Genomic DNA, 57042 nt, shown 5'->3' on the forward strand with positions numbered 1-57042 from the left:
CACGACGGGCAGGCGGGCGCGGTGCCCGGTGGTTCCACCGGGGACCCCGTGCTCGACGAGGTGCTCGGCCAGATCGTCGAGAGCGGTCCGCGCAAGTGGCGCCACTGGGTGCGCAAGGACCACCGGCGCGCCCTGGAATCGGTGGAGGAACAGCTTTCCGACGCGCACCTGATCAAGGTGGAGCGCTCGCGCTTCTTCGGACGGCGACGCATCACCCTCCGGAACCCCGCACCCGCGACCGGCCTGCACCACACTGTCGACAAAGCGCTCCGGGGCGACGCGCCGGTGTCGCGCATTCCGCGCGAGGACGCCGCGCTCGTCGCGCTGGTGGCCGCCGTGGACCTGAAGGGCGTGGTCCCCGGGCGTGATCGGCGGCGCCACAAGGACCGGCTGCGGCAGCTCGAGGAACGCGGTGGCGCGGCGGTTCCGGTGCTGCGCAAGGTGTTCCGCGAACTGAGCCAGGTGCGGGCCGCGGCCGCGTCGGGCGGGGCCGGCTGATCAGCCGAGCCCTTCCGGGGTGACCAGGCAGAACGGGTGGCCGATCGGATCGGCGTACACGCGGTACCCGATCGGCTTGTCGGACCCGTCGAGCAGCTTCCCGCCGAGGGCGAGCACCTGCCGCTCCGCTTCGTCCAGATCGGCCACCAGCAGGTCGAGGTGCAGCTGCTGGGCGGGTTCGCCGGTCACCCAGTCCGGCCGGGCGAAGCGCTCGGTCCGGTGCAGTGCCAGCGCGGGCTGGTCACCGCCCAGCGCCAGCTCCACGAATTCCGGGGTGTCCTTGGTGCGTTCCGCGGCCAGCAGCGCTTCGTAGAACGGCGCGAGGGCCCGTGGATCGGGGCAGTCCACCACCACGACGGCGAGCTTCGGGCGCGGCCGGAACAGCCGGTCGAGGTGGTAGTCGATGGTGCCCAGGACCTCATCGGCCGGGCGTTCCTCCATGATCACCGAGGTGCGCAGGGAATCGGCCATGCTCCAGAGCAGGTGCGCCTCCTGCACCGGGTCGCGGTCGGCGGCCACGTCCCCGGCGGCCTGCGCGGTCCGCAGCAGCCCGGCGAAGAAGTCGATCAGCTTCGGCGTGCCCTCGATCATCACCTGGCGCATCTCCGGCTCGGCCAGCGCGCGGATGAAGAAGGCGGTCTCGATCAGCTGCTCGGCGCGGGTCACCTCGTCCACCGGCAGCAGTTCGGCCAGGCAGGTGCGCAGGATGTCCTTGGGGGACGGGTGCTCGGCGATGGCCAGCACCCGCGCGGTGATCCGCCGGTCGCGTTCGGCGCTCTGGTACTGCAGCGCGTAGAGCAGCATCTCGTCCTTGGTGCGGAAGTAGTGCTGCACCGCGCCCATGGACAGCCCGGCCTCGCCGGCCACCTGCCGCAGGCTCACCGCCTCCAGCCCGCGCTCGGTCGCCAGGCGCACCAGCGCCTTCGCGATCCGCTGCCGCCGCTCGTCCTGGTCCACCTTCTTCGGCAAACCACGCCCCCTGCCGCTCGCCGGTGGCCGCGTTGCCCGGCCGCCCGCCCCTCGTTTACCATGCGATCGCATTGTAAACATGGGGACAGGGGAAATTCCATGTCGGGGACGGTGCGGCTGCGGCCGCCGAGCAATGAACTGAACCCACGGGTGGTCGGCTGGTGGCGGGCGCAGTGGGCGCTGACCTTCGCCGTGCCGGTGGTCGTGCTGGTGGTGCTGGGGCTGCTGATCAGCGGGGCGCGGTTCTGGCTGCTGCTGCCCGCGGTGGTGCTGGTGGTGATCGCGCTGCCGTTCGTGGCGCTGATGCCGTTGTGGTGGTACCGGGTGCACCGGTGGGAGGTCACCGACACCGCGGTCTACGTGCGGACCGGCTTCTTCTGGCAGGAGTGGCGGGTGGCGCCGATGTCGCGCATCCAGACCGTGGACACCGTGCGCGGCCCGCTGGAGCAGGGCTTCAAGCTGGCCACGGTCACGGTGACCACGGCGTCGTCGAAGGGGCCGATCAAGATCGAGGGGCTGGACCACGAACTGGCCGCGGACCTGGCCCAGCAGCTCACCGAGACCACCCAGGCCACGCCGGGTGACGCGACATGACCGCACCGGGGGAAGCCGCCGAGGGGTGGCGCAAGCTCGACCGCCGCACGATCTACGTGAGCGCGCTGGTGCTGGCCGGGATCGCCGTCGGCGCGGGGGTGCCGACCACGATCGGGATCGCGTCGGGCAACGGGCTCGGCGTCGCGCTGGCGTGGGTGCTGCCCGGCGCCGCGCTGCTGATCCTCGGCGGCACCGCGTCGGACTACCTGCGCTGGCTCAAGACGCGCTACCGGGTCGGGCCGGAGCGCGCCGAACTGCACACCGGGCTGCTGCTGGTGAAGCGCCGGTCGCTGGCCAGGGAGCGCATCCGCAACGTGGACCTGACCGCGAACCCGCTGCTGCGGGTCTTCGGGCTGGTCTCGGTCAAGATCGGCACCGGCGAGCAGCGGCAGGGCGGGGAGAGCACGCTGGTGCTGAACCCGGTGACCAAGGCCGAGGGCGACCGGCTGCGCCGGGAACTGCTGGCCCGTGAGTCCACAGTGGACGCACGACCCGGGGTGGACGGCACGCTCGCCCGGCTCGACCCGGCGTGGATCCGGTACGCGCCGATCTCCTTCCTGGTGCCCGCGCTGGGGCTGGCCGCCGGTGGCGCGGTGATGCAGGTGTCGGACTGGATCGGCGTCCAGGACGGGTTCGTCCGCTGGATGATCGACCTGTTCGAGGGTTTCCCGCTGGTGCTGGCGATCCTGGTGCTCGCGGCCATCCTGCTGGTGGCCGGTTTCGTCGGGTCGCTGGCGTTGTTCGTCGAGATGTGGTGGAACTACCACCTCGAACGCGAACCCGGCGGCACGCTGCGCGTCCGGCGCGGGCTGCTGACCACGCGCTCGATCTCCCTGGAGGAGCGGCGGCTGCGCGGGGTCGAGGTGGTCGAACCGCTCGGCGTCCGGCTGGCCGGCGCGGCCAGGGTGGACGCCGTGGCCACCGGCATGGTGCAGCGCCAGGAGGACGACAAGACCGACAACAAGACGCTGCTGCCCGCCGCGCCCAAGGAACTCGCCGACCACATCGCCGCGGTGGTGCTGCGGGAGGGGAAGTCGCCGACGGAAGCGGCCCGACTGATCGGGCACCCGGTCGCCGCGCGCGGCCGGCGGCTGCGGTGGTCGATCGGGGCCGTGGTGCTGCCGGTCGCCATCCTGGCCGGGCTCGGGTTGCTGCTCACCGACGTGCTGCTGCACATCGCGTGGATCGCCGCGGTGATCGGCCTGCCGATCGCGGTGGTGCTGGCCGTCGACGCCTACCGGTCGCTCGGCCACGCGCTGTCCGGCGACTACCTGGTGGCCAGGGCGGGGTCGGTGCGGCGGGCCACGGTGGCGCTGCAGCGCGAGGGCGTGATCGGCTGGACGGTCAAGCAGTCGATCTTCCAGCGGCGCGCCGGGTTGATCACGCTGACCGCGACCACGGCCGCCGGCACGGGCGGTTACGACGTGCTCGACGCGGCCGAGAGCGAGGGCCTCGCCTTCGCCGACGAGGCCGTTCCCGAACTGCTCGGGCCGTTCCTCGAGCGTGGCTAGATTGGGGGCATGCGCACAGCTTTCGGGGAAGAGTTCGCGGTTCCGGCCGGGTACCTGAACACGCCGAGCATCGGGGTTCCCCCGGCTTCGGCCGCCGACGCGGTGGCCGAAGCCGTGGCCCGCTGGCGCAGCGGCGCGGACCGGCCGCCGGACTTCGACGCGGTGGTGGCGGCGTCGCGCGAGGGGTTCGCGAAGCTGATCGGCGTCGGCGCCGACCGGGTCGGCACCGGCGCCACGGTCTCGCAGCTGATCTCGATGGTCGCCGCCGGACTGCCCGACGGGGCGAAGGTGCTCGTCGCCGAGGGCGACTTCACCAGCGTCACCTTCCCCTTCGCGGTGCAGGCTCGGCGTGGCGTGACCGTCACCGAGGCGCCGCTGGCCGACCTCGCGGACCGCGCGGCGGGCCACGACCTCGTCGCGGTGAGCGTGGTCCAGTCCGCCGACGGCCGCTACGCCGATCTCGACGCGCTGCGCGCCACCGGCGTCCCGGTGCTGCTCGACGCGACGCAGGCCATCGGCTGGCAGCCGCTCGACCTCGGCTGGGCGGACTGGGTGGTCTCGGCCTGCTACAAGTTCCTGCTCGCGCCGCGCGGCGCCGCCTGGATCGCGGTGCACCCGCGCGCGCTGGAGCGCACGGTCCCGCACGGCGCGAACTGGTACGCGGGCGACAACCCGTGGGACACCGTCTACGGCCTGCCGATGCGCCTGGCCGACGGCCCGCGCTCGCTGGACCTGTCGCCCACCTGGCTCTCGCACGTCGGTGCCGCGGTCACCCTGCCCTACCTCGCCTCGCTGGACCTGGAGCAGGTGCGGGCGCACTGCGTGAAGCTGGCCGACTCGGTGCTGGCCGGGCTCGGCCTGCCGGAGCGGGGGAGCGCGATCGTCTCGCTGCCCCAGCCGGAGGCCCCCGCCCTGCTCACCGAGGCCGGCGTGGTGTGCAGCAAGCGCGCCGGGCGGACGCGGCTCGGCTTCCACCTCTACAACTCCGAGGAGGACTGTGAGCTGGTGCTGGAGGCGCTGCGCACGTTCGAGTGACCATGGGAGCGGGGCGTCGGTTACCGTGACACCTCGTGGTTGGTGCCAACTTCTCCTACCCCGGTGGTGACGCCGCGGGCGACACCGCGCCGTTACCCCGCGTCCGCCAGTCCGGGCCGCCGCCGCGGGCCGGGTCGCCCGGGTTGTCTGGAGCGTCCGGTTCGCTGGTCGGCGGTCCCGTGTTCAAGGGCCTCGGCCTGGTGCTCGTCGCGCTGGTGTCCGGGCTGGTCTGGTGGCTGATCCGGTACGAGGCCGAGCCCGAGGTCCAGGCCCAGCCGGACCCGCTGGTCTCCGGTGAGTTCAAGTACGAGCGCGTGGCGGGCCCGGTGACCAGCACCGACTGCGCCGGCAACGCCTACGGCGAGATCAAGCGGTGGTTCGCCGAGCACCCGTGCCAGCGGGTGGTGCGCGCGCTGTACGTGACCAACGCCGGCGAGGGCGCGCGGGCGCTGGTCTCGGTGGTGCTGGTCACCATGCCCGACCCGGAGCTGGCCGCCCAGCTCAAGGCGGTCACCGACACCGACAACACCGGGAACATCAACGACCTGCTCCGCGACGGCACCGCGAAGCTGCCCAAGGCACCCGAGGTGGCCAAGGGCAACTACGACTCCAAGGTGGCCGGCGCCGACGTGACCATCGTCGAAGGCGACTTCTACGACAAGCACAAGGACGACCCGCTGCTCAAGCGCGTCACCGCCGACGCGCTGCGGCTGTCGGAGGCCCTGCGCCCGGGAACCTAGGCCGTCAGGTCCCCGGCAGCGCCACCGCCGCGGGGGATTCGCCCGCTTCCTTGCGCCACGAGGTGCCGCGCGTCGCCGAGCCGACCAGCGCCCGCAGCGCCACCGTGCGCAGCGTCGTGTCGTCGGTGCGTTCGAGCACGCCTCGCCAAGCGGCCGCCGCGTCCGACTCGGCGGTGGCGACCAGCGCCATCGCCGACTTCGCGTCGGTCACCGGCTTCGGCGGCAGGTACGCGGGCTCGGTCGGCACCGGGGTCGCCCCGGCCGCGGTCAGCATCCGCTCGCAGGCGTCCCGGCGGTCGCGGTGCGCGCTCGCGCCGTTCTCCGTACCGCTGCGGAAGTCGTTCGGCAGGAACGCGGTGACCAGGCCGTACACCCACACCGCGGCGTGCTCGGCCGACAGCGCGTCCTGCACCGCGGTCACCGACTCCGGCGGCAGCTGCCCGGTCTGCGGCGGCTCGACGTCGTCCCCGGCGGCACCCGCGCCCAGCGACGGCGACAGCTGCTGCACCGCGGCGCAGCCCGCGGCCACCGAACCGGCCAGCGCGGCGCGGTTCCGCGGCAGCGTCGGCACCAGGTCCTCGGCCTGCTTGCGTGCCTGCGCCAGCCGTTCCTTGAGCGCGTCGAGCCCGGCGGCCTGCCCGCTGTCGGGCGTGGTGGCCGACTTGGGCCGGTTGAGCCGATCCACTTCGGACTGCAGGGCGTCCGCCTGCGCGGTGCGCACCGCGGCGACCTGCTTGGCCAGTTCGGCGCCCTCACCCCCGCCCGAGGCCAGCGCGGTGGCGGCGGTGGCGTCGGCACGGGCCCGCGCCAGCAGCGGGGCCAGCTCGTCGGGCGCGGTTTCGTAGCCGGGGCCGCACGCCGCGGCCAGCGGCAGGGTCGCGGCGGCGCCGCCGAGGAACACGCCCGCGCGCAGCACGCTCCGCCGGCTCAGTGGTGTCCGTCTTGATCTCACGACGCCCCATCCTGCCAGCACGCCGATGCCGACCGCGCTCATGCGTGCCTGACGGCGCACCGGATAAGCTGGACCATCACTGAGCCGAACAGCCGAACAGGAGAGCGCCAAGGTGGCAGGAGAACTCGCCGGGCGGCTCGAGCCGATCGTGGCCGAAGCCGTTTCGGGCGCGGGTTTCGAGCTCGATGCCCTCGAGGTGCAGCAGGCGGGCCGACGCAAGCTGGTCAAGGTCGTCGTCGACGGCGAGGACGGCGTGGGGTTGGATGAGGTGGCCGAGGTCAGCCGGACCGTTTCGGCCGTGCTGGACGAGCAGGAGCACGTGCTGGCCGGCGCGTACACGCTCGAAGTCACCTCACCGGGGGTGGATCGCCCGCTGAGCAAGCCGCGGCACTGGCGCCGCGCGAAGTTCCGCCAGGTCCGGGTCACCCCGGCCGAGGGGGCCGGCTTCGTCGGCCGGGTGGGGAACTGCGACGAGGACGGCGCGCGCGTGCTCGTCGACGGGCAGCTGCGCACGGTCCGGTACGCCGAGATCGCCAAAGCGGTGATCGAGATCGAGTTCCGGCAACCGCCGGCCGAGGAGCTGCGGCTGCTCGAGAACGACATTACGGAGGAGGAGTCGAAGTGAACGTCGACATCGCGGCGCTGCGTGCGATCGAGCGGGACAAGGACATCCCCTTCGACACCGTGCTGGAGGCGATCGAGACCGCCTTGCTGACCGCCTACAAGCACACCGACGGGCACCAGCCGCACGCCAGGATCGACATCGACCGCAAGACCGGGTACGTGCGCGTGCTGGCGCACACCCTGGACGACAGCGGCCAGGTGGACGAGGAGTGGGACGACACCCCCGAGGGCTTCGGCCGGATCGCCGCCACCACCGCCCGGCAGGTCATCCTGCAGCGGCTGCGCGACGCCGAGCACGAGAAGACCTTCGGCGAGTTCGCCACCAAGGAGGGCGAGATCGTCGCCGGGGTGATCCAGCGCGACGCGCGGGCCAACGCCCGCGGCATGGTGGTGGTGCAGATCGGCGGCACCGAGGGCGTGCTGCCGCAGGCCGAGCAGGTGGCCGGGGAGTCCTACCAGCACGGCAGCCGGATCAAGGCCTACGTCTACGCGGTCTCCCGCAGCGCGCGGGGCCCGCAGATCATGCTCTCGCGCAGCCACCCGAACCTGGTGCGCAAGCTCTTCGCGCTCGAGGTGCCGGAGATCGCCGACGGCACGGTGGAGATCGCCGCGGTGGCACGTGAGCCAGGTCACCGGTCGAAGATCGCGGTCCGCTCCACGGTGCCCGGGGTGAACGCCAAGGGGGCCTGCATCGGCCCCGTCGGCGCCCGTGTGCGCAATGTCATGAGCGAACTGGCCGGCGAGAAGATCGACATCATCGACCACTCCGAGGACCCGGCTCGCTTCGTCGGGAATGCGCTGTCGCCGGCGAAGGTTGTCTCTGTCCGGGTGGTGGACGAACGGGCCAAGACCGCGCGCGTGGTGGTCCCGGACTTCCAGTTGTCGCTGGCCATCGGCAAGGAGGGGCAGAACGCCCGCCTCGCCGCGCGGCTGACCGGGTGGCGGATCGACATCCGGAGCGACTCCGCCCCGGAGGCCGCCGAGGAGGTCGAGGAAGAGGTGCCCGCCGAGGCTCCGGAGGCTCCGGAAGCCGAGCGGACAGGACTCGATCAGGACTCAACTCCGCGTCCGGCCACAACCGGTTCCGCCGACTGAAGGGCCAGGGGCTAGACTTGGGAGTGGTTCGAAGCTCGGAACCGGAAATCGCGCTCGACCACCGGGGAGACCCGGTGCGCACGTGTGTCGGCTGCCGGGAGCGGGCTTCGCGCGGTGAGTTGCTGCGAGTGGTCGCGGTCGAGGGCAGGCTGATCGCCGACGAACGTCGGCGGATGCCGGGGCGGGGTGCCTGGGTGCACCCGGTCGCGGACTGCCTGGCCAAGGCCGAGCGGCGGCGGGCGTTTCCCCGGGCGTTGCGGGTGCCCGGGCCGCTCGACGCGGCGCAGCTGCGGCAGTTCACCTCAGGTGTCACCGGGTGACGGGCTCCTCTGGAGCCCTCCACCCGGAACGGTGCGGGACGTTCCCGTGCCGAGTGGAGTCAAGGAAGCAGGTCGACCCGTCATGAGTCAGCCGTGAAGCTGAAGCCATGAACGCGCGACAATAGGACGAGGTCTGCGGTCTTGCCGCCGGCCTCCCCAGAACAGGAGTGCTGTGCCAGGCAAGGCCCGCGTACACGAGCTCGCCAAGGAGCTCGGGGTTACCAGCAAGGAAGTACTCGCCAAGCTCAAGGAGCAGGGCGAATTCGTGAAGTCGGCGTCGTCGACGGTGGAGGCCCCGGTGGCCCGCCGCGTCCGTGACGCCTACGCCAAGAAGGACGGCGCCAAGGGCGGCAAGAAGCCGGTCCCTGGCCCCGCCAACGGCGCGAAGCCGGGCCCGAGCCCGGCCAAGATGGCGCCCAAGCCCGCCGCCCCGGCGCCGCAGGCACCGCCCAGAGCGCCCGGCCGCGCCGCCCCGCAGCAACCGCAGCAGCAGCGCCCGGCCGCCGCGGGCCGTCCCGGCCCGGTCCGCGTCGGGTCCCCGGCCCGGTCCGGCCGCGCCGTCGACCCAGGCCGCGCCGTCGCCGCAGCCCGCCGCGCCGAAGCCGGCGCCGGAGGTGCCCGCGGCCAAGGCGACCCCGGCCGAGCAGGCGCCGCCCGCCCCGAAGCCGGAGACGCCCGCCGCGGCCTCTCCCGGGGTGGTCCCGCCGAAGCCGCAGGGTCCCAAGCCCGGTGGCCCGAAGCCCGGTCCGCGTCCCCCGCGGGTCGGCAACAACCCGTTCGGCGTCGGCTCGGGCGCGCCCGCGCCGCGCCCGTCCGCCCCGCGTCCCGGTGGCGGGCAGTCCGGTGGCGACCGGCCGCCGCGCCCGGGTGGCGACCGCCCGCCGCGTCCCGGTGGGGATCGTCCCGCCGGTGACCGTCCCGCGGGCAACCGCCCGAACCCGGGCAACATGCCCCCGCGCCCGAACCCCGGCATGATGCCGGGCCGCACCCAGCGCCCCGCGCCGGGTGGCGGCCGCGGTGGCCCCGGTGGCGGCGCTCGTGGTGGTCCCGGTGGCGGCGCCCGTGGCGGCCCCGGTGGTCCCCGCGGTGGCGGCGGCGGTGGCTTCCGCCCCGGTGGCGGCGGTCCCGGTGGCGGTGGCGGCGGCGGTGGCTTCCGCCCCGGCGGCGGTGCCCCGGCCGGTGGTGGCGGTTTCCGCGGTGGCGGCGGTGGCCGTGGCGGCCCCGGTGGCCGCGGCGGCACGGCCGGTGCCTTCGGCCGTCCCGGTGGTCCCTCGCGCAAGGGCCGCAAGTCGAAGCGGCAGAAGCGCCAGGAGTACATGGACAACATGCAGGCGCCCAGCGTCGGCGGTGTCCGTCTGCCCAAGGGCTCCGGCGAGACCATCCGGCTGCCCCGCGGTGCCTCGCTGACCGACTTCGCGGACAAGATCGACGCGAACCCGGCTTCGCTGGTGCAGGTGCTGTTCCACCTCGGTGAGATGGTCACCGCCACGCAGTCGGTGTCGGAGGACGTGCTGGAGCTGCTCGGCTCCGAGATGAACTACGTCGTCCAGGTGGTCAGCCCCGAGGAGGAGGACCGCGAGCTGCTGGAGACCTTCGACATCACCTACGGCGACGACGCCGGTGACGAGGAGGACCTGCAGGTCCGGCCGCCGGTCGTGACCATCATGGGTCACGTCGACCACGGTAAGACCCGCCTGCTGGACACGATCCGGAAGACGAAGGTGCGCGAGAGTGAAGCCGGTGGCATCACCCAGCACATCGGCGCCTACCAGATCGAGACCGAGCTCGAGGGCGTCGAGCGGCTGATCACCTTCATCGACACCCCGGGTCACGAGGCGTTCACCGCCATGCGTGCCCGTGGGGCGAACTCCACCGACATCGCGGTGATCGTGGTCGCCGCCGACGACGGTGTGATGCCGCAGACGGTCGAGGCGATCAACCACGCGCAGGCCGCCAAGGCGCCGATCGTGGTCGCGATCAACAAGATCGACAAGGAGGGCGCGAACCCGGACAAGATCCGGCAGCAGCTCACCGAGTACAACCTGGTGGCCGAGGAGTACGGCGGCGACACCATGTTCGTCGAGATCTCCGCGCGGCAGAACATCAACATCGATGGCCTGCTCGAGGCGATCCTGCTCACCGCGGACGCCGCGCTGGACCTCCGGGCCAACCCGGACATGGAGGCGCAGGGCGTGGCGATCGAGGCGCACCTGGACCGCGGTCGCGGTCCGGTGGCCACGGTGCTGGTGCAGCGCGGAACGCTGCGGGTCGGCGACTCGGTGGTGGCCGGCGACGCCTACGGCCGCGTCCGCCGCATGGTCGACGAGCACAACGAGGATGTCACCGAGGCGCTGCCCTCGCGTCCGGTGCAGGTCATCGGGTTCACCTCGGTGCCCGGCGCCGGGGACACCTTCCTGGTGGTGGACGAGGACCGGGTCGCGCGGCAGATCGCCGAGCGGCGCCAGGCCCGCATCCGCAACGCCCAGAACGCGGCGAAGCGGAAGCGCGTCAGCCTGGAGGACCTGGACTCCGCGCTGAAGGAGACCAACACCCTCAACCTGATCATCAAGGGTGACAACTCGGGTACCGTCGAGGCGCTCGAAGCATCCTTGCTGCAGCTGGACGTGGGTGAGGACGTCGACCTCAACGTGGTGCACCGCGGCGTCGGTGGGGTCACCGAGAGCGACATCGACCTGGCGACCGCTTCGGACGCCATCGTGCTGGGCTTCAACGTCCGCGCGCAGGGCAAGGCCACCGAGCGGGCCACGCGCGAAGGCGTGGACGTCCGCTACTACACGGTGATCTACCAGGCGATCGACGAGATCGAGCAGGCGCTCAAGGGCATGCTCAAGCCCGAGTACGAAGAGGTCGAGCTGGGCAAGGCGGAGGTCCGCGAGGTCTTCAAGTCCTCGAAGATCGGCACCATCGCCGGTTGCCTGGTCACCTCGGGCGAGATCCGCCGCAACGCCAGGGCGCGCCTCATCCGCGACAACGTCGTGGTCGCCGAGAACCTGCCGGTCAGCTCGCTGCGGCGGTTCAAGGACGACGTGGTCGAGGTCAGGGACGGCTACGAATGTGGTCTCACCCTGGGCTCGTACAGCGACATCAAGGTCGAGGACATCATCGAGACCTACGAGCAGCGCGAGAAGCCTCGCGCCTGATGCGCGGCACCGGCCGGGGACGGGTTAGGCGGTCCCCGGCTGGTTCACGCATCCATCACCAGGTAGGGACAGATGTACGTAGGTGCGCTCGAGTTCGACCTGTTGCTCGGGGACGTGCACTCGCTCAAGCAGAAGCGCTCGGTGGTGCGCCCGCTGATCGCGGACGTGCGCAAGCGGTTCGAGGTGTCGGTCGCCGAGGCCGGGCACCTCGACCTGCACCGCCGCGCGCTGGTCGGAGTGGCGCTGGTGGCCGCCGACAGCGAGCATGTGCGAGACGTTCTCGATGCCTGTGAACGCCTGATAGCCGGTCGCCCGGAGCTGGAACTGCTCTCGGTGCGGCGACGGCTGATCGGACCGGAAGACTAGAAAGGGGTGTGCGTCGTGGCCGATCCGGCACGCGCGCGCAAGCTCGCCAAGCGGATTTCCCAGATCGTGGCCTCCGCCATCGAGCACGACATCAAGGACCCGCGGCTGGCGAACGTGACGATCACGGACACCAAGATCACCGCGGACCTGCACGACGCGACGGTGTACTACACGGTGCTCGGCGAGACGCTGGACGCCCCGCCGGACATAGCGGGGGCCGCGGCCGCGCTGGAGTCGGCTCGCGGGGCGTTGCGGTCGAAGGTGGGGCAGGGGACCGGCGTCCGGTACACCCCGACGCTGACCTTCGTCACCGACAACATTCCCGAGGAGGCGCAGCGGATCGAGGATCTGCTGGCCAAGGCCAGGGAGGCCGACGCCGAGGTGGCCCGCCGGGCGACCGGGGCGCAGCCGGCCGGGGAAGCCGACCCGTACCGCCCGCCGCGGGTGGACGACGACGAGCTCTCGCACTGATCCTCCTTGTCCGGCAAGGGTTTTCCCGGCTTTCCCGGCTTTTCGCGACGGGCGCTGCTGCTGGGCGGCGGCGCCGTCGCGGTCGGCGCGTGTGCGCCGCCGGAGCCCGCTGAGCCCGCGCCGGTGGCGCCGCCCGTGGTGCCCGCGCCGCCGACGCCGGTGGGGCCGGTGACCGTGGACCGGGTGTTCTCGGCGGCGCGCGGGACCGAGCTGGACCTGGTGCTGATCACGCCGGAGGGGGTGCCCGCCGCGGAGCTGCCGGTGTGCCTGGCGTTGCACGGACGGGGTTCCAGCGCGAAGACCTTCGTGGACCTGGGGCTGCCCGCGAAGCTGACCGAGGCGGTGCGGGCGGGGATGCCGCCGTTCACCGTGGCGGCGGTGGACGGGGCGAACTACTGGGTGGCGGTCGACGAGGCGGATGACCCGCAGCGCATGCTGACCGGGGAGTTGCCCGAATGGCTGACCCGTCGTGGGCTGGGTTTGCGCACCGGCGGTGTGCCGTCGGCGGTGATGGGCATTTCGATGGGGGCCTTCGGGGCTTTGCGGTATGCGCGGGACCACCGCGACCTGCGGGCGGCCGCGGCGGTGAGTCCGGCTTTGTTCGTCGGCTGGGGGGACGCGCGGTCGCGGAAGGTGTTCCGGGATCGCGCGCAGTGGGAGTCGCACGAGCCCCTGCTGCACGCGGACGACACGGCTCCGGTGCCGATCGGCGTCTGGTGCGGTACGCAGGACCCGTTCGCCGGGGCGGCCCGGCGGTACATCCAGGCTGCTCGGCCGGAGGTGTCGAGGTTGGCGCCGGGTGGGCACACGGAGAAGTACTGGAAGAGCGTCCTCCCCGACGTGCTGCGGTTTGTGGGGGATCGGGTGTCGTGAGGGGGGCGCCCACCCCGGTTTTTTATTGTGACTACGGCGAAGACCCCGAAGTCAAGGCGGGAAAGATGCCTTGACTTCGGGGTCTTCGCCGTGTTTGGGCTGTGGACCGGGGTGAGGGAGGGGACTGGGTGGGGGTGTGGGTTCGGGTGCCCGGGTTGCGGTTTGGTGTCTTACTATTTCGGCTTCCGAGCGACAATTAAGTCTCGGATGATGGATTGGTCGACGCGGTGTTCGAAGTCCGCGTAGGGGCCGTCGTGGTGGATGGTGAGGCCTGCGCGCGTGAGGATTTCCGCTAGGTCCTCGCGTTTGGTGACGTGGGTGTTCCACGAGATGCCCAGTGCACCGCCGGGGCGGAGGACCCGGGTCCACACGGGAACGGCGGCGGCGAGCAAGTCGCTGGGGCTGCGGGAAAGCGTGCTTTCGCGGTGACTGCCGTGCTGGACGCCGTAGGGGGCATCGGTGACGATCAGGTCGACGGAGTTCGCGCGCAGCAACTCGTCCGTGGTGAGCGTGTCGCAGTTGTACACGGTCAGGCGCCGGGTGTCGCCCGCCTTGTAGTCCTCCTTGGTCACGCCGTACTCGATCTCCAGGCGGCGGCCCAGGCGAATCTTGTTGCGCCGCAACGCTCCTGAATCCGCCGTGTGCTTGAGGCGCTTGTTCCGCAGCCAGGTCTTGATGAACATCTCGTAGGCGTCGAAGTCCTTGCCGTCCACGTCGAAGCCGGTGCCGTGGAAGCCGTACATCATCGCCTGGTTGAGCGTGGTTCCCCGGCCGCACAACGGGTCCAGCACCTCGAGCGGCTCGGTGAAGCCGCGGCCGGCGGTGAGCAGGGTGACGTTGAGCAGCAGCTTGGTGAACAGCTCGTTCGTCTTGCCGGGGTACTTCTGGATGGTCAGCAGGTCCGAGTCGAGCCGGTCGGCGCGGTGCACCACCAGCGGTCGCAGCAGGTCGCCGGTCACCTCGAACAACGCGTACAGCGCGGACAGGTTCGACAACCGGGCCACGTCGGCCTCGGACAGCGGCTCGGTGGTGGTGAAGGTGACGTAACCGACCCCGCCGATCTCCGTCTCGGAGATCTCGTCGATCCCGGCGGAGAGTCCGGCCGCGCCGAACACGGCCAGCTCGGCGCGGAGCAGCTTCGGGGAGGAATCGGTGTACACCCGGTTGGCCGACGGATACACCAGGATCGCGTACTGGGACATCCGCGACAGCGTAGCTTGCGGGGGTGACCACCTCGCAGCTCGACGTCGATCGCGCCGGGGCCCTGCTCCGGGGCTCCGCCGACGTGCTCATCCTGTCCCATGTCCGCCCCGACGCCGACACGCTCGGCAGCGCGCTGGCCCTCGGCCGGGTGCTGCACCGCCGCGGTGCCACCGTGCGCGTGTCCTACTCCGGCGACTCCGCGCTGCCGGACAGCCTGCGCTCACTCGACCCCGGCGGCCTCTTTGTGCCCGAGGACCAGCTGCCCGACCACACCGCCCAGCTGGTCACCGTCGACGTGGCCAGCGCGGCGCGCCTGGGCGGGCTGGCCGGCCGGGTCGAGGCCACCCGCGCGGCCGGTGGTGAGGTGCTGGTGATCGACCACCACGCCTCCAACCCCGGCTTCGGCACGCTGAACCTGATCGACGCCGGTGCCGAGGCCACCGTGGTGCTGGTCCTGGCGGTGATCGACGCGCTGGGCGAGGAGCTGGACCCGGTGACCGCGAGCTGCCTGTACGCCGGGCTGATCTCCGACACCGCGATGTTCCGCCTCGCCCGGCCGGACACCCACCGGATGGCGGTCCGGCTGCTCGAAGCCGGGGTGGACCCGGCCCCGCTGACCAGGGAGGTGGTCGACGAGCGGCCGTTCGCCTCGCTGGCCATGCTCGGCTCGGTGCTCGGGGACGCGCGGTTCGAGCCGGATGCCGCGCAGGGCCACGGGCTGGTGCACACCGCGGTCACCGCCGATCTCGCCGCGACCGTGCGGCCGGAGGAGGTCGAGGGCGTGATCGACCTGGTCCGCACGGTCCGCGAGGCCGGGGTGGCGGTGGTGCTGAAGGAGGTGGCCGGTCCGAGTCCGGAGTGGACGGTCTCGCTGCGCTCGGCCGGGCGGCTGGACGTGTCCGCGGTGGCCGTCGCGCTCGGCGGAGGCGGGCACAAGCTGGCCGCCGGCTGCACGCTGACCGGCAGCGCCGACCAGGTCATGGAGCAGTTGCGCGCCGAGCTGGCCAAGGCGCCGCTGCTGTAGGGAGCAGGCAAGCCGGGGCATGCCGGGGGTTTGCGTGCCGAGCTGGCGAAGGCGCCGCTGCTTTAGAATCGCGCACGGAGGTTCGTGCACATCGAATACTCCGTTTTCCTGGGCCGCCGAGTGGCCGCTCGGCGGCCCAGGCCTACCTCACGGGAGCAGCAGGCCCCAGTAGAGGCCCCACGGGATCAGCAGCACGGCACCGCCCAGCAGCAGCCCGAGCCGGATCCGGCTGGCCCCCGACCGCCGCCACGCCGCCGCGGTGAAGCCCGCCGCGACCAGCGCGCCGACCGCCACCAGCTGCGTCACCAGCCACAGCAGCGGCCTATCCAGCACCACCGGGCCGACCTCCTGCCCGTTGCTCATCGTGAACGTCCCGAGGAACGCCAGGAAACCGGTCACCGCCAGCAAGCCCGCCGCCGAGGTCCAGCGTGCCGCGGCCAGGCCTTCGCGGCGGCGCCGCGCGGTCAGCGGGTACGCGGCGAAGGCGACCACCAGCGCGAGCAGGGCGAACCCCTGCACCCACAGCGATTCCCACCAGGCCAGCGGGGTCAGCGGCGCGGCCGGGACCGCCTGCGCCGGCGGGGCGTCCGAAGTGGACGGCGGGGCGCCCGCGGCCAGGCCGTGCACCCACGAGCCGACCAGTTCGGGATAACCCGGTTCGAGGGCGTCGAGCCGGTCGAAGCCGGTGGTGGTGCGGATCAGCGAGTGGTGCGCCTCGGGGAACACGCGCATGGTGTAGCTGGGATTGGCCGCCAGCGCGCCGGCGTAGATGGCGGTCGCGTCCCCCGGCGGGCTCTGGTTGTCCTTGCCGCCCCAGATGCCGAGCACCGGCAGGCGCAGCGCCCGCAGGGACGGCACCGGGTCGTAGTCGGCTTCGGGGAACAGGCCCGCCTCGGCGGCGATCCGGGTGCCGTTGACCGCCACCCGGTCGAGCACCGACGGCGCGGTCACGCCCTGGTGCCCCAGCCACCGGCGGTAGCTCCACGACTGGGCGCGGACCGGGCTGACCCCGTTCCCGCCGACCAGGATCAGGAACGCGGGATCACTGCGGGTCGCGGCCAGCGGCGCGACCCAGGCGCCTTCGCTCAGCCCCCACAGCCCGGTGCGCGCCGGATCGACCTCCGGGCGGGTGCGCAGGTAGGCCAGTGCCGCCACCGCGTCGTCCGCCAGCGCGGAGAAGTCGCGGCTGACCGTGGAGTACGCGCTGAGGTCCTTGTCGTAGATCAGCGTGACCACGCCCTGCGCGGCGAAGGCCTCCGCTTCGCGGCGCACCTTCTCCCTGGTCACCCGGCCGGAGCCGTGGACCAGCACCACGCCCGGACGGCGGATGCCGTCGGGTGGCGGGCCGACGATCGAGCCGTGCAGGGTCTTGGCGCCGCTCGGGAACGAGAAATCCGCGTTCTGCGGCTCTTGTTTCGCCTGGGCGGGGATCGAGAAGAGGGAAAGCAGGATTCCGGCTACGGCGAGCAGGATCGCCGTTCTTTTTGTGCGCAGCATGAGGCCGCGGTCCTTCCAGGAGGTTCGTGCACATCGATGAAGGTGAATCCCGGTGCCGCGGGTGGCCGCCCGAGGGCACCGGCGCGTGGTGGCTACTCCACGGGCGCCTCCGTTTCCGGGATGGGGAAGGCGACGAAGCGCACCGCCAGCGCCCTGGCGTCCGGCGGGATCTCCTCGTCGGAACGCCAGTAGCGGCGGAGGAGGCCGAGGTAGTCCTCGAAGAAGCGCACGGCCTCGTCCCGGGTGAGGTGGAGGGTGCCGCGGCTGAACGGCAGCACGTCGCCCCAGTCGCCCATCGACTCGCGCTGGGCCTGGAACGCGGCGAACAGCTCGAGGTCCGCCTGGAACTTCTGGCGGCCGAACTCGTCGAGCTGGGTGCGCAGGTCCGGGCTCTGCTCGCTGCGCGGCGGGAAGCGCAGGTCGTGCGGCCGAAGCCGCCACCAGCGCTCCCGGCCGCGCGTGGCCTCTTCGGCCGCCTCGACGTACCCGTGCTCGGCCAGCTGCCGCAGGTGGTAGCTGGTGGCGCCGCTGTTCTCCCCGAGCGCCCTGGCGAGCATGGTGGCGGTGGCCGGGCCGCGGCGGAGTTCGGTCAGGATCCGCAGGCGGCGCGGATGGGTGAGGGCCTTGAGCTTGGCCGGGTCGTCGACCTGCTCCGGCTCGGGCGGACTGGGCATGAGTGCAAAGTTAGTTGTGCACAGGTTCCTGTGCACCTGCTCCGGCCCGATCTCGGGGACAACTCAGGGATACCCCGGGGTCAGGCCGACTGCATCCGCTTGGCCAGCGCGACGGCCCTGGACAGCCTTCTCCGGTTGACGTCGATCACCTTGCCCTCACCGCCCCCGCCGTGCCGCTGCTGTGGTTCCTTGGCCCGGACCCAGCCGCGGTGCAGTTGGCTCGCCACCTCGACCTGGAGCGCCTGGGTGAACGAAGCGGCGTCGATGCCGTCGTAGCCCTGGCGCACCACGCCCTGGTAGATGGCATCGGACACGGCGAGCAGCAACGGTGTCTCCGTGCTGCGGAAGAGTTCTTTCAGCATCGGGGCGTCGAGCAGCCGGAAGGCGATGTCGAGTGCCTCCCCGAAGCAGCCGTAGCGGTCGATGTGCACCTCGCCCGCGTGCAGCACGGCCCGCATCCGCAGGCGGTGACCGGGGTCCCCGGCCGCGTGCTGCTCCAGCATCTCCTCGAGCGCGGGCACCACGGTGGACAGGAACACCGTGCGCGGCACTTCGTCCACCGGCCGGACCAGCACCAGCACGCTGTCGCCCCGGTCGACCCACGGTTCGTGGTGGTCCTCCCCGATGCCCGCCTGCCGCAGGCTCTGCTCGACCATGTCGTACATGGCGGCCCGCAGGCCCGCCTTCATCATGTTGTTCTGCTTGGTCGACCCCTCGATGTCGACCGCGAAGATGACCCGGGTCACCGGCGGGCCCGGGTCCAGCGTGTTCATGGTGCCCTGCCTGGTGGCGGTGCGTTTTTCCCGGTTTCCAGCATGAAGATCGGTCTCCTTCCGGACGCCCCCGACGCCCTTCCCCCTTACGACACCGGAATTACTTGTCTGGCCGGGAGCGCGGCGACGGCGGTACCGTGAAGACCGCGGTGCGACTCCTGCCTGCTGGCCGTGGGTGGTGGTGTGGTTTCCGCCGGGGCGGCCCCTGTGCCAGCAGAGGCCGCCCCCACTACTCATCTCATTCGTCCTCTCCCAGTCGTGCGAGCAGTTCGTCGAGGAAGACCAGGGTGTCCTCCTCGGAGAGCGCCTTGTCCTGCAGTTCGGTGAAGAACTTCGAGTAGCGCGCGGTCTGCTCGGTCGGCTCCTCGATGAGCTGGTCACCGTCCGGCGTCTCGAGCAGCATCGCGTAGTCGTCCTGCTCCTCGGACAGCTCGAGCACCATGAACGAGCTGACCATCGCCGAGCTCGGCCCGGCGGTGAACGGCATCACGCGAATGTGCATCTGCTTGTACGCGGACAGTTCGACCAGTTGCCGGACCTGCCCGAGCATCACCTCGGGGCCGCCGACCTGACGCAGCAACGCCGACTCGTCGATGATGTAGGACAGCTCCGGCCCGCCGGAACGCAGCAGTTCGTCCCGGCGCCGCATCCGGACCTCGACCCCGCGTTCCACGTTGGCTTCCGGCGTGCCATAGGCGCGCATGATCGCCGCGGCGTAGTCCGGGGTCTGCAGCGTGCCCGGCACGATCAGGCCCTGGAACTGCTGGAGGCGGATGGCCGAGGATTCCAGGCCGATCAGGCTGATGAACCGCTGTGGGTAGACATCGCGGTACTGGTGCCACCAGGCCGGCTTCTTGCCCGCCTTGACCATGTCGACGAGCTGGTCGACCCGCTCGCGCTCGGTGATGTCGTAGTGCAGCAGCAGGGCCTTCAGGTCGGTCACCGAGATGCCGACGGTGCCTTTCTCGATCCGGATGAGCTTCGACGGCGACCAGTCGAGGGCCTCCGCGACGTCGCGCTGGGTGTACCCCTTGCTGTCGCGTTCCTGCCGCAGCACAGCCCGCAGTCTCCGGAGCTGGCCTACGGGGGAATCCGCCCTCGTCATGTATCTGTCCTCCTGGTGGTCGGTTGGCCACCTGCTATATAGCAGATGGTATCAGTCACAGTGCTTACCAGCGAAGGGCTGAACGCAGAAAGTTGGGTGCCGTTTTGGTGGTCTCCGGGTTGCCGGGCGGCCATCTGATAGGGCCTGAATGACGGGTCCCGAATTGCGGGCACCCGTCTGACCGCTCCCTGTCTGCTGGGTCTCAGGGTGACGGATCCCGGTCTGACGACTCCCAGTCGGCCAGCTGGCGCGGCCATTCTGGCCTAGAACACCCTACTGAGGGCGCGCGGGGGTGCGAGGGAACGCAGGGTCACCGGATCCGGTGATGTGGGTGAGGAGGATCAGGCGCCGGTGCGGAGGGCGGCCAGGAAGGCGGCCCAGCCCGCCGCGGAAAACCGCAGGCGGGAGCCATGCCGGTCCTTGGAGTCGCGGACCAGCACGTCACTGTGGTCGAACGCGACTTCCACGCATTCTCCGCCGCCCTCGTTGCTTCTGGAGCTCTTGATCCAGCGAAGGCCGGACGAATCGACTTCGACCAGGCGTGGGCTGCCCACGTGTCCTCCCCTGGGGTTGTGCGCGCAAGGCGGGTCCAGACCAAATTTCAGCTTATGGGCGGTAACTGAGCGTTTACTACCGCCGACAGAGCTAGGTCCTGGCCAGCGAACGGGGGATTGTCGGTACGGATAGTTAGGCTCAGCAAGTGCCTGACATCGTCACCGGCCGGGTACCCGCCAAACGGGTGCTCGGATTGGCCCTTCCCGCACTCGGCGTGCTCGCCGCCGAGCCGCTCTACGTCCTCGTCGACACCGCTGTCGTGGGCCACCTCGGCGCGCTGCCGCTGGCCGGGCTCGCGCTCGGCGGGGTGCTGCTCTCGCAGGTGTCCACCCAGCTGACCTTCCTCTCCTACGGCACCACCTCGCGGACCGCCCGGCTGCACGGGGCCGGGCGGCGGTCGGAGGCGGTCCAGGAGGGCGTGCAGGCGACCTGGCTGGCCATCGGGGTGGGGCTGGTGCTGCTGCTGGCCGGGCAGCTGCTGGCCGGGCCGGTCGCGCGCGGGCTGGCCGGGGACGCCGAGATCGCCGGCGCGGCGGTGTCCTGGCTGCGGATCGCGTTGTTCGGCGCGCCGCTGATCCTGATCACCATGGCGGGCAACGGCTGGATGCGCGGCGTGCAGGAGGCCCGGCGCCCGCTCTGGTACGTGCTCGCGGGCAACGGGATCTCCGCGGTGCTGTGCCCGCTGCTGGTCTACGGCGCCGGGTGGGGGCTCGAAGGCTCGGCCGTGGCGAACGTGGTCGCGCAGGTCATCTCGGCGGCGTTGTTCATCCGCGCGCTGGTCAAGGAACGCGTCCCGCTGAAGCCGGACTTCGGGGTGATGCGGGCGCAGCTGGTGCTCGGCCGGGACCTGGTGCTGCGCAGCTTCGCGTTCCAGGCGTGCTTCCTCTCCGCCGCCGCGGTCGCCTCGCGGACCTCGACCGAGGCGGTCGCCGCGCACCAGGTCGTGCTGCAGTTGTGGACCTTCCTCGCGCTGGTGCTGGACTCGGTGGCGATCGCCGCGCAGTCGCTGGTGGGGGCCGCGCTGGGGGCGGGGAGGCGGACGGAGGCACGTGGCATCGCCGGGCAGATCACCCGGTACGGGCTGCTCTTCGGCTGCCTGCTCTGCGTGGTGTTCGCGGCGGTGTCGCAGGTGCTGCCGAAGGTGTTCACCGCCGACGCCGGGGTGCTCGCCGAGATCCCGCACGCCTGGTGGTTCTTCGTCGCGCTCCAGCCGATCGCCGGGGTGGTGTTCGCGCTGGACGGGGTGCTGCTCGGCGCCGGGGACGCGGCGTTCCTGCGGACGGCGACCCTGCTCAGCGCGGCCGCCGGGTTCCTGCCGCTGGTCTGGCTGTCGCTGGCCTTCGGCTGGGGGCTGGCCGGGATCTGGACCGGGCTGACCCTGTTCATGTTCTTCCGGCTCGCCTCGGTGGTGGCGCGCTGGCGCTCGGGCAACTGGGCGGTGGTCGGCGCGGTCCGCGGGGCGTGAAACCCGCGTGTGGTGAAGGCCACCTCGGTAACGGGTATGTTTCGGCGTTGCTTAGGCGATACAACAAATAGGGCGGCATCGGCGGCGTCCTCTTCGTTGTGCCCGTGTCTCGCCTAGGAGGACCCCTTGCCTTCCCCCGCCACCGGCCGCGCCACCCGCCGGTCGTGGTTCATCTGGTTGACCGCCGCCGCCGTCTACCTGCTCGCCGTGTTCCACCGCACCTCGTTCGGCGTGGCCGGGTTGCAGGCCGCCGAGCGCTTCGGCGTCGGCGCGGCCGCGCTCGGGACGTTCACCGTGCTGCAGGTCGGCGTGTACGCCGCGATGCAGATCCCGACCGGTGTGCTGGTCGACCGGTACGGCCCGCGCAAGGTGCTCACCTACGCGCTGCTCTTCCTCGGCCTCGGCCAGGTGCTGCTGGCGGTCGCCACCTCCTACCCGCTCGGCCTGCTCGCCCGCGCCGTGCTCGGCTTCGGCGACGCGCTCACCTTCGTCAGCGTGCTGCGGCTGATCGCCGCGCACTTCCCCGGCAGGCAGTACTCCGTGGTCACCTCGTTCACCACGGCCATCGGCTACGTGGGCAACCTGGCCGCCACCGTGCCGCTGACCTTCCTGCTGGCCGGGCCGGGCTGGACGCCGACCTTCCTGGTCGCGGGCCTGGTCACGGTGGTCTACGCGGTGGTCGCCACGCTGCGGATCAAGGACAACCCGGCGGGCGTGCCGCCGGTCACCGCCGCGCCGGCCGGGCGCCGCGTGCTGGCCGGCCGGGTGGCCGAAGCCTGGCGCACGCCCGGCACCCGGCTCGGCTTCTGGGTGCACTTCGCCACCATGTTCGGCGCCAACGTGCTGTCGATGCTGTGGGGCGTGCCGTTCCTGGTCGCCCAGGGCATGAGCCCGGCCGGGGCGAGCGCCATGCTGACCGTTTTCGTGTTCACCTCGATGCTCGGCGGCCCGGTGGTGGGCAACCTGATCGGGCGGCGGCCGTCGGTCCGGATGCCGCTGGTGATCGGGTTCCTGGCCGGGGCGGTGGTGATCTGGGCGCTGCTGCTGTCGTGGCCGGGTTCGGTGCCCGCGCCGGTGCTGGCACCCGCGTTCGCCTTCTTCGCGCTCGGCGGGCCCGCGTCGATGATCGGGTTCGCGCTGGCGCGGGACTACAACCCGCTCAGCCGCGTCGGCACGGCGACCGGGGTGGTCAACGTCGGCGGGTTCGTGGCCACCACGATCGCCGCGCTCAGCGTCGGGGTGCTGCTGGAGCTGACCGGCGGGAACTTCCGGATCGCGCTGCTGTCGATCGTGGCGGTGCTGCTGCTGGGCAGCTGGCGCACGCTGGTCTGGTGGCGGCGGGCGCGCGCGGTGCTGTTCGCCGCGCAGGCCCGCGGCGAGGCGATCCCGGTGCAGGTGCGCCGCCGTCGCTGGGACGCCCCGCAGCGGCAGGCCGCGACGGCCGCCGCCGCGTAGCGCGGGAACGACCAGCCCCTCGTAGGGACCCGGTGGCGGCTGAATAGGGTTTCGCGCGTGTCTCGCCAGCAACAGCCGCGTCGTCCGGCGCCGCCACCCGGACTTCTGATCGTCGACAAACCGGCGGGGATGACCTCGCACGACGTGGTGGCCCGCGCCCGCCGCATCATGGGCACCCGCAAGGTCGGCCACGCCGGCACGCTGGACCCGATGGCCACCGGCGTGCTGGTGCTCGGCATCGAACGCGCCACCAAGCTCCTCGGCCACCTCGCCCTCGACCGCAAGACCTATCTCGCGACCATCTCCCTCGGCTCCTCGACCACCACCGACGACGCCGAGGGCGAAGCACTGAGCACCGCCGAGCCCGCGGTGGTGGACGCCGTCACCGACGACGCCATCGCGGCGGGCATCGCCGAGCTCACCGGCGAGATCCAGCAGCGGCCGAGCGCGGTCAGCGCGGTCAAGGTGGACGGCAAGCGCGCCTACGCCCGCGTGCGCGCCGGCGAGGAGGTCGAGCTCGCGGCCCGCCCGGTCACCGTCTACCGGTTCGACCTGCTGGCCACCCGGCGCTCGCCCGGCGGCATCGAACTCGACGTCGTCGTCGAGTGCTCCTCCGGCACCTACGTCCGCGCGCTGGCCAGGGACCTGGGCGCCGCGCTGGGCACCGGCGGCCACCTCGCCGCGCTGCGCCGGACCACGGTCGGCCCGTTCACCCTCGCCGCCGCGCGCACCCTCGACGTGCTCGAGGACCGCCCGGAGCTCTCGTTCGACCTGGACAAGGCGGTCGCCACCGCGTTCCCGCGCCGCGATGTCGACGGCGCCACCGCCCGCGCGGTCCGGCACGGGCAGCGCATCCCGGCGGCCGGGGTCGGCGGCACGTACGGCGTGTTCGACCCGGACGGGCACGTGCTCGCGCTCGCCGCGGACGACGGATCCGTGGCCCGCGCGGTGGTGGTCCTGCTTCCCGCATAGGGTTGGGCCCGTGCAGCGTTGGCGTGGTTTGGCGGATCTTCCTGGCAGCTGGGGCCGGTGTGTCCTGACCATCGGCGTGTTCGACGGAGTACACCGTGGACACCAGGCCCTGATCAGGCGGACGGTGGAGGCGGCGCGCTCGCGCGACCTGCCCGCCGTGGTGCTCACCTTCGACCCGCACCCGTCGGAGGTGATCCGGCCCGGCAGCCACCCCGCGCAGCTGACCACCCTGCGGCGCAAGGCGGAGCTGGTCGAGGAACTCGGCGTGGACGTGTTCTGCGTGCTGCCGTTCACCCCGGAGCTCTCGCGGCTGACCGCGCACGAGTTCGTGCACGAGGTGCTGGTGGACCAGCTGCACGTGGCCGCGGTGATCGTCGGCGAGAACTTCACCTTCGGCAACAAGGCCGCCGGGGACGTGGCGCTGCTGCGCACGCTCGGCCGCCGGTTCGGCTTCGCCGCGCAGGGCGCCGAACTGCAGGGGCAGGCGCTCGGCCCGGCCGTGGGCAACGCCGACGGCGAGATCACCTTCTCCTCCACCTACGTGCGGTCGTGCATCGACGCCGGTGACGTGCGGGCCGCGGCCGAGGCGCTGGGCCGCCCGCACCGGGTCGAGGGCATCGTGGTCCGGGGCGCCGGGCGCGGCAAGGACCTCGGCTTCCCGACCGCCAACCTGTCCACCCCGCGGTTCGCCGCGATCCCGGCCGACGGGGTGTACAGCTGCTGGTTCACCCGATCGACCGATCCCGCCAAGCGGTTGCGCGCGGCGGTCTCGGTGGGCACGAACCCGACCTTCTCCGGGCGCGAGCGCACCGTCGAGGCCTACGTGCTCGACGTGGAGGAGGATTTCTACGGCCACGACGTGGCACTGGACTTCGTGGTCAAGCTCCGCGACCAGATCCGCTACGACTCGCTCGACCCGCTGATCCGGCAGATGACCGCCGACGTGGAGCGCACCAGAGAGGTGCTGGCCGAGTAATCTCGGCTTTCCGGACCGGTGGGGGTGTCCGGCCTGCGATGATGTGCGCACCGATCGGGCGAGGCTGAACAGGGGAGTAGTGGCAATCGTGGAGGACCACAAGATCGTCCAGCGCAACATCGCGCTGCAGCGCGAGTGGTACGGCGAGCCGTTGGGCGATCGGGTCCGCAGGCTGGTGGTGGCCTTCGACATCTCGCAGGCCTTCCTGGCCGAAGTGCTCGGGATCAGCGCCCCGATGCTGAGCCAGGTGATGAGCGGCCGCCGCGCCAAGATCGGCAACCCGGTGGTGCTGGCCAGGATGATCATGCTGGAGCGCAAGATCCTCACCCCGGACGTGGCCGCGGGCAACCCGGCCGCGATGCGGGCCGCGCTGGAGGACGTGCGCGACTCCCGCCCGACCGTCGGCCGCGACAGCTTCCCGGTCGGCGCGCTCTCCGACGACCAGCAGGTGCTCATCACCCTGCGCGACATCGCCGAGGACGAGGACCTGGCCCAGGCCGCCGACCGGCTCGACGAGGACTTCCCGGCGATCGCCGACCTGCTCCGCAAGGCTTCGAAGGTCAACTGAGTTGCAGCTGTTCTCCGCCCTGCTCCCGCCGCCCGGGGTGGTCCGCTCGATCGAAACCGCGCTCGGCACCGGGAGGGGGCCGGGGTTCCGCTGGGCGCCGCCGGTCAACTGGCACATCACGCTCGGCTTCTTCGGCGAGGACGACATCCCGGCGCGCGCCGCCTGGCTGCGCGAGCGCGTCACCGGCAGGCCCGCCGTCCGCCTGCGACTGTCCGGTGCGGACACCTTCCCGAAAGTCCTGTGGCTGGGCGTGGAAAGCGACGGGCTGGCCGAGTTGGCGAACGCCGCGGGCGCCGAACTGGACGAGCGGCCGTACCGCCCGCACCTGACCCTCGCGCGCTACCCGGCCGGGCGGCACCCCGAAGCACGCGAGATCGCCGGCGCACTGAGCGGCTTCTCCAGTCCCGAGTGGACGGCCGCCGAGGTGGTCCTGATGAAGAGCACCGCCGGGGTCTACGCCCAGGTGGAGCGGTTTGCCCTGGACACGGGTTCGGGCGGCGCGCGACCCGGCTGGTAGCCTTGACGATTGGGTCCGGCTGCAGTCCGTGGCGGCCGAGACCGGCTCACCCGGCGTGAAGCTTCGTCCGGGCCGCACGGCACTGATTCAAGGAGAACACAGCGTGGCGCTGTCCACCGAAGAGAAGAAGTCGATCCTGACCGAGTACGGCGTGCACGACTCGGACACCGGATCCCCCGAGGCCCAAGTGGCCCTGCTGACCAAGCGGATCATCGGCCTCACCGAACACCTGAAGCAGCACAAGCACGACCACCACTCCCGCCGCGGCCTGCTCCTGCTGGTCGGGCGCCGTCGCCGCCTGCTCAACTACGTGGCGAAGGTGGACATCGAGCGGTACCGGTCGCTGATCCAGCGACTCGGCCTCCGCCGATAGCGCGCTGACGAGGGGGAGTGACCGCCACGGTCGCTCCCCCTCGCCACAACGGCGGGGACACGGGCGGTGACGCCGTGTCTCTGATAGACAACACAAGGCAACACCACAGGGCGCGAGCGACGCGCACGAGGGCATGTCCGCCGGTCCTCGGTAGTGGTTCCCGGGAACGCCTCCCGGGGACTTCGATCGAAGACCGGCCTCGTTCCTCGAGCGTCCCCCGGATGGGGTCCCAGGGTGGGAGATCGCCCGGCCCGAGACGAACGAGGAGAACAATTACATGACCGACGTGAGCACCGTGCACGAGACCGAAGCCGTGATCGACAACGGCCGCTTCGGCACCCGCACGGTCCGCTTCGAGACCGGCCGGCTGGCCCGCCAGGCCGCCGGTTCGGTCGTCGCCTACCTGGACGACGAGACCATGCTGCTGTCGGCGACCACGGCGTCGAAGCACCCGAAGGAGCACTTCGACTTCTTCCCGCTGACCGTGGACGTCGAGGAGCGGATGTACGCCGCGGGCCGGATCCCGGGCGCCTTCTTCCGCCGCGAGGGCCGTCCCTCCACCGACGCCATCCTGACCTGCCGCCTGATCGACCGGCCGCTGCGCCCGTCGTTCACCGACGGCCTGCGCAACGAGATCCAGATCGTGATCACCGTGCAGAGCCTGAACCCGGACGACCCGTACGACGTGCTGGCGATCAACGCCGCCTCGGCGTCCACCCAGATCTCCGGCCTGCCCTTCTCCGGTCCGATCGGCGGCGTCCGCGTGGCGCTGGTCGAGGACCAGTGGGTCGCCTTCCCGACCTGGAAGCAGCTGGAGAAGGCCACCTTCAACATGGTGGTGGCCGGCCGGATCGTCGGTGACGACGTGGCGATCATGATGGTCGAGGCCGAGGCCACCGAGGCCACCCTCGAGCTGGTCGCCGGGGGCGCCAAGGCGCCGAACGAGCAGGTCGTGGCCGAGGGCCTGGAGGCGGCCAAGCCGTTCATCCGGGTGCTCTGCGAGGCCCAGCAGGAGCTGGCCAAGGTGGCCGCCAAGCCGGTCGCGGACTTCCCGCTGTACCCGGCCTACCAGGCCGACGCCTACGACGCGGTCGCCGCGGCGGCCACCGACGAGCTGACCAAGGCGCTGGCCATCGCCGGCAAGCAGGACCGCGACAACGCCACCGACGAGGTCAAGGCCGCCGTGCTGGCCAAGGTCGGCGTCGGCGAGGGCGAGGCCTTCGAGGGGCGCGAGAAGGAGGTCGGCGCCGCGTTCCGGTCGCTGACCAAGAAGCTGATCCGCCAGCGCATCCTGCGCGACAAGGTCCGCATCGACGGCCGCGGCCTGACCGACATCCGGTCGCTGGGCGCCGAGGTCTCGGTGATCCCGCGGGCGCACGGCTCGGCGCTGTTCGAGCGCGGCGAGACCCAGATCCTGGGTGTCACCACGTTGAACATGCTCCGCATGGAGCAGCAGATCGACTCGCTGTCCCCGGAGACCACCAAGCGCTACCTGCACCACTACAACTTCCCGCCGTTCTCCACCGGCGAGACCGGCCGCGTCGGTTCGCCGAAGCGGCGCGAGATCGGCCACGGCGCGCTCGCCGAGCGGGCCCTGATCCCGGTGCTGCCGAAGCGGGACGAGTTCCCCTACGCGATCCGCCAGGTCTCCGAGGCGCTGGGCTCCAACGGCTCCACCTCGATGGGCTCGGTCTGCGCCTCCACCATGGGCCTGTACAACGCCGGTGTGCCGCTGAAGGCGCCGGTCGCGGGCATCGCCATGGGCCTGGTCTCCGACGACGTGGACGGCGAGACCCGCTACGTGGCGCTGACCGACATCCTCGGTGCCGAGGACGCCTTCGGTGACATGGACTTCAAGGTGGCCGGCACCAAGGAGATCGTCACTGCCCTGCAGCTGGACACCAAGCTCGACGGCATCCCGTCCGAGGTGCTGGCCGGTGCGCTGAACCAGGCCAAGGACGCGCGCCTGACCATTCTCGAGGTGATCGCCGAGGCGATCGACGGGCCGGACGAGATGAGCCCGTTCGCCCCGCGCGTGACCAGCGTGAAGATCCCGGTGGACAAGATCGGCGAGGTCATCGGCCCGAAGGGCAAGATGATCAACTCGATCACCGAGGAGACCGGCGCCGACATCTCCATCGAGGACGACGGCACGATCTACGTGGGCGCGGCCGACGGCCCGTCGGCGGAGGCGGCGATCGACAAGATCAACGCCATCGCCAACCCGCAGCTGCCCAAGGTCGGGGAGCGCTTCCTCGGCACCGTGGTGAAGACCGCCGCCTTCGGCGCCTTCGTCTCGCTGCTGCCGGGCAAGGACGGCCTGGTGCACATCTCCAAGCTGGGCAACGGCAAGCGCATCGGCAAGGTCGAGGACGTGGTCAACGTCGGCGACAAGCTGCGCGTGGAGATCGCGGACATCGACAACCGCGGCAAGATCAGCCTGGTGCTGGTGAAGGAGGACGACGCCGCCGACGCGGGCGACAAGCCCGCCGAGTCCGGCGCCGAGGCCGAGAAGGCCGACGCCAAGTAGCAGCCAGCCGCAGTTCAACGCTATGAGTGGGGCATTACTTGCGTTCATTGCAAGTAATGCCCCACTCATAGCATTCGGAGGAAGAAACCTCGATGCCGTCAAAGACGCCCGGGTACGCCCAGCCGGCCGGGTCGACCCGCCTGCTCGACTCCACCGCGGACGGCGCGGTGGTCAAGCGCACCGTGCTGCCCGGCGGCCTGCGGGTGATCACCGAGCACGTGCCCGCCTCGCGCTCGGCCACGGTCGGGCTGTGGGTCGGGGTCGGCTCGCGGGACGAGCCGCTGCCGGTCGCCGGGGCCGCGCACTACCTGGAGCACCTGCTGTTCAAGGGCACCGCGAACCGCGACGCCAAGCAGATCGCCGAGGAGATCGACGCGGTCGGCGGGGAGTTCAACGCCTTCACCGCCAAGGAGCACACCTGCTACTACGCGCAGGTGCTCGACGAGGACCTGCCGCTGGCCGTGGACCTGGTCACCGACGTGGTGTTCGAGGCGCTCTGCGCGGATTCCGATGTGGACACCGAGCGCAGCGTGGTGCTGGAAGAGATCGCCATGCGCGACGACGACGCCGAGGACCTGCTGCACGAGACCTTCGTCGGCGCGATACTCGGTGACCACCCGCTCGGGCGGCCGGTGCTGGGCACCGAGGCCTCGATCGCCGGGATGTCCCCGCAGGCGCTGCGCGGGTTCTACAAGCGCCGCTACACGCTGCCGCGGATGGTGCTGGCGGTGGCCGGGAACATCGACCACACCCAGGTGCTCCGCCTGGTGCGCAAGGCGTTGCGCGATCGTCTGTCCGGTTCGGACACCCCGGTGCCGCCGCGCCGGGGCCGGGCGCGGCTGGCCACGGCGCCGAAACTGGCCCTGCACACCGACGACACCGAGCAGGCCCACGTGATGCTCGGCCTGCGCGCGCTCACCCGGCACGACGAGCGCCGCTTCACCCTGTCCGTGCTCAACGCCGCGCTCGGCGGCGGCATGAGTTCCCGGCTGTTCCAGGAGATCCGGGAACGCCGAGGGCTGGCGTACCAGGTGTACTCGTCGGTGGCCAGCTACGCCGACACCGGGCACCTGGCCGTCTACGCCGGGTGCCAGCCGGAACGCCTCGGCGAGGTGGCCGGGGTGATCCGCGAGGTGCTCGCCGAGGTCGCGCGCGACGGGCTCACCGAGGCCGAGGTGACCAGGGCCAAGGGGCAGCTGCGCGGCGCGATGGTGCTCGGCCTGGAGGACTCCGCCTCCCGCATGTCACGCATCGGCAAGGGTGAGCTGAACTACAGCGAGTACCTCGGTGTGACCGAAACCATCGACCGGATCGACGCGGTCACCGCCGAGGACACCGCCGCGCTGGCGAAAGCCCTGCTCAGGGCGCCGGGCCGGGCGGTGGGGGTGTCCGCGGCCGCGGTGGTCGGGCCGTACGCTCACGCCGACGACCTTCCCGACGATCTGCACGAGGTGATTGCGTCATGAGCATCCGGGTGGCGGTACTGGGCGCGCGCGGGCGCATGGGCGCGCAGGCGGTGAACGCCGTCGAGGGTGCCGGCGACCTCGAGCTGGTCGCCGCGATCGACGCCGGCGACCGGCTGCTGGACGTGGTGGACAACGGCGCCGACGTGCTGGTCGACTTCACCCACCCCGATTCGGTGATGGGCAACCTGGAGTTCGCCGTGGAGCACGGCGTGCACGCGGTGGTCGGCACCACCGGGATGACCCAGGAGCGGCTGACCACGCTGGCCGGCTGGCTGGGGAACAAGCCGGAGCTGGGCGTGCTGATCGCGCCGAACTTCGCGCTCGGCGCGGTGCTGGCGATGCGGTTCGCCGAGCAGGCCGCCCGGTTCTACGCCTCGGCCGAGGTGATCGAGCTGCACCACAACCGCAAGGCGGACGCGCCGTCGGGCACCGCCGGGCACACCGCGCGCCTGATCTCGAAGGCCCGCGCGGACGCCGGTGTCGAACCGGGGCCCGACGCGACCACCGCCGAGGTGGACGGCGCCCGCGGCGCGCTGGTCGGCGACGTGCGCGTGCACTCGGTGCGCCTGCCCGGGCTGATCGCGCACGAGGAGATCCTCTTCGGCGCCGAGGGCGAGACGCTGACCATCCGCCACGACTCGATGGACCGGTCCTCGTTCATGCCGGGGGTGCTGCTCGGCGTGCGTTCGATCGCCAAGCGCCCCGGCCTGACCGTCGGGCTGGAGAACGTGCTGGAGCTGTAGCGGTGAAGGCTCGCAACTTCGCGCTGCTGCTGACCGCGGCGCTGGTGCTGTACTTCGTGCTGCTCGCCGGGCGCGCGATCGCGTTGCTCAAGACCGGCGAGGTGGTGCCGGTGGTGTTCGGCGTCGGTGTGCTGCTGCTGCCGCTGCTCGGCGTCTGGATCGTGGTGACCACCTGGCGGTCCGGGGTGCGCGTCCAGCAGCTCGCGCGGCGGCTGGACCGCGAGGGTGGCCTGCCGGACGTCTCCGACCTGCCGCGACGGCCGTCCGGCCGGGTGGACCGCGACGCCGCGGACGCCTGGTTCGACGAACGGCGGGCGGAACTGGACGCCGATCCGGAGAACTGGCGGCACTGGTACCGGCTGGCCCACGCCTACGACATCGCCGGAGACCGGCGGCGGGCCCGCGAAACCATGCGCAAGGCGGTCGAGCTGGAAGCGGCCGACTCAGAAGTTTAGCCAGCCGGCGAACATCGCCGGGGACGCGGCGAGCAGGCTGAACCGGGCGAACCGCCCGGCCAGGCCGGCGCCGAGGAACAACGACATCGGCATCCGCACCAGCCCGGCCAGCACCGTGGTGGCCATGAACGGCGGCAGGCCGACCACCGCGCTCACCCCGTAGGTGCCGGTCATCCAGGCGGGGTGCCGGTGGCAGCGTTCGCGCAGGCCCTCCAGCCAGGCGCGCACGCGCTTGGTGCGCAGTTCCCAGCGGGCGCGGCGCGCGGTCATCGGGCGTTCGCGGTGGAGCCGGTCGTGCAGGAACTTCGGCAGCTTGATGGTGCCCTTCGCGGCCAGGTAGTAGAGCAGCTTGCCGGCCACCTGGCCGATCGCCACCGCCGCGCCGATGGCCAGCCAGTGCACGCCCGGCTCGGTGCTGGCCAGCCCGATCACGAAGACCTCGACGCTGATCAGGGGCAGGATGGCGGAGCCGAACGCGACGCCGAGCGTCACGCAGAGCCAGCCGATCATCGCACCTCCTGTGGGGTCCCCGATCCAAGTTAGCAGCGCGACCTGAGCGCGACCCTGGTGCTGGCCCCCCTCTTGCCGCACCGGAAGATCACCTGATCGTCGTATTCCGGACACCTCGCGCTGGCAGGGTTGCGGTCGTGGCCGTCGCCGAGAAAACCGCCGCCGACCGGTTCATCGAGCTGTGCGGGGCGGTCACCAAACGGTTGCCGTTCGGGCTCGCCAAGGTGGTGCCGCCGACCTTCCTCGGCTTCTGCGTGATCAACGGCTTCACCTTCGGCGTGGACCTGCTGCTGCTAACCCTCCTGCACGGGCAACTGGGCCTGGCGGTTCCGCTGTCCATCACGGTGGCGTACGTGATCGCGTTCGGGCTGAGCTTCGTGCTCAACCGCGCGTTCAACTTCCAGTCGCACGCGCCGGTCGGGAAACAGGCCGTGCTGTACGCGATCGCGGTGGCGATCAACTACTTCGCGTTCATCCTCGGGGTGGGCAGCGGGCTGGTCGAGCTGGGCGTGCAGTACCACCTGTCGCGGCTGGTCGCGGGCGCGTGCGAGGGCGTGTTCATGTACAGCGTGCTGCGCTGGGTGGTGTTCAGGAGGTCAGCTGAAGGTACGCCAGCGAGCCGGTGATGCGGAGTTCGCGGATGGTCTTCTCGCCGGTGTCCAGCGTGCGGACGGTGCCGTCGGGGTGCCAGCCGATCCGCTTGTAGAAACCGAGCGAGGCGGCGTCGGACTGGGCCACCCACGCGATGCCGCGCTCGGCGCCGAGTTCGCGCAGCTCACGGGCCGCGTGGCCGAGCAGGCGGCCGCCGTGCCCGCGACGGCCCCAGCGCGGTTCGACCAGCATGGTGGCGATCAGGCCGACGCGCTCGGCGTCTTCGGGCAGCTCACCCGCGGCGGAGGCGACCTCGTCGGCCGGTGCCTGGCCCGCGACGCAGAAGCCGACGGTGAACCGGCCCTCGGTGGCCACCAGCACGGCCGTGCCGGGGTGCTCGACCGCGGCGGTCCAGTGCTGTTCGGTCTCGGGGGCGTCCAGTGCGGCCAGCGCCTGCTCGCCGAGGAACTCCGCGTAGGCGACCCGCCAGGTCTCCCGCTGGATGCGGGCGATCTCGGGCACGTCGGTGGGGGTGGCGGCGCGGACCTGGGCCTGGCTCATGGGGGGAACCTATCGGCACGGGTGTCCCGGGATTGTCGGTGGTCCCTGGCACGATGACGCCATCATGCAGACGGTGAGTGATTCGGTGGCGCGGCGCACGGCGCTGGCCGCACAGGGGTTCGCCGATCCGCGTCCGGGCGGGGAGCCCACGCGGCGGCATTTGCAGCGGGTGTTGTCGCGGGTGCAGCTGCTCCAGCTGGACTCGGTGAACGTGGCGGTCCGAGCGCACTACGCGCCGTTGTTCGCGCGGCTCGGTTCGTACGCGCCGGCGCTGGTCGACGACGCGGCGTGGACGCATTCGGCGCGGCGGCCGCGGTTGCTGGTGGAGAGCTGGGCGCACGAGGCGAGCCTGATCCCGGTGGAGGACTGGCCGCTGCTGCGCTCGGGGGCGAAGCGGATGGGCTGGTGGCGCGGGTACGAGAAGCTGCTGGAGCGCTCGCCGACGCTGGCCGAGGACGTGCTGGCGGTGGTCAAGGAGCACGGGCCGATCGGGGCCGGGGCGATCGAGCGCGAGCTGGCCGGGGAGCGGGTCCGGCGGCAGGGGCCGTGGTGGGACCGATCCGAGGTGAAGCGGATCTGCGAGTGGCTGTTCGGCATGGGGCAGTTGTCCACCGGCACGCGGCGCAGCTTCGAACGGCTCTACGACCTGACCGAGCGAGTGGTCCCGCCGGAGGTCCTGGCCACCACGGTGGCCAAGGACGAGGCGGCGCGGCGGCTGATCGGGAAGTCGGCGGCGGCGCTGGGCATCGCCACCGAGACCGACCTGCGCGACTACTACCGCCTCGGCCCGGACGTCGCCCGCCAGGCGGTGGCCGAGCTGGTCGAGGCGGGTGAGCTGGAGCCGGTGCGGGTCCGGAGCTGGAAGGCGCAGGCGTACCGGCACAGCAGCGCGCGGACCCCGCGTGCGATCACCGGGCGGGCGCTGTTGTGCCCGTTCGACCCGTTGATCTGGGAGCGGGCGCGGACCGAGCGGATGTTCGGGTTCCGGTACCGCATCGAGATCTACGTGCCGGAGCCGAAGCGGGAGTACGGGTACTACGTGTTCCCGTTCCTGCTGGACGGGGAGCTGGTGGCGCGGGTGGACCTGAAGGCCGACCGGGCGGCGGGGGTGCTGCGGGTGCAGGGGGCGTTCGCCGAGGCGGGGGTGGACCAGGCGCGGGTGCTGCCGGAACTGGCCGGCGAACTGCGGCACATGGCCGAGTGGCTGAACCTGTCGGGAGCCAGCGCGCAGCCGCGGGGGGATCTGGGGCCGGCGCTGGCCAAACTGCTGCGGTAGTTTCGCGGTCAGCTTGCGAGCGTGGAGCGGCGGCCGGTGACCGTGAGGACGACGCTCACCGCGCCCGCCGCGGCCAGGGCCAGGATGCCGGTGTGGAAGCCGTCGAAGGTGGTGGTCCAGGTGAGGGCGCCGAGTGCCGGGCCGAGGGAGAAGCCGAGGGTGCGCACCAGGGTGGCCACCCCGCTCGACGTGCCCAGCAGCTCCGGCGGCGTGTCCTCCAGCACGGCGGCCGAGTTGGGCCCGGCGAACAGGCCGTTCCCGATGCCGACCACGGCGAGCGGCCAGGCCACGTCCACCAGCTGAGCCCCCGGGCCGACGAGCAGGAGGCCCAGCAGCCCGGCCAGCGCGACCACCGCCCCCGCCGAGGCGACCGGCACCTTGCCGATCCGATCGGCGAGCACCCCGGCGATCGGGGAGGTCACCGCCATCGCCGCCGAGACGCTCAGGAGGGCCAGCCCGATCGTGCTCGGTGAGGCCGTGCGAAGGAGGTCGGCGAACAGGTAGGGCACCACGAAGTGCAACGCCCCGACGCCGGTGGTCACCCCGGCCATGGCGCCGAGTGCGAGCGCGATCTCGCGGCGTCGCAGCAGGGTGAGCACGGGTCGCGCGCCCGCGGTCCGCGCCCACGCCGCGGTCAGGGTCCCCGCCACGGCGAGCAACCCGATGAACCAGAGCGCATCCACCCCGGCGAAGTGCAAGGCGCCGAACAACCCCGCCGATGCCAACCCCAGCACGGCGGCCTCCCTGAGCAACCCACCGTCGGGCCACGGCAACCCCCGCCCAAGCGGCAACGGGCCTGCCTTACCGCTCGGGATCACCCGCCTCGCCAGGGCCAGGGTGAGCACCACGATCGGCAGGTTCACCGCGAACACCGACCGCCAGCCGAAGGACTCGGCGAGCCAACCGCCCACCACCGGCCCGCCCACCCCGCTCAGCGGGATCAGCGTCAGCACCAGCCCCATCGCCCGCGCGCGGTGCTCCGGCCGGGCCGCCCGCGCCACGATCGGCAGGCTGACCACCCCCACCAGACTGCCGAACACCCCCTGCAGCACCCGCCCGGCGAGCAGCACACCGAACGCCGGCGCCACCGCGATCACCAGGCTGGTCACCCCGAACCCCGCGGTCGCCAGCACGAACGCGGGCAGCGGCCCGGCCCGGTCGAGCCACCGCCCGGCCGGCACGCTCAACGCCACCAGCGGCAACGAGTAAGCCAGCAGCACCCACTGCACCGCCGACGGGCTGACCCCGAACTCCGCCCCGATCGACGGCAGCGCCACCGCCACGATCGTCATGTCCAGCGCCGCGAGCACCACCCCGAGCGCGGCGACCGCCACCGCGCCCCAGTTGGTGCGCGAAACCGGTTCGGTCACGCGAACGCCCCCAGCCGGATCCGGTCGCGCAGGCCGTGCAGCAGGGCGCTCATCCCGCGCCGCAGTTCGTGGTCGAGCAGGCGGTCGTCCTCGTCGAGCTGCCGCGCCACCCGCCCGACCGGCAGCGTGCCGTCGAGCACCTCGGCACCGGCGAGCTTGAGCACCTTCCGCAGTTCGTCCTGCGCCCACGCCGCGCCGTGCACCCCGTTGCTCGCCCCGATCACCGCGGCCGGCTTGCCGGTCAGCACCCCCTCGCCGTACGGCCGCGACGCCCAGTCCAGCGCGTTCTTCAGCTGCCCCGGGATCGAGCCGTTGTACTCCGGCGTCGCGATGAGCAGTCCCTCCGCGTCCGCGATCGCCCGCCGCAGTTCGGCCACGCCACCCGGCTCCGGCCCGGTTTCGGCGTCCTCGTCGAACGGCGGCACCAGGCTCAGCCCGCCCCACCGGCGGAGCTCCATGCCGCGCGGCAGTTCGTAGCTGGCCGCGGTGAGCAGCCGCCCGTTGAACGACCCTTCCCGCAGACTTCCCGCGATACCAAGGATCTTGACGCCCATCGTGTGCTCCCGGCTCCCCGGGCCGGCGATTCCGGCCCACTGGGATCGAGCCTCTCGATAAGGCCACCCACCCCACATGAGGCAGCAGCCCTATTCGCCGGGGTAGCACCAAGCCACCGCCTAAGTCAGTCGAACAGGCCCAGCTGGTTGGCCGTCGCCGCGGCCTCGACGCGGTTCGCGACGCCGAGCTTGCCGAGGATGTTCGACACGTGGACGCTGGCCGTCTTCGCCGAGATGAACAGCTCGTCGGCGATCTCCCGGTTGGCCTTGCCCGCCGTCACCAGGCGCAGGATCTCCAGCTCACGCGGGGTCAGCCCGAGCCGGGCGTGCCCGTTGCCCAGTGGTTCGGGCGCGCCGGGCACCACCTGGATCCTGGCCCGCCTGGCCAGATCGGCGACGCGGTCGCGCAACGGCCTCGCGCCCAGCTGCCCGGCCAGTCCGTAAGCCTCGCGCAGCAGTTCCGCGGCGGCTTCGCGGTCACCGTCGGCGGTGATCGCGGCCGCCGCCGAACCCAGGCAGGCCTGGGCGAGCCGCAGCGGCTGGCCGAGTTCGCGCCAGGCCGCGGTCGCGGCGTCCCAGTCGTCGCGCTCACCACCGGTGTAGGCGTCGAAGAGCCGCGCGAAGGCGTGCTGCACCGGCCCGGCGATCGGTAGTTCCGCGGCGATCCGGCGCAGGCGGGCCAGCAGGTCGGTGCCGCGCCAGGACGGGTCGTGGTCGGCGAGCCTGCTGCCGAGCACCAGCAACGGCCAGAGCAGCCTGCCCGCCGCGGCCAGCTGCGGGTGCGCGAGCGCGCGTTCGAGCACGGCCCGCGCCTCGCCGTACCGCCCCTGCGTGAGGCGCAGCTCGGTTTCCAGGCGTGCCACCAGGAACGGGTCCTGGTTGAACCGGACGTCCTCGCCGAACTGCTCGTGCGCGCGGGCGAGCAGCCGCTCCGGCAGTTCGGGTTCACCGCGTTGCAGTGCGATGTATCCCTTGAGGCACAACAGGTGTTCGCGGAACGCGGGCGCGGGGGCGAGGTCGAGCGCCTGTTCGAGGACGGCCATCGCCTCGTCCCAGCGGCCGCCGTCGATCATCGCGCCGGCCAGGTTCAGGCTGTGCTGCGCACCGGCCGCGCGGTACAGGCCGGTCTCCTTCGCCACCACCAATCCCGTGCGTGCCTTGGCTTCCGCCTCGGGCAGCCGGCCGAAAGCCCGCAGCAGCGAGGATTCCGCGTGGATGGCGTGCAGGCGCAACCGGTGCTCGCCCAGTGTTTCGGCGATCGCCCCGGCGCGCTTCAGCCGCGGCAACTGCTCCTCCAGGTCGCCGAGGCGCGCGTCGAGCACGGCGAGGGTGATCAGCGCGGCGGCTTCGGCGGACCGTTCTCCGTTGTGGCACGAGGATTCCAGTGCCGCTTCCGCCGCGTCCCGGGCTTCGTCGGCACGCGGGATCTCCATCAGGCGCGCGGCGTAGGAGTTCAGCAGGTGCCCGCGCGCGGGGTGGTCCTCCGGCACCAGGCGGATCGCCTCGCGGTGGTCCTCCAACGCGCCGGGCTGCCCGAGGTGTGCCCGCAACCGGGCCCGCTGGTCGAGCAAGGCGGCCGCGCGCACCCGTTGCGCGTCACGGTCGATCTCGGCCAGCGCCATGGTCGCGAAGCGTTCGCCGCTGACGTTGTCCCCGGCCCGGCTCGCCGCTTCGACGGCTTGCTCCAGCACCGTCGCGTAGTCGATGCCGCCCAGTTCGCAGCACGGATCCGGGACCAGGGCCCACAGTTCGCGCACGCGGTCGAGCATGCGGGCCTGCTCGGCGTAGGCGAGCAATCGCTGCGCCTCGCCCGCGGCCCGCCAGGCCGCGCAGATCGCGCTCGGGAAGTCACCCGCCCGGTACAGGTGCTGGGCGAGTTCGGTGACCGAGGGCGCGCCCGCGGACAGCGTGGGGTCCTCGCGCATCGCCTCGGCGTACCGCGCGTGCAGCGACCGGCGCTCGCCCGGCATCAGGTTCGCGGTGGCCGCCGCGCCGATCAGCGCGTGCCGGAAGCGGTATCCCTCGCCTTCGATGACGAGCACGTTCGCGTCGACCGCGGCCCGCACGGCGGCGGAGAGCGCTCGTTCGTCCAGTTCCGCGACCTCGCTGAGCAGCGCGTGGCAGACGGTGACCTCGCTCAGTCCGATCAGCCCGGCGACGTAGGCGGCATCCGGTGGCAGCCGGTCGATCCGGGACGCCAGCAGGTCCTCCAGCGAAGCCGGGATCTCGCCGGTGTCGTCGTTGTTCTCGCAGTCCAGCATCGCTTCGACGAACAGCGGATTTCCTTCGCTGCGCTGGAAAACCGCGGAGACCAGCTCGGGATCCGGTTCGCGGCCGAGGATGTGGCGCACCAGCTGCACCACTTCGTGCTTGCCCAGCCTGCCGAGTTCCAGCCGCTGCGCCCACGGCAGCCGGGCCAGCTCGGCCAGCAGCGACCGCAGCGGGTGCGCGCGGTTCAGCTCCTCGGACCGGTGCGTCACCAGCACCAGAGAACCGGGGACCGCGCCCTGGTTGCGCACCAGGAAGTCGAGCAGGTCGCGGCTGGAGCGGTCGGCCCAGTGCGCGTCCTCGATCACCAGCACCACCGGCCGCTCGGCGGCGAGCCTGCCGAGCAGCGCGAGCACGCCTTCGAACAACCGCGGGCGCGCGTCGTCACCGACCGGGCCGGGGCCGCGCACGGTGCCCGGCAGCAGAGGCGCGAGATCGGCCTTGTCCGGCAGCAGCCGGTCGAAGTCGGCCGGGCCGGTGGCCGCCGCCAGCCCGCGCAACGCGGCGACGAACGGCGCGAACGGCAGGCCGTCCGCGCCGAGTTCCACGCAGCCGCCGGACAGCACGGTCGCCTTGGCGCCCGCCCGGTCGAGGAACTCCGCCACCAGCCGGGACTTGCCGACCCCGGCCTCCCCGCCGACGAGCAGGGTGGCCTGGCCACCACCGGCCACCCGGTCGAAGGCCTCGGCCACCCTGCTCGTCTCGCCGTCGCGCCCGACCAGCACCGGGCTCACCACTTGGAGGCTCATTTGCCCCCGAGTTTATCGCCGGAACGGCTGATCGGTCTCGGTTTCACGCGCCGGCGCTGGTCACCACCGCGTCGCCGGAACCGGTGCGCATGCGCGCCCGCACCGCGGCCGCCTCCTCCGGCGGGGTCTCCCGCACCGGGAGTTCGCTGGACACGCGCCCGGACACGGTGGACACGTCGACCTCCGCGGTCACCCCGGAAGCCACGCCGAACCGGATCTCGCCGGACCCGGTGTTGAGCTCCATCGAGCCGGACTTCGCCTCGGCCACGGTGAGATCGCCGCTGCCGCTGCGGGCCATCACGTCTCCGGAAACCGCGCCGAGCCAGATGTCGCCGGTGCCGGTGACCACGGTGGCCGAGCCGGTCGGCGCGGCCAGCCGCACCGATCCGCTGCCGGAGCGGACCTGCAGCCCGTAGGTGCTCGGGCCGAGCTGGACCTCACCGGAGCCGGTGCGCACGTTGGCCGCGGCCTTGGTCTCGCCGAGCGAGACGTCACCCGATCCGGTGGAGATGCTGGCGCGCCCGGCCGTGCCGGTGACCGTCACGTCGGCGGCGCCCGCGCGAATGCCCAGGTGCGAGCCGCGCGGCGCGTGCACGGTGACGTTCAGCGGCACCTTGCGCAGCGGCAGCGCCTTGGGCCCGCGGACGATGATCTGGTCACCGACCTGCTCGATCCGCGACTGGCGCACCGCCTCGGCCGGTGAGCCGAGCACGTCGGTGTCGAACTGGTCGCCGAAGCGCTCGGTCACCCAGCTCAGCACCGCGTTCACGCCGTCGGCCCACGGGGCCTGGGCGGCCGGCTCGTGCCGGAGTTCGACGGTGGTCTCGGCCTCGCCGTCGGACTCGGCCAGCAGGACCTGGACCCGGCCGACGGTGATGCTGACGTCCAGCTCGATCGGGCCGGTGGCGGGGAAGTTGCCGGTGCGGACGAGGTGGTCGTCCGGCTGTCCGGTGGTGTCTCCGGTGCTCATCAGCCCTGCACCCAGCCGTGCATGCGGGTGCTGCTGTTCGGCCCGCGCCGCTGCTCGCCCTGCTCGAACGGGGCCTTGCCCTGCAGCGCGCCCTGCACCGCCTGGGTGACGAAGGTGTTCAGCGAGACGCCCTGTGCGGACGCGGCGCGCTCGGCCTGGTTCTTCACCTGGTCGAACAGCCGCAGCGTCATCCGGCTGATCTCGCCGCTGTCGAACGGCATCTTGGGCTCGGACTTGGGCTCGCGCGGCTTCTCGGCGGCAGGCTCGCTCTCGGTCTTCTCACCGGCGCCGCTCGTGCCGGTGACCACCACGCGCACGTCCCGGCCGTCGAGCCGGACGTCGACCAGGTAGTCGGGCTGGTTGGCGGTGACCTCGGCGGCGAGGTCGGCGAGCGCGTTCATCAGCGCCAGGCGCATGGCCGGTTCGAGGGTCGCGGCGAGCACCGCGGCGGTCTGCCGGGTCTGCTCGTCGCCCGCCGAGGCCGCCGTGGCGAGGTCCTCGCGGAGGCTGGAGATGTACGTCGTCAGGTCCATGACACCACAGTGATGTCATTCGTGGTGTCAGTCAAGGAAGCGGCGACATCATCCGGGACATCCCGGAGACATCTCGGGGTGCGCGTTAGGCTGCCGGGGTCGAGGGGGAAGCGCGGAGGGAGCGGCTTTGGCCAGGGTGCAGTTGATCGCGAAGACGGAGTTCTTCCCGCCCGACGACGTGCCGTGGTCCACCGACGCCGACGGCGGGCAGGCGCTCGCCGAATTCGCCGGCCGGGCCTGTTACCAGTCGTGGCAGAAGCCGAACCCGCGGACCGCCACCAACGCCGGGTACCTCGACCACGTGATCGAGGTCGGGCACCTGTCGGTGCTGGAGCACGGTTCGGTCACCTTCTACCTGACCGGGATCTCGCGGTCGCTGACCCACGAACTGGTGCGCCACCGGCACTTCTCCTATTCGCAGCTGTCGCAGCGGTACGTGCCCGAGGCGTTCGTCGAGCCGGACGTGATCGCCGAAGACCCGGAGCTGCACGAGAAGTTCGTCGCCGCGACGCGGGCCAGCCTGGCCGCGCACACCGAGCTGCTGGCCGGGCTGGAAGCCAAGTTCGCCGACTCGCCGAGCGCCACGCTGCGCCGGAAGCAGGCGCGGCAGGCCGCGCGCGCGGTGCTGCCGAACGCCAGCGAGACCCAGATCGTGGTGACCGGGAACTACCGCGCGTGGCGGCACTTCGTCGGGATGCGCGCCACCGAGCACGCCGACGTGGAGATCCGCGCGCTGGCCGTGGAATGCCTGCGGGAGTTGCAGAAGGCGGCGGGCAACGTGTTCGCCGACTTCACCATCTCGCGGCTGCCAGACGGGACCGAGATCGCCACCAGCCCGAAGGTGCTGGAAGGCTGATGCGCCGCCTCGTCATCGACGTCCAGCCGCTGGAGTACGCGGTCGCCAGGCTGGAACCGGACCAGGCCGTGCCGTCGGAACTGTTCTCGCACCCCGGGCAGGTGCTGGTCTCGGTGACCAGGACGCAGCGCGAGGTGTCGATCATCTGCCCGGTGAAGTTCGCGCCCGCCGGCGCCCGCGTCGAAGCGGACTGGCGGCTGTTGTCGGTCCGGGGGCCGCTGGCCTTCACGCTGACCGGGATCATCGCCGCGCTGGCGAGCGAACTGGCCGCGGCGGGGGTGGCGCTGTTCACCCTGTCGACCTTCGAAACCGACCACGTGCTGGTGAAGTCCGACGACCTGACCAGGGCCATCAACGCCCTGCAGGCCGCGGGCCACGACGTGTCCATGTAACGCTCCGCCACGGCGCCTGCCGCCGCGCGGCCCGCTTCCGGCCCCGGCAACGTCCCGCCGAGGTGGCGTGAATGTGGCTTTCACTGCCGAATTCGCTGTGAAAGCCACATTCACTGCGTCCGGCCCGCGCTCCGCCAACGGGATTGACATCACACCTGTCCCCGTTACGGCGGTATGTACACCGATGTTCGGCGTGCCTAAAATTCAAGTTGCACCGCTTGAAACCGGAGGTTTGCCATGGCGTTGACCGATGCCGCCCCGTCGAGCCGGGAGCGCCTGAAGCGGGTGCGGGCCGGGTCGATGCTGCTCGGCCCGGCCTTCGTCGCCGCGATCGCCTACGTCGACCCCGGCAACGTGGCCTCCAACATCAGCGCCGGCGCCCAGTTCGGCTACCTCCTGGTCTGGGTGATCGTGGCGGCCAATCTGATGGCCTGCCTGGTCCAGTTCCTCTCCGCCAAGCTCGGCCTGGTCACCGGCCTCTCCCTGCCCGAAGCCGTCCGCGAGCGCACCTCGCGCCCGACCCGGCTCGCCTACTGGGCCCAGGCCGAACTCGTCGCCATCGCCACCGACCTGGCCGAGGTGGTCGGCGGCGCGATCGCCCTCTACCTGCTGTTCGACCTCCCGCTGCTGCTCGGCGGCGTGATCACCGGCGTGGTGTCCATGGCCCTGCTCCTGGTGCAGGACAAACGCGGCCAGCGCCCGTTCGAGCGGGTGATCACCGGCCTGCTCGCGGTGATCGCGGTCGGCTTCCTGACCAGCGTCGTGGTCCAGCCGCCGTCGGTGTCCGGCACGCTCGGCGGCCTGGTCCCGCGGTTCGACGGTGCCGAGAGCGTGCTGATCGCCGCCGCCATGCTCGGCGCCACCGTGATGCCCCACGCGGTGTACCTGCACTCCGGCCTCGCCCGCGACCGGCACGGCCGGGTCGAGGGGGAGCGCCGCACCAAACTGCTCAAGGCGACCAAGTTCGACGTCGGGCTGGCGATGCTGCTGGCGGGCGCGGTGAACCTGTCGATGGTCCTGCTCGCGGCCACCACGCTGCGCGGCCGCGAAGGCGTCGACTCCATCGAGGGCGCGCACGCGGCGGTCGGGGACGTGCTCGGACCGGGCATCGCGCTGCTGTTCGCGATCGGCCTGCTCGCCTCCGGCCTGGCGTCCACTTCGGTCGGTGCCTACGCCGGCGCGATGATCATGCAGGGCCTGCTGCGCAAGCGGATCCCGCTGCTGCTGCGCCGCCTGGTCACCCTCGCCCCGGCGATCGTGGTGCTCGCGATCGGCGTCGACCCGAGCCGCGCGCTGGTGGTCTCGCAGGTGGTGCTGTCCTTCGGCATCCCGTTCGCACTGGTCCCGCTGGTCCGGCTGACCAGCGACCGCGAGCTGATGGGCGCCGACGCCAACCACCGCGCCACCACCGCGGTGGCCTGGCTGGTGGCCGCGGTGATCATCACGCTGAACGTGGCACTGCTGTACCTGACCTTCGCCGGCTGAACACCGTTATTCCCCGGCTCCGCCAGGAACCGCACGGCGCCCCACGCGGTCGGACTACCATCCTGGCCAAACCGAGGGAGGCGCGCCGATCGTGACCGAGGAAACGACCCAGCGGGCCCAGGCGCCCGCGCCCGGGCCCCGTGTGATCGCCGACAGGTACGTCCTGCTCGGCGAACTCGGCCGAGGCGGCATGGGCGTGGTCTTCCGCGCCGAGGACCGGGTGATCGGCAGGCACGTCGCGATCAAGGAACTGCGCCTGCCCGACGGTGCCGACGACGCGGGCGTGTTCTCCGAGCGCGTGCTGCGCGAGGTCCGCACCGGCGGCAGGCTCAACGACCCCGCCGTGGTCACCGTGTTCGACGTGGTCGCCGAAGCGGGCACCACCTACATCGTGATGGAACTGGTCGAGGCGCCCACCCTGTCGGACCTGGTGCGCGAGCGGGGCGCGCTGCCCGCCCCGCAGGTGGCCAGCATCGGCCTGCAGGTGCTGTCCGCGCTGCAGGCCGCGCACGAGGCGGGCATCGTGCACCGCGACGTCAAGCCCGGCAACATCATGGTCGCGCCCAACGGCCGGGTGAAGCTGACCGACTTCGGCATCGCGCAGGCGGTGGACGACCCGCGGCTGACCACCAGCGGCATGATCGTCGGCAGCCCGGCGTTCATGGCGCCGGAACGCGTTTCCGGGCACGAGGCCGGGCCCGCCTCGGACCTCTGGTCGCTCGGCGTGACGCTGTTCTTCGCCGCCGAGGGCGTTCTCGCCTTCGAGCGCACCAGCACCGCCGCCACGCTGCACGCGATCATGAACGAGGTCCCGTACCTGACCCGCACCCAGGGCCCGCTCGCCTCGGTGGTGATGGGCTTCCTGGTCGCCGCGCCGGAGGGCAGGCTGACCGCGCACCAGGCACACGGGCTGCTGCAGATGGCCGCCGCGGGCACCGGCCAGCACACCCCGACGTCCGTCTACAACGGACCGCCGCCGACCATGGCCGGCCCCGCGCCGACGCAGTACGCCCGGCCGCAACAGCCGCCCGCCCCGCCCGCGAAGGGCAGACGCTCGCTGGTGGTCACCGGGGCGGTGCTGGCCGCCATCCTGCTGCTGGCCGGTGGTTTCTTCGCCGGGAACTGGTGGGGGACACCGAGCACGGACTCGGCGATGCAACCCGGGCTGACCTACGGCCAGCAGGGCGACATCCAGCAGTTCGACCCGCCGTCGGGTTCGCAGCGCTGCTACAACGTGCCACTGGAGCCGGGCCGCTCGATCTCGTCGAGCAACAAGGTCGAGTGCGACAAGGAGCACGACTTCGAGGTGTTCGCCTGGCCCGGCACGCTCGGCGGCGACAGCAGCGTCAGCGACAAGGCGCCGCTGGCCCAGTACCCCGGCCTCGACCGGTTGCGCGTGGCGCTGGAGGGCCACTGCGCGCTGAAGTTCAACTCGAACGCGGTGGACCCGAAGCAGCGGCCCAACCTGCAGTACCGGGTGCTGCTGCCGACCCAGCAGGCGTGGGACGCGCCGGAGGACGACTACAACAACGTGGTCCGCCACGGCTACTGCGTGCTGAGCAAGACCGGCGGCGGGCAGCTGGACAGCCCGGCACTGGTGGAGGTCCGGTAGGCGGAGGAGTTCCGGTCACCGAGCCCGTCCGCCGGGGATTCTGCACCGACCGGTGACCAGGTGCGTTGATCATGTGATATTGCGAGGTCGACGCCGGGTTACCGGCGGTGAAGAGGTACCGTCGGGGGCATGTCCACTCCACCTTCGGCAGCGCCGGGACGGCCGTTCGGCCGCGTGCTCACCGCGATGATCACCCCCTTCGACCGCGACGGGGCACTGGCGCTGAAGCGGGCGCAGGAGATCGCGAAGCACCTGGTGGACCTGGGCAACGACGGGCTGGTGGTGAACGGCACCACCGGCGAGAGCCCGACCACCTCCGACGCGGAGAAGGCGGACCTGATCCGCGCCGTGGTCGAGGCCGTCGGCGACCGCGCCACCGTGGTCACCGGTGCCGGCACCTACGACACCGCGCACAGCGTGGAACTGGTGCGCCAGGCCGAGAAGGCCGGCGCGCACGGCGCGCTCGTGGTCACCCCGTACTACTCGCGGCCCACCCAGGCGGGCCTGCACGCGCACTTCACCACCGTGGCCGAGGCCACCGAACTGCCGATCATGCTCTACGACATCCCGCCGCGCTCCATCGTGCCGATCGAGGTCGACACCCTGCGCCGCCTCGCCGAGCACCCGCGCATCGTCGCGGTCAAGGACGCCAAGGGCGACCTGCTGGCAGGCAGCGAGGTCATCGCGAACACCGACCTGGCCTACTACTCCGGCGACGACGGGCTGAACCTGCCGTGGCTGTCGGTCGGCGCGGCCGGGGTGGTCAGCGTGGTCGGGCACGTGGTCGCCGGGCGCATCCGGGCGATGATCGAGGCCTACGAGGAGGGCGACACCTCCACCGCGCGCACCAACCACCGCGGCATGCTGCCGGTCTACCGGGCCTTCTCCCGGGTCGGCGGGGTGGTCTTCAGCAAGACCGCGCTGCGGCTGCGCGGGTACGATGCGGGCGACCCGCGGTTGCCGATCGTGCCGGCCACCGAGGAGCAGATCGCGGCCATCTCGGCGGATCTGACCCAGGCTGGCGTGCCGCTCGACGCCGCACCGGCGGGCGACTGGCATAGTTCACGGGTGGCGCACGCCGACTCCGCGGCGGCGTACGTCGCACCGACCACCCATACCAGCGTTGGGACAATTCACCGTTGAGCTCACTGTCCATCGGACCCGGCCCCACCTCGGCACCACCCGCACTCCCTGACGGCGCCCTGCGCGTGGTCGCGCTCGGCGGCATCGGCGAAGTCGGCCGGAACATGACCGTCTTCGAGTTCGACGGCAGACTGCTGATCGTCGACTGCGGTGTGCTCTTCCCCGAGGACGACCAGCCGGGCGTGGACCTGATCCTGCCCGACTTCCGGGCGATCGAGGACCGGCTCGACGACATCGAGGCGCTGGTGCTCACGCACGGCCACGAGGACCACATCGGCGCCGCGCCGTTCCTCCTGCGCCTGCGGCCCGACCTGCCGATCTACGGTTCGCGGTTCACCCTGGCGCTGCTCGCGGCCAAGTGCAAGGAGCACAAGCAGCGGCCGAAGCTGATCGAGGTCAAGGAGACCGAGCGGCGCCGGGTCGGCCCGTTCGACCTGGAGTTCTTCGCGGTCAACCACTCCATCCCGGACGCGCTGGCGGTGGCCATCCGCACCCCGGCCGGGGTGGTGCTGCACACCGGTGACATCAAGCTCGACCAGCTCCCGCTGGACGGGCGGCTGACCGACCTGGCCGGGTTCTCGCGGCTCGGCGACGAGGGCGTGGACCTGTTCTGCGTGGACTCGACCAACGCCGAGGTGCCCGGGTTCGTGATGCCCGAGCGCGACATCGGCCCGGTGCTCGACGACGTGATCCGGCGGGTGGACCAGCGGGTGATCGTGGCCTGCTTCGCCAGCCACGTGCACCGCGTGCAGCAGGTGCTCGACGTGGCCGTGCAGCACGGCCGCCGGGTGGCCTTCGTCGGCCGCTCGATGGTCCGCAACATGGGCATCGCCGCCGAGCTGGGCCTGCTCAACGTGCCCGACGGGCTGCTGGTCGACCTGGACCAGGCGGCAAACCTGCCGGAGAGCAAGGTCTTGTTCGTCTCCACCGGTTCGCAGGGCGAGCCGCTGTCCGCGCTGTCGCGGATGGCCCGCGGGGAGCACCGGCAGATCTCGATCAAGGCCGGGGACACCGTGGTGCTGGCCAGCTCGATGATCCCGGGCAACGAGACCGCGGTGTTCGGCGTGGTCAACGGCCTGGTCCGGCTCGGTGCGAACGTGGTGCACCAGGGCAACGCCAAGGTGCACGTGTCCGGCCACGCCTCGGCCGGTGAGCTGCTCTACCTCTACAACGCGGTGCGCCCGAGCAACGTGATGCCGGTGCACGGCGAGTGGAAGCACCTGGTGGCCAACGGCGAGCTCGCGGTCCGCACCGGCGTCGCGCCGGAGAACGTGGTGATCGCCGAGGACGGCGTGGTGGTCGACCTGGTCGACGGCCGCGCGCGGCTGAGCGGCCGGGTCGAGGTCGGGCACGTCTACGTCGACGGGCTGTCCGTCGGCGACGTGGGCGAGTCCACCTTGTCCGACCGGCTGGTCCTCGGCGAGGGCGGGTTCATCGCGATCAACGTGGCGGTGGATTCGAGCACCGGGCGCGCGGTCAGCCCGCCGACGGTCTCCGGGCGGGGCTTCTCCGACGACCCGAAGGCGCTGGACGCGGTGGTGCCGCTGGTCGAGATGGAGCTGTCGCGCACCGAGGCCGAGGGCATCACCGACACGCACCGGATCGCGCAGTCGGTCCGGCGGGTGGTCGGCCGCTGGGTGGCCGAAACCTACCGCCGCCGCCCGATGATCGTGCCGACGGTCATTCCGGTCTGACGCGTCGCCGCCTCTTGCGTGCCCGCTTAATCTGGACGGGGACTCCCGGCCAGGAGGCGGCGCATGGGGCGACATTCCGCGGTTCCGGTCCGAAGACTACGGCGGTTGCCGGTCCTGCTGACGGCCGCCGTGCTCGTGGTGGCCGGGATCTCCTGGGGTGCCGTGGTTTTCGTGCGCGCCCGCACCGGCTGCGCCGAACCGGTGAAGCTGCGCGTGGTCGCCTCCGAGGAGACAGCGCCCGCGCTCGCCCGCCTCGCGAGCGCGCTGCCGCCGGGCACCGGTCCGGGCTGCGGCACGGTCGAGGTGCAGAGCCGGAGTTCGCTGCGCACGGTGGAGGACCTCGCGTTGCCCCAGACCAGCGCCCCGCACGTCTGGGTGCCGGAGTCGACGCTGATGCTGCGGCGCGCCAGGGAGGCCGGGGCCACCGACATCCCGGCTTCGGGCCGTTCGATCGCGAGTTCACCGGTGGTGCTCGCACTCGACGAGCGGGCCGCGAGCACGCTCGGCTGGCCGGGCAGGACGCTCACCTGGTCCGACGTGCTCGGCCCGGCCGACAGCGGGCTGCGTGTCGGCATCCCCGATCCGGCACGTGATCCGGTCGGGGTGTCGGCGTTGTTCGCCGCGCGCGACACGGTCAAGGGCAAGCCGGACCCGGGGGCGGCGTTCGCCGAGTTGCTGCGCCGGTTGTCGCCGAACATGGTCGCGGGCGCGCCAGAACTGTTCAGCAGGCTGCCGTCGGCGGATGTGCGGGAGACCCTGACCGCGTTCCCCACCACCGAGAACTCCTTGCTGCGCCACAACGTCGAGCAGGGCGGGCGCGGACTGGTCGCGGTGTACGCACCGCTGGCGCCCGCGCTGGACCACCCGTTCGTCGTGCTGCCCGCCGCCGGTGCGGCCGAACGCGCCGCGGCGGACCGGTTCCTGCGTGCCGTCGAAGCCCCCGAGGGCGTGCAAGTACTGGCGGACGCGGGTTTCCGGGCCCCCGGCGGGCAGGCGCTGCGCGACCGGACGCAGGACGGGCGGGTGGTCTCACGGGACATGCAGCCCGCGATGATGCCGCCCGCCGACGAGGTCGACCTGATCCTGAACCAGTGGGCCGGGATCAACCTGAGCTCCCGGTTGCAGGTGCTGATCGACGTCTCGGGTTCGATGAACGCGGTGGAGCCGGTCAGCGGCCGCACGCGCATGGAGCTGACGCGGGAGGCGGCGCAGCGCGCGCTGCGGTTGTTCCGGCCGACCAGCGACCTCCGGATCCTGACCTTCTCCACGAAACTGGACGGGGACAAGGACTACCGCGAGGTGCTGCCGATGGCGCCGGTGAGCGAGCACCTGGCGGGCGGCGCGGAGGCGGTGCTCGGCGCGATCCAGGCGACGCAGGGGCAGACCGGGTTGTACGACAGCGTGCTCGACGCGTACCGGACGGCGCGCGCGGAATGGGAACCGGGACGGCTGAACCTCGTCGTGGTGATGACCGACGGGCGCAACGAGGATTCCCACAGCATCACCCGCGCGGAACTGCTCACCCAATTGGGTGGCTTGGTCGACCCGAAACGCCCGATCCAGCTGATCGGCATCGGCGTCGGCCCGGAGATCGACGTGACCGAACTGCAGGAAATCACCGCGGCGACCGGTGGTCAGGCGTTCACCACCCCGGATCCGGGGCAGATCAACGAGGTTTTCTACGCGGCGCTGAGCAAGCTCTCGTGCTGTAACTGACCCGGTGTGCACGCGGTGGCCACCCTCTGCGAATCTAGGCGCTGTCCGGTAAGTCACGCTCGCGGTCTCCGCGCGGACTCACCGGACAGCGCCTAGGCGCACCACCCGATTCTTCCGTTTCCACGAGGAGCTTCGCATGTTCCGCTTCCCCCGACGGCAGGTCCTGGCCGTCGCCGGTGTGACCACGGCGCTGGTGCTCGCCGGTTGTTCCGGAGAGGATGCCGCGCCAGAGCCGACCCCGCAGGCACCGCCCGCGGCGGCGGCAGGCCCGCAGGTGTCCGGGGAGTTCAACGACGCGGACGTCGCCTTCGCCACCGAGATGATCCCGCACCACCAGCAGGCCGTGGACATGGCGGCGCTGGCGGTGGAGAAGTCGGGCAACGAGAAGGTCAAGGCGCTGGCGCTGAAGATCCGGGACGCGCAGGACGCGGAGATGGCGCAGCTGTCCGGCATGCTCGAGGTGTGGGGGCAGCAGCCGCCGGAGGACCCGGGCCTGGACCACGGCGGCCACTCGGGCATGGTCACCGACGCCGACATGATGGCCCTGGAATCGGCCAGTGGCCCCGAATTCGACACCAAGTTCATCGAGCTGATGACCCGGCACCACGAGGGCGCGGTGAAGGTCGCCGACACCGAGAAGGCGAACGGGAAGAATCCGCAGGCGAAAGAACTCGCCGGCAAGATCAGCCAGGACCAGCAGGCCGAACTGGGTGAGCTGAAGGCGTTCTAGGCGGGCGCCGCGCCGCCGGGGGTTTTGCCGGGGGAGTTGAGCTGGACGATCAGGGCGCCGCCGAGCAGGATGGCGGCGCCCAGCAGCTGCACCCAGCTCAGCGCCTCCCCGAGCAGCACCCAGGCCAGGCCCGCGGCCAGCAGCGGTTCGCACAGGCCGAGCACGCTGGCCACCGGCGCCGGCAGGTGCTTCAGCGAGGAAATCCCGGCCAGGTAAGCGAAAACGGTGGAAACCAGGACCAGCGCGATCAGCAGCGCCCAGATCGGCGGCTGCCACGGCCCGAACTTCGCCGGTGCCGACAGCAGCGATACCGGGATCGTCCACGGCGGTGCCACCACGCACACCGCCACCGCGCCGACGATCATGCCCCAGGTGACCAGCCCCAGCGGGTGCCGGTCGGCCACCGCGCGTTCCCCGATCAGGAAGTACGCCGCCGAGCAGATCGCCGCGCCGACCCCGGCCAGCACGCCGAACGCGTCCAGCCGCAGCCCCTCCCACGCCTGCGCCACCATCGCCAGCCCGACCATCGCCAGCGCGATCCCGCCCCACATCACCCTGGGCAGCCGCACCCGCCGCACGAACCGCACCCACAGCGCGATCAGCACCGGCGAGGTGAACTCCAGCAGGATCGCGATGCCCACCGGGATCCGGCTCGCCGAGACGAAGTAGCACAGCTGCACCCCGGCCACGCCGAGCAGGCCGTACCCGAGCAGCAGCGGCCAGTCCGAAGCCCGCACCTTCAGCAGCGACGGCCGCGCGATCGCCACCCCGGCGGCGAGCACCAGCGCGGCCAGCCCGATCCGCGCCGCGGCCACCTGCTCCGGGCTCAGCCCGGCCAGCATCACCGGCTTGCCCAGCGCGCCGGAACTGCTGAAGAACAGGGCCGCGACCAGGATCAGCACCGTGCCGCGGCCCCGGTGGACGGACGGGCGTGCCGCGACCTCGGTGACCATGAACCGCACGATACGGCCGGGCCCCGACCGTCCGGAACCCTTTTTCGGTAACTGCCTAAAACTGAACGGAGGTTACGGCTTCCACGGGCTGACGGTGTCCGTCGGCCGGGTCGGGTCGTGGAACCGCGGCACGTCCATTTCACCGCGGCGCAGCGGCACCAGGCCGTCGGTGATCGCCCGCATGATCTTCGCGTGCGCGCGCACCCCGGCCCCGGGCCGCTCCGGCTCGATGCCGGCCAGGTCGACCGGCTCGCCGAAGTGCACCCGGAACACCGGCCGCCGCAGCGGCGCGGTCAGCCCCGACTTGGCCAGCGGCACGATGTCGGCGGGCCCGTTGACCGTCTCGGTGCCCCAGTACACGGCCTCGTGCGCACCCCACTGGCTGATCGGGATCACCGGCACCCCGGCGGCGATCGCCAGCCGCGCCGCGCCGGACTTGCCGCGCTCGGGCCACAGCCCGGGGTCGTGGCTGATCCGGCCCTCGGGGTAGACGATGATCGGCGCCCGCGTGGTGCGCATCGCCTCGACCGCCTCGCCGAACTGCGCCAGCGCCGAGTCGGACTTGCCGCGGTCCACCCGCAGGTGTCCGCTGGCCTTGAGCGCCGGGCCGATCACCGGCGCGTCCAGGATGCCGCCGGCCAGCATGAACCGGGGCGCGATGCCGATCTTGCGGCAGGCCGCCATCAGCACGAACGGGTCGAACACGCCGATGTGGTTGGCCGCCATCAGCAGCGGCCGGTCGCGCAGCCCGCTGGGCACCTGACCGGTGATCCGCAGCCTCCCGACCAGGTTGACCAGGCGGTGGTCGATGGCGAGCATGGTGCGCCAGATGGCCGGCGTGGGGGTCCGCCGGTTTGCCCGGAATCGCCCGTTCTCGTCGCGGTGCAGAGCGAACATGGGCCAGATCCTGTCACGATCGGATTTCACCCGGTTTGGGGACCGGCTCATCGGTAACGTGAGAAATGTTCCCCGTGTGCTGCGAGTGGCAGATGTGACTGGGCGAGACCGAGGGTTACCGTGGAACCCATGGCAGGTGGGTCGTCGGCAACCAAGGGACGGAGCTCGGGACGTGGGGGCAGTGGGAAGGCTCCCGCGCGGAACTCGCGCGGCTCGAGCCGCCCGCGCACCACGGCCAAGCGGCCGCCCGCGCGCAAGCCCGCCCCGCGCCGCAAGTCCGGTGGCGGGTTCGGCCGGGCCGTGCGCGGCGGGTGGAACCTGCTGGCCAAGGGGGTCGGCTCGCTGGCGAGGACAGTCGGCCGCAGCCGCGACCTGGAGCCGGAACACCGCCGGGACGGGCTCGCGCTCGCGCTGATCGGGCTGGCCATCGTGATCGCGGTCGGTGTCTGGTGGCAGGCGGCCGGTCCGGTCGGCAACTGGGTGCAGATCGGCGCGCGCACGGTGTTCGGCGCCGGTTCGGTGACCCTGCCGCTGGTGCTCACCGTGGCCGCGGTGGCGCTGATGCGCTCCGAACCGCAGCCCGAGACCCGGCCGCGCCGGGTGATCGGCGCGCTGCTGATGATCTTCGCCGTGCTCGGCCTCCTGCACCTGTTCAACGCGCTGCCCTCGGCCAACGTGGACCGGATGTACGCCGGGGGCTTCCTCGGCTACCTCTCCGGCGGCCTGCTCGCGGTCGGCGTGACCACCTGGGTCGCGGTGCCGCTGCTGGTGCTGGCGCTCGGCTTCGGCGTGCTGGTGTTCACCGGTACGCCGGTGCGGCAGATCCCGCAGCGCCTGCGCGAGTGGGGGATGGACCCCGAGGAACTGGAGGAGGAGCAGGCGCACCGCGAGGCCCGCGCCGAGCGCAAGGCCCGCGAAGCCGAGGAGGTCACCGAGGCCGATCCCAAGGCGGTCCGCCTCCGCAAGCCGTCGCGGCGCCGCCAGGCCACCGGGTCCGAGGAGAAGGACCCCCAGCTCGAACTGCCGGTGGACGAGCCGCTGCCCGCACCGCCGAAGGTCAAGCCGGCCGAGGTCCCGGAGAAGAAGGCCCGCAAGGCCGAGGCGCCGATGGCGGTGACCCGCACGGTCGAGGGCGACTACCAGCTCCCGTCGGCGGAACTGCTCACCCTCGGCGAGGCGCCGAAGTCGCGCAGCAAGGCCAACGACGTGATGATCGAGTCGATCTCCGGCGTGCTGGAGCAGTTCAACGTCGACGCGCAGGTCACCGGCTTCACCCGCGGCCCGACGGTCACCCGGTACGAGGTCGAGCTGGGTCCCGGCGTGAAGGTCGAGAAGATCACCGCGCTGACCAAGAACATCGCCTACGCCGCGGCCACGGACAACGTGCGCCTGCTGGCGCCGATCCCCGGGAAGTCCGCGGTCGGCATCGAGGTGCCCAACTCCGACCGCGAGATGGTGCGCCTCGGTGACGTGCTGCGCTCGCCGAAGGCGGCCAAGGACAACCACCCGATGGTGATCGGGCTCGGCAAGGACATCGAGGGCCACTTCGTCACCGCGAACCTGACCAAGATGCCGCACCTGCTGGTGGCCGGGTCCACCGGTTCCGGTAAGTCGAGCTTCGTCAACTCGATGCTGGTCTCGCTGCTGGCGCGGGCCACGCCGGACGAGTGCCGGATGATCCTGATCGACCCGAAGATGGTCGAGCTGACCCCGTACGAGGGCATCCCGCACCTGATCACGCCCATCATCACCCAGCCGAAGAAGGCGGCGGCCGCGCTGGCCTGGCTGGTCGAGGAGATGGAGCAGCGCTACCAGGACATGCAGGCCAACCGGGTGCGGCACATCGACGACTTCAACAAGAAGGTGAAGTCGGGCGAGATCACCGCGCCGCCGGGCAGCGAGCGGGTCTACGCGCCGTACCCGTACATCATGGCCATCGTCGACGAGCTGGCCGACCTGATGATGACCGCGCCGCGTGACGTGGAGGACGCGATCGTGCGGATCACCCAGAAGGCGCGGGCCGCGGGCATCCACCTGGTGCTGGCCACCCAGCGGCCGTCGGTGGACGTGGTCACCGGCCTGATCAAGACGAACGTGCCCTCGCGGCTGGCCTTCGCGACCTCGTCGCTGACCGACTCGCGGGTGATCCTGGACCAGCCGGGCGCGGAGAAGCTGATCGGCATGGGTGACGCGCTGTACCTGCCGATGGGTGCCGGGAAGCCGGTGCGCGTGCAGGGCGCCTTCGTCGGCGACGACGAGATCTCGGCGATCGTGAACTTCGCCAAGGAGCAGGCGCAGCCGGAGTACCAGGAGGGCGTCACCGCGGCGAAGGCCGGCGAGGCCAAGGAGATCGACCCGGACATCGGCGACGACCTCGATGTGCTGCTGCAGGCGGCGGAGCTGGTGGTCACCTCGCAGTTCGGCTCGACCTCGATGCTGCAGCGCAAGCTGCGCGTCGGGTTCGCGAAGGCGGGCAGGCTGATGGACCTGCTGGAGTCGCGGGGGGTGGTCGGGCCGTCGGAGGGGTCGAAGGCGCGGGATGTGCTGATCAAGCCGGAGGAGCTGGAGTCCGTCCTGTACCTGATCCGCGGCGGCGGGCCGCCTGCTGATGACGAGTAGGGCGTGGGGCCACCCCGGTTTTTCAGTGTGACTACGGCGAAGGTCCCGATGTCAAGGCGGGAAAGATGCCTTGACATCGGGACCTTCGCCGTGTTTTGGCTGTGGACGGGGTGAGGGGGAGGACTGGGTGGGTCGTGGGTTGCGTGGCGTTGCCGGGTGTCGGTTTGGGGCTGGGGCGAGTCCTGTCCGGTGCGAGCCACGTCCGCTGCGAAAGCCACATTCACTGCCGATTCCGCAGTGAAAGCCACATTCACAGCACCACTGCCGCCCGGAGGGAGCAGGTCAGAGCGGGGTGCCCCACGTGTCTTGGTAGGTCAGGTCTTCGGGTGGGGTGCGCGGAGCGGGCTTGAAGTCGGCCGCCGTGGTGTAGGCGACGGGTAGCAGGCCGACTTGTGTGACGTCCGCGGGGATGCCCAGGATCGCCGCCGCTTCGGCTTCGCGTTCGAGGTGGTAGCTGGTGAGCGTGGAGCCCAGGCCCCGCGACCGCAACGCCAGCTGGAAGCTCCACACCGCCGGGAAGATGCCGCCGTAGAACACCGCGAGCGCGTCGTTGCCGCCTTCGGGGCGGCCCAGCAGGCACGGGATGACCAGCACCGGAACGCGTTCGATGACGTCGACGAGGTGCCGTGCCGACGCGAGCGTGCGCGCCCGCTGCGGGCTGTCCGCCACCTTCGCGTCGAGGTACGCCGTGCCGACGTCGCGGAAGAGCGCGCCCAGCCGGTTGCGGCGCTCCTGATCACGGACCACCAGCCAGCGCCACTGCTGCGTGGCGCCCGCGGTCGGCGCCTGCACCGCCAGGCGCAGGCAGTCCAGGATGACCTCGCGCTCCACCGGCCGGTCCAGATCGAGCTTCCGGCGCACCGCGCGGGTCGTGCTCAACAGGTGATCGCTGTCCATGCCCACCCCCGGGACGGGTCGTCAGCGCCAAAGCCTAAGCGCTGACGACCCGCCGGTGGTGGAAAATCAGCTGGCGCCGAACTGGCGCACGGCCTGGTAGTACGTCCACGCGGCCGCGTTGCACGCACCCGCGCCGTTGCAGATGTCCTTCATGTCGTCGTAGAAGTTGTCGTCGATGCGCAGGCGGTTGGCGTCGGTGAACCGGCTCTGCTTCTTGTAGTTGCGGTAACCGAAGTCGTGCCGCCAGCAGGCCTGCGTGAAGTTGTACCCCAGTGGCTTGTCCGGCGACCAAGAGCAGGCGTCGGTCGACCAGTCGAGGTCGCTCGGATAGGTGCCGCGCACGCTGACGAAGCCCGACAGCGACTTGCTGAACAGGTAGTCGTCGGTCACCGCCCGCACGTCGATGGCCTGCGCGGTCCCCGCGCCGATCACCAGGCTTCCGGCCACCGCGGCGGACACGGTCAGCTTGCGGAGCAGGCCGCGGACTGATCTGCGGCGGCGGGTGGCTGGCTCGGGCAGGGCGGTCACGGACATCGCTAGCTCCCTCGCTGTGATCTCTCGACAGGGTGAGCTCAGCATTGGCCAAGAATTCTCCTGGCGCCACCACCTTGCGTAGGAAATCCAGTGAATTCCTTCCAACGGTTCAGTTCTGGAGCGTGATGTTTGTCAGATCGATCCCGCGGAATGGCAGTGCGGTGGCGCCGTGCACCCGCGGCGACCACACCGCGTGCCCGTGACCGGTCCAGATCGGCGCGGCCGGGAGATCGCGCAGCAACTGGTTCTCGACCAGCCGGTACCGCTGGGCGCGTTCCTCCTCATCGGTGGCCGAGGACGCCGCGGCGACCAGATCCCCGAAACCCGCACCCGCGTACGCAGTCGCGGCGGTCAGCGCGCCGACCGCCTCGCCGGGCGTCGCCGCTTGAACGGTGATCGCGAGCGGGCCGTCCAAAGTGCCGTCCGGGCGTGGTTTGGCGTGCACCGGCGAGCCGAGCGCCGCCTGCACCTGCTCGGCGAGCGTGCGCGCCCACGCTTCTTCGCCCGGGGCGAAGTAGAGGTTCACGTCGCCGCCGAATCCGCCTTGGGCGGCAAGGGCTTTCGCCGCCGCC

General features: G+C 71.7%; 54 protein-coding genes and 1 pseudogene (2 of these 55 cut by a window edge). 35 read left to right on the top strand and 20 right to left on the bottom strand.

The genetic code is table 11. The annotated features are described in order from the left end of the window. Positions 1–498: the 3' portion of a GPP34 family phosphoprotein gene (locus tag JYK18_RS23525; protein WP_206804715.1), read on the top strand. The gene continues 147 nt to the left of window position 1, outside the view; only the last 498 of its 645 coding nucleotides appear in the window; the start codon falls outside the window, past its left edge; the stop codon is at positions 496–498. Here the strand turns inward: JYK18_RS23525 and JYK18_RS46830 are convergent, their stop codons facing one another. Further along, positions 499–1467, bottom strand: a complete 969-nt coding sequence (locus JYK18_RS46830; RefSeq protein WP_242582017.1) for a VOC family protein — start codon at positions 1465–1467, stop codon at positions 499–501. Between the two features lie 99 nt (positions 1468–1566). On the opposite strand from JYK18_RS46830, the gene JYK18_RS23540 reads away from it, so the two are divergent. Genes JYK18_RS23540 through JYK18_RS23555 form a run of 4 tightly spaced genes read left to right on the top strand, consistent with a single transcriptional unit; the run spans position 1567 to position 5347 of the window. Further along, positions 1567–2061 carry a PH domain-containing protein gene (locus tag JYK18_RS23540; RefSeq protein WP_206804717.1) on the top strand — a complete coding sequence of 165 codons (495 nt, stop codon included), beginning with the start codon at positions 1567–1569 and terminating at the stop codon, positions 2059–2061. Further along, on the top strand, positions 2058–3572 hold the full coding sequence (locus JYK18_RS23545) for a PH domain-containing protein (RefSeq protein ID WP_206804719.1): 1515 nt from the start codon (positions 2058–2060) through the stop codon (positions 3570–3572). Before JYK18_RS23540 ends, JYK18_RS23545 begins: the two co-directional genes overlap by 4 nt. Before the next feature lie 9 nt (positions 3573–3581). Beyond that, positions 3582–4607, top strand: coding sequence for an aminotransferase class V-fold PLP-dependent enzyme (locus JYK18_RS23550; protein ID WP_206804721.1), 1026 nt, complete (start codon positions 3582–3584; stop codon positions 4605–4607). 35 nt (positions 4608–4642) lie between these two features. Continuing rightward, entirely contained in the window at positions 4643–5347 is a 705-nt protein-coding gene (locus tag JYK18_RS23555) for a hypothetical protein (RefSeq protein WP_242582019.1), read from the top strand. Positions 5348–5351: 4 nt separating this feature from the next. Here the strand turns inward: JYK18_RS23555 and JYK18_RS23560 are convergent, their stop codons facing one another. Further along, positions 5352–6299, bottom strand: coding sequence for a ferritin-like domain-containing protein (locus tag JYK18_RS23560; RefSeq protein WP_307796026.1), 948 nt, complete (start codon positions 6297–6299; stop codon positions 5352–5354). Between the two features lie 112 nt (positions 6300–6411). On the opposite strand from JYK18_RS23560, the gene rimP reads away from it, so the two are divergent. From rimP to JYK18_RS23600, 7 genes and pseudogenes are all read left to right on the top strand, one after another. Next, positions 6412–6924: a ribosome maturation factor RimP gene (gene rimP / locus JYK18_RS23565; protein WP_206804724.1), complete on the top strand. Its 513-nt coding sequence runs from the start codon at positions 6412–6414 to the stop codon at positions 6922–6924. Then, complete coding sequence (gene nusA, locus JYK18_RS23570; RefSeq protein WP_206804726.1) at positions 6921–8018, top strand: transcription termination factor NusA; 1098 nt, start codon at positions 6921–6923, stop codon at positions 8016–8018. Before rimP ends, nusA begins: the two co-directional genes overlap by 4 nt. A 74-nt stretch (positions 8019–8092) precedes the next feature. Beyond that, positions 8093–8338 carry a YlxR family protein gene (locus tag JYK18_RS23575; protein ID WP_206804729.1) on the top strand — a complete coding sequence of 82 codons (246 nt, stop codon included), beginning with the start codon at positions 8093–8095 and terminating at the stop codon, positions 8336–8338. Between the two features lie 172 nt (positions 8339–8510). Continuing rightward, positions 8511–11499 (top strand): annotated as a pseudogene (gene infB, locus JYK18_RS47585) (translation initiation factor IF-2). A 72-nt stretch (positions 11500–11571) separates the two neighbouring features. Further along, positions 11572–11865: a DUF503 domain-containing protein gene (locus JYK18_RS23590; protein ID WP_153034542.1), complete on the top strand. Its 294-nt coding sequence runs from the start codon at positions 11572–11574 to the stop codon at positions 11863–11865. Between the two features lie 15 nt (positions 11866–11880). After that, entirely contained in the window at positions 11881–12336 is a 456-nt protein-coding gene (rbfA, locus tag JYK18_RS23595; RefSeq protein ID WP_206804733.1) for a 30S ribosome-binding factor RbfA, read from the top strand. A gap of 6 nt (positions 12337–12342) precedes the next feature. After that, positions 12343–13209 carry an alpha/beta hydrolase family protein gene (locus JYK18_RS23600; protein ID WP_242582021.1) on the top strand — a complete coding sequence of 289 codons (867 nt, stop codon included), beginning with the start codon at positions 12343–12345 and terminating at the stop codon, positions 13207–13209. Positions 13210–13382: 173 nt separating this feature from the next. Here JYK18_RS23600 and JYK18_RS23605 read toward each other — a convergent pair whose 3' ends face one another. Then, positions 13383–14411 (bottom strand): TRM11 family methyltransferase, encoded by a 1029-nt coding sequence (locus JYK18_RS23605; protein WP_206804735.1) that lies wholly within the window; start codon positions 14409–14411, stop codon positions 13383–13385. Between the two features lie 23 nt (positions 14412–14434). Here JYK18_RS23605 and JYK18_RS23610 point away from each other — a divergent pair, with 23 nt between their 5' ends. Continuing rightward, positions 14435–15436: a bifunctional oligoribonuclease/PAP phosphatase NrnA gene (locus JYK18_RS23610; RefSeq protein ID WP_206804737.1), complete on the top strand. Its 1002-nt coding sequence runs from the start codon at positions 14435–14437 to the stop codon at positions 15434–15436. 147 nt (positions 15437–15583) lie between these two features. Here the strand turns inward: JYK18_RS23610 and JYK18_RS23615 are convergent, their stop codons facing one another. The 5 genes from JYK18_RS23615 to JYK18_RS23635 form a co-directional block, all read right to left on the bottom strand. After that, entirely contained in the window at positions 15584–16933 is a 1350-nt protein-coding gene (locus JYK18_RS23615; protein ID WP_206804739.1) for a S9 family peptidase, read from the bottom strand. A 92-nt stretch (positions 16934–17025) separates the two neighbouring features. Further along, the gene (locus JYK18_RS23620) at positions 17026–17607 is read right to left on the bottom strand and encodes a helix-turn-helix domain-containing protein (protein WP_206804740.1); all 582 of its coding nucleotides are present in this window, start codon (positions 17605–17607) and stop codon (positions 17026–17028) included. Between the two features lie 80 nt (positions 17608–17687). Beyond that, entirely contained in the window at positions 17688–18380 is a 693-nt protein-coding gene (locus JYK18_RS23625; protein WP_206804742.1) for an adenylate/guanylate cyclase domain-containing protein, read from the bottom strand. Between the two features lie 238 nt (positions 18381–18618). Continuing rightward, positions 18619–19437 (bottom strand): helix-turn-helix transcriptional regulator, encoded by an 819-nt coding sequence (locus tag JYK18_RS23630; RefSeq protein ID WP_206804744.1) that lies wholly within the window; start codon positions 19435–19437, stop codon positions 18619–18621. Positions 19438–19826: 389 nt separating this feature from the next. Continuing rightward, positions 19827–20039, bottom strand: coding sequence for a DUF397 domain-containing protein (locus tag JYK18_RS23635; protein WP_307796027.1), 213 nt, complete (start codon positions 20037–20039; stop codon positions 19827–19829). A 146-nt stretch (positions 20040–20185) separates the two neighbouring features. Between JYK18_RS23635 and JYK18_RS23640 the strand changes: the two genes are divergently transcribed. From JYK18_RS23640 to JYK18_RS23690, 11 genes are all read left to right on the top strand, one after another. Continuing rightward, complete coding sequence (locus tag JYK18_RS23640) at positions 20186–21505, top strand: MATE family efflux transporter (RefSeq protein WP_206804747.1); 1320 nt, start codon at positions 20186–20188, stop codon at positions 21503–21505. 126 nt (positions 21506–21631) lie between these two features. Then, positions 21632–22960: a nitrate/nitrite transporter gene (locus JYK18_RS23645; protein WP_206804749.1), complete on the top strand. Its 1329-nt coding sequence runs from the start codon at positions 21632–21634 to the stop codon at positions 22958–22960. 57 nt (positions 22961–23017) lie between these two features. After that, positions 23018–23932, top strand: a complete 915-nt coding sequence (gene truB / locus JYK18_RS23650) for a tRNA pseudouridine(55) synthase TruB (protein ID WP_206804751.1) — start codon at positions 23018–23020, stop codon at positions 23930–23932. Positions 23933–23942: 10 nt separating this feature from the next. After that, a complete protein-coding gene (locus JYK18_RS23655; protein ID WP_206804752.1) occupies positions 23943–24908 on the top strand; it encodes a bifunctional riboflavin kinase/FAD synthetase in 966 nt (321 codons plus the stop codon). 88 nt (positions 24909–24996) lie between these two features. Further along, positions 24997–25476 (top strand): helix-turn-helix domain-containing protein, encoded by a 480-nt coding sequence (locus JYK18_RS23660; protein ID WP_206808078.1) that lies wholly within the window; start codon positions 24997–24999, stop codon positions 25474–25476. A gap of 1 nt (position 25477) precedes the next feature. Beyond that, the gene (gene thpR / locus JYK18_RS23665) at positions 25478–25993 is read left to right on the top strand and encodes an RNA 2',3'-cyclic phosphodiesterase (RefSeq protein WP_206804755.1); all 516 of its coding nucleotides are present in this window, start codon (positions 25478–25480) and stop codon (positions 25991–25993) included. Positions 25994–26096: 103 nt separating this feature from the next. Continuing rightward, entirely contained in the window at positions 26097–26366 is a 270-nt protein-coding gene (rpsO, locus tag JYK18_RS23670) for a 30S ribosomal protein S15 (protein ID WP_153034518.1), read from the top strand. 277 nt (positions 26367–26643) lie between these two features. Next, positions 26644–28896 carry a polyribonucleotide nucleotidyltransferase gene (locus tag JYK18_RS23675; RefSeq protein WP_206804756.1) on the top strand — a complete coding sequence of 751 codons (2253 nt, stop codon included), beginning with the start codon at positions 26644–26646 and terminating at the stop codon, positions 28894–28896. A 92-nt stretch (positions 28897–28988) separates the two neighbouring features. Continuing rightward, positions 28989–30362 (top strand): pitrilysin family protein, encoded by a 1374-nt coding sequence (locus JYK18_RS23680; RefSeq protein WP_206804758.1) that lies wholly within the window; start codon positions 28989–28991, stop codon positions 30360–30362. Then, positions 30359–31105 carry a 4-hydroxy-tetrahydrodipicolinate reductase gene (dapB, locus tag JYK18_RS23685; protein ID WP_206804759.1) on the top strand — a complete coding sequence of 249 codons (747 nt, stop codon included), beginning with the start codon at positions 30359–30361 and terminating at the stop codon, positions 31103–31105. Before JYK18_RS23680 ends, dapB begins: the two co-directional genes overlap by 4 nt. A 2-nt stretch (positions 31106–31107) precedes the next feature. Continuing rightward, positions 31108–31560: a tetratricopeptide repeat protein gene (locus JYK18_RS23690; protein WP_206804761.1), complete on the top strand. Its 453-nt coding sequence runs from the start codon at positions 31108–31110 to the stop codon at positions 31558–31560. Here JYK18_RS23690 and JYK18_RS23695 read toward each other — a convergent pair. Beyond that, complete coding sequence (locus tag JYK18_RS23695; RefSeq protein ID WP_206804763.1) at positions 31549–32070, bottom strand: hypothetical protein; 522 nt, start codon at positions 32068–32070, stop codon at positions 31549–31551. The two genes, JYK18_RS23690 and JYK18_RS23695, sit on opposite strands and share 12 nt — an antisense overlap. Before the next feature lie 137 nt (positions 32071–32207). On the opposite strand from JYK18_RS23695, the gene JYK18_RS23700 reads away from it, so the two are divergent. Then, positions 32208–32696, top strand: coding sequence for a GtrA family protein (locus JYK18_RS23700; RefSeq protein ID WP_307796028.1), 489 nt, complete (start codon positions 32208–32210; stop codon positions 32694–32696). Here the strand turns inward: JYK18_RS23700 and JYK18_RS23705 are convergent. After that, positions 32659–33222 carry a GNAT family N-acetyltransferase gene (locus JYK18_RS23705; RefSeq protein ID WP_206804765.1) on the bottom strand — a complete coding sequence of 188 codons (564 nt, stop codon included), beginning with the start codon at positions 33220–33222 and terminating at the stop codon, positions 32659–32661. The genes JYK18_RS23700 and JYK18_RS23705 overlap by 38 nt on opposite strands. A gap of 64 nt (positions 33223–33286) precedes the next feature. Here JYK18_RS23705 and JYK18_RS23710 point away from each other — a divergent pair, with 64 nt between their 5' ends. Next, complete coding sequence (locus JYK18_RS23710; protein ID WP_206804766.1) at positions 33287–34498, top strand: winged helix-turn-helix domain-containing protein; 1212 nt, start codon at positions 33287–33289, stop codon at positions 34496–34498. 8 nt (positions 34499–34506) lie between these two features. Here JYK18_RS23710 and JYK18_RS23715 read toward each other — a convergent pair whose 3' ends face one another. The 5 genes from JYK18_RS23715 to JYK18_RS23735 form a co-directional block, all read right to left on the bottom strand. Next, the gene (locus JYK18_RS23715) at positions 34507–35868 is read right to left on the bottom strand and encodes an MFS transporter (RefSeq protein ID WP_206804768.1); all 1362 of its coding nucleotides are present in this window, start codon (positions 35866–35868) and stop codon (positions 34507–34509) included. After that, complete coding sequence (locus tag JYK18_RS23720; RefSeq protein WP_206804770.1) at positions 35865–36422, bottom strand: NADPH-dependent FMN reductase; 558 nt, start codon at positions 36420–36422, stop codon at positions 35865–35867. The genes JYK18_RS23715 and JYK18_RS23720 overlap by 4 nt, the downstream gene beginning before the upstream one ends. A gap of 125 nt (positions 36423–36547) precedes the next feature. After that, positions 36548–39439, bottom strand: a complete 2892-nt coding sequence (locus JYK18_RS47590) for an AAA family ATPase (RefSeq protein WP_206804772.1) — start codon at positions 39437–39439, stop codon at positions 36548–36550. Between the two features lie 43 nt (positions 39440–39482). Then, a complete protein-coding gene (locus tag JYK18_RS23730) occupies positions 39483–40409 on the bottom strand; it encodes a DUF4097 family beta strand repeat-containing protein (protein ID WP_206804774.1) in 927 nt (308 codons plus the stop codon). Beyond that, positions 40409–40942 (bottom strand): toxin-antitoxin system HicB family antitoxin, encoded by a 534-nt coding sequence (locus JYK18_RS23735; protein ID WP_206804776.1) that lies wholly within the window; start codon positions 40940–40942, stop codon positions 40409–40411. The genes JYK18_RS23730 and JYK18_RS23735 overlap by 1 nt, the downstream gene beginning before the upstream one ends. 127 nt (positions 40943–41069) lie before the next feature. Between JYK18_RS23735 and thyX the strand changes: the two genes are divergently transcribed. From thyX to JYK18_RS23775, 8 genes are all read left to right on the top strand, one after another. Then, positions 41070–41798, top strand: a complete 729-nt coding sequence (gene thyX, locus JYK18_RS23740; protein WP_206804778.1) for an FAD-dependent thymidylate synthase — start codon at positions 41070–41072, stop codon at positions 41796–41798. Next, on the top strand, positions 41798–42190 hold the full coding sequence (locus JYK18_RS23745) for an ACT domain-containing protein (protein ID WP_206804780.1): 393 nt from the start codon (positions 41798–41800) through the stop codon (positions 42188–42190). The genes thyX and JYK18_RS23745 overlap by 1 nt, the downstream gene beginning before the upstream one ends. Before the next feature lie 237 nt (positions 42191–42427). Continuing rightward, positions 42428–43675 (top strand): Nramp family divalent metal transporter, encoded by a 1248-nt coding sequence (locus tag JYK18_RS23750; RefSeq protein WP_206804782.1) that lies wholly within the window; start codon positions 42428–42430, stop codon positions 43673–43675. Between the two features lie 91 nt (positions 43676–43766). After that, the gene (locus JYK18_RS23755) at positions 43767–45287 is read left to right on the top strand and encodes a serine/threonine-protein kinase (protein ID WP_206804784.1); all 1521 of its coding nucleotides are present in this window, start codon (positions 43767–43769) and stop codon (positions 45285–45287) included. Positions 45288–45416: 129 nt separating this feature from the next. Continuing rightward, on the top strand, positions 45417–46430 hold the full coding sequence (gene dapA / locus JYK18_RS23760) for a 4-hydroxy-tetrahydrodipicolinate synthase (RefSeq protein ID WP_206804786.1): 1014 nt from the start codon (positions 45417–45419) through the stop codon (positions 46428–46430). A 5-nt stretch (positions 46431–46435) separates the two neighbouring features. Continuing rightward, positions 46436–48124 carry a ribonuclease J gene (locus JYK18_RS23765; protein ID WP_277992323.1) on the top strand — a complete coding sequence of 563 codons (1689 nt, stop codon included), beginning with the start codon at positions 46436–46438 and terminating at the stop codon, positions 48122–48124. Between the two features lie 105 nt (positions 48125–48229). Then, positions 48230–49840 (top strand): substrate-binding and VWA domain-containing protein, encoded by a 1611-nt coding sequence (locus tag JYK18_RS23770; RefSeq protein ID WP_242582025.1) that lies wholly within the window; start codon positions 48230–48232, stop codon positions 49838–49840. A 136-nt stretch (positions 49841–49976) separates the two neighbouring features. Continuing rightward, positions 49977–50570, top strand: a complete 594-nt coding sequence (locus tag JYK18_RS23775; protein ID WP_206804791.1) for a DUF305 domain-containing protein — start codon at positions 49977–49979, stop codon at positions 50568–50570. Here JYK18_RS23775 and JYK18_RS23780 read toward each other — a convergent pair. Then, a complete protein-coding gene (locus tag JYK18_RS23780; protein ID WP_206804793.1) occupies positions 50567–51523 on the bottom strand; it encodes a DMT family transporter in 957 nt (318 codons plus the stop codon). The two genes, JYK18_RS23775 and JYK18_RS23780, sit on opposite strands and share 4 nt — an antisense overlap. 72 nt (positions 51524–51595) lie before the next feature. Continuing rightward, the gene (locus JYK18_RS23785; RefSeq protein WP_206804795.1) at positions 51596–52420 is read right to left on the bottom strand and encodes a 1-acyl-sn-glycerol-3-phosphate acyltransferase; all 825 of its coding nucleotides are present in this window, start codon (positions 52418–52420) and stop codon (positions 51596–51598) included. A 129-nt stretch (positions 52421–52549) separates the two neighbouring features. On the opposite strand from JYK18_RS23785, the gene JYK18_RS23790 reads away from it, so the two are divergent. Beyond that, positions 52550–55039, top strand: coding sequence for a DNA translocase FtsK (locus tag JYK18_RS23790; protein ID WP_206804797.1), 2490 nt, complete (start codon positions 52550–52552; stop codon positions 55037–55039). A 282-nt stretch (positions 55040–55321) separates the two neighbouring features. On the opposite strand, the gene JYK18_RS23795 is transcribed toward JYK18_RS23790, so the two are convergent. From JYK18_RS23795 to JYK18_RS23805, 3 genes are all read right to left on the bottom strand, one after another. After that, on the bottom strand, positions 55322–55936 hold the full coding sequence (locus tag JYK18_RS23795) for a nitroreductase family protein (protein ID WP_206804799.1): 615 nt from the start codon (positions 55934–55936) through the stop codon (positions 55322–55324). 66 nt (positions 55937–56002) lie between these two features. Then, positions 56003–56470, bottom strand: coding sequence for a phospholipase (locus JYK18_RS23800; protein WP_206804801.1), 468 nt, complete (start codon positions 56468–56470; stop codon positions 56003–56005). Between the two features lie 109 nt (positions 56471–56579). Then, a protein-coding gene (locus tag JYK18_RS23805) for an ABC transporter substrate-binding protein (protein WP_206804803.1) crosses the window boundary here: on the bottom strand, positions 56580–57042 show its 3' end. The gene runs 899 nt beyond the window's last position; the window shows 463 of its 1362 coding nt (coding positions 900–1362); the start codon falls outside the window, past its right edge; the stop codon is at positions 56580–56582.

Source organism: Amycolatopsis sp. 195334CR (assembly GCF_017309385.1).
GTDB lineage: Bacteria > Actinomycetota > Actinomycetes > Mycobacteriales > Pseudonocardiaceae > Amycolatopsis.

Excerpts from the sequence above, each read along its gene's own strand:
- JYK18_RS23780 (WP_206804793.1), bottom strand. The coding sequence starts at position 51,523 with ATGGTCACCGAGGTCGCGGCACGCCCGTCCGTCCACCGGGGCCGCGGC.
- JYK18_RS23750 (WP_206804782.1), top strand. The coding sequence starts at position 42,428 with ATGGCGTTGACCGATGCCGCCCCGTCGAGCCGGGAGCGCCTGAAGCGG.
- JYK18_RS23620 (WP_206804740.1), bottom strand. The coding sequence starts at position 17,607 with ATGCCCAGTCCGCCCGAGCCGGAGCAGGTCGACGACCCGGCCAAGCTC.
- JYK18_RS23720 (WP_206804770.1), bottom strand. The coding sequence starts at position 36,422 with ATGGGCGTCAAGATCCTTGGTATCGCGGGAAGTCTGCGGGAAGGGTCG.
- JYK18_RS23680 (WP_206804758.1), top strand. The coding sequence starts at position 28,989 with ATGCCGTCAAAGACGCCCGGGTACGCCCAGCCGGCCGGGTCGACCCGC.
- JYK18_RS23695 (WP_206804763.1), bottom strand. The coding sequence starts at position 32,070 with ATGATCGGCTGGCTCTGCGTGACGCTCGGCGTCGCGTTCGGCTCCGCC.
- JYK18_RS23795 (WP_206804799.1), bottom strand. The coding sequence starts at position 55,936 with ATGGACAGCGATCACCTGTTGAGCACGACCCGCGCGGTGCGCCGGAAG.
- JYK18_RS23605 (WP_206804735.1), bottom strand. The coding sequence starts at position 14,411 with ATGTCCCAGTACGCGATCCTGGTGTATCCGTCGGCCAACCGGGTGTAC.
- JYK18_RS23540 (WP_206804717.1), top strand. The coding sequence starts at position 1,567 with ATGTCGGGGACGGTGCGGCTGCGGCCGCCGAGCAATGAACTGAACCCA.
- JYK18_RS47590 (WP_206804772.1), bottom strand. The coding sequence starts at position 39,439 with ATGAGCCTCCAAGTGGTGAGCCCGGTGCTGGTCGGGCGCGACGGCGAG.
- JYK18_RS23785 (WP_206804795.1), bottom strand. The coding sequence starts at position 52,420 with ATGTTCGCTCTGCACCGCGACGAGAACGGGCGATTCCGGGCAAACCGG.
- JYK18_RS23675 (WP_206804756.1), top strand. The coding sequence starts at position 26,644 with ATGACCGACGTGAGCACCGTGCACGAGACCGAAGCCGTGATCGACAAC.
- dapA (WP_206804786.1), top strand. The coding sequence starts at position 45,417 with ATGTCCACTCCACCTTCGGCAGCGCCGGGACGGCCGTTCGGCCGCGTG.
- JYK18_RS23550 (WP_206804721.1), top strand. The coding sequence starts at position 3,582 with ATGCGCACAGCTTTCGGGGAAGAGTTCGCGGTTCCGGCCGGGTACCTG.
- JYK18_RS23745 (WP_206804780.1), top strand. The coding sequence starts at position 41,798 with ATGCGCCGCCTCGTCATCGACGTCCAGCCGCTGGAGTACGCGGTCGCC.
- JYK18_RS23775 (WP_206804791.1), top strand. The coding sequence starts at position 49,977 with ATGTTCCGCTTCCCCCGACGGCAGGTCCTGGCCGTCGCCGGTGTGACC.
- JYK18_RS23615 (WP_206804739.1), bottom strand. The coding sequence starts at position 16,933 with ATGCTGCGCACAAAAAGAACGGCGATCCTGCTCGCCGTAGCCGGAATC.
- JYK18_RS23545 (WP_206804719.1), top strand. The coding sequence starts at position 2,058 with ATGACCGCACCGGGGGAAGCCGCCGAGGGGTGGCGCAAGCTCGACCGC.
- dapB (WP_206804759.1), top strand. The coding sequence starts at position 30,359 with ATGAGCATCCGGGTGGCGGTACTGGGCGCGCGCGGGCGCATGGGCGCG.
- JYK18_RS23590 (WP_153034542.1), top strand. The coding sequence starts at position 11,572 with ATGTACGTAGGTGCGCTCGAGTTCGACCTGTTGCTCGGGGACGTGCAC.
- JYK18_RS23790 (WP_206804797.1), top strand. The coding sequence starts at position 52,550 with ATGGCAGGTGGGTCGTCGGCAACCAAGGGACGGAGCTCGGGACGTGGG.
- JYK18_RS23705 (WP_206804765.1), bottom strand. The coding sequence starts at position 33,222 with ATGAGCCAGGCCCAGGTCCGCGCCGCCACCCCCACCGACGTGCCCGAG.
- JYK18_RS23625 (WP_206804742.1), bottom strand. The coding sequence starts at position 18,380 with ATGAACACGCTGGACCCGGGCCCGCCGGTGACCCGGGTCATCTTCGCG.
- JYK18_RS23800 (WP_206804801.1), bottom strand. The coding sequence starts at position 56,470 with ATGTCCGTGACCGCCCTGCCCGAGCCAGCCACCCGCCGCCGCAGATCA.
- JYK18_RS23730 (WP_206804774.1), bottom strand. The coding sequence starts at position 40,409 with ATGAGCACCGGAGACACCACCGGACAGCCGGACGACCACCTCGTCCGC.
- JYK18_RS23735 (WP_206804776.1), bottom strand. The coding sequence starts at position 40,942 with ATGGACCTGACGACGTACATCTCCAGCCTCCGCGAGGACCTCGCCACG.
- JYK18_RS23710 (WP_206804766.1), top strand. The coding sequence starts at position 33,287 with ATGCAGACGGTGAGTGATTCGGTGGCGCGGCGCACGGCGCTGGCCGCA.